Below are 57,671 nucleotides of genomic sequence, written 5' to 3' on the forward strand. Positions count from 1 at the left end.
GCCCGCCCCCGTCAGGCCCAGGATCAGGCCCACACCGCCACCCAGCCCCAGACTGATGAGCGTTACCGAATAGATCATGCCGCCCCGCTCAGTTGCCCAGCGGACGGGCCAGCCATTCGCGGCCCTTGAGCATGCCGTTCCAGTAGATCCAGGGCAGCATCGTGGCCTTGAGGAACCAGGCGCTTTTGCGCGGCACGGTCGGATCCAGCGGGAAGGTGGGCAGCAGCTTGCCGCCGTAGCCGAATTCGGCCAACACGATGCGGCCGCGTTCCACCGTGAGCGGGCACGAACCATAACCGTCGTAGGTGACCGGCAGCGCGTGTCCTTCGCGTACCGCCAGAAGATTTTCGGCCACCGTCACGATCTGCTTGCGCGCCGCGGCGGCGGTCTTGGCGTTGGTGGTGCTGATGCCGTCGCCCAGGCCGAAGATATTGGCGTAGCGCACATGGCGCAGCGTGCCGGGGTCGACCTCGCACCAGCCGGCCGCATCGGCCAGCGCGCTCTGGCGCAGGAAGTCGTGCGGCACCTGAGGCGGCACCGCGTGCAGCATGTCGAACGATTTCTCGACCCGGGTGACGGCGCCCTCGGCATCCTTGACGTCGAACCAGGCCTTGCGGGCCGGCCCGTCCACCGCCACCAGCGCCGAATTGAACGCCAGCGAAATACCGTAGCTGTCGACGTAGCGCATGAGCGGCGGCACGAAGGCAGGCACGCCGAACAGCACCGCGCCGGCCAGGTCGAATTCGACCTGGATGCGGTCCAGCACGCCGCTGCGGCGCCAGTGGTCGCACGCCAGGTACATGGCCTTTTGCGGCGCGCCGGCGCATTTGATGGGCATGGCCGGCTGCGTGAATAGCGCCTTGCCGCCCTTCAGGCCGCGCACCAGTTCCCAGGTATAGGGCGCCAGGTCAAAGCGATAGTTGGAGGTGACGGCGTTCTTGCCGAGGGTGTCGGCCAGGCCGTCGACCTTGTCCCAGGCCAGCCGCAGGCCCGGGCAGACGATCAATTGCTGGTAGCTGACGGCGCTGCCGTCGGTCAGCCGGACCTGGTTGGCTTCAGGCTCGAAGCCCGCGGCCGCGGCCTGCAGCCAGGTGGCGCGAGCCGGCATCACGGACCGGGTCGGACGCACCGTCTTGGCGATATCGAACGCGCCGCCGCCCACCAGCGTCCAGGCCGGCTGGTAGTAATGCTTGTCGCTCGGCTCGATCACCGCGATGCGCAGGTCCGGACGGCGGCGCAGCAGGCTGGCGGTAACGCCGATGCCCGCCGATCCGCCGCCCACCACCACCACATCGAAATCGCGCTGCGCCTGTGCGGCTGTCTGCATGCTTGTCTCCTGTTGGGCCAGCCTTCAAGACCGGCTTTTGAAATACTGAATGGCCGAGGACAACGCCATGCCAACGGCCATCGCGGCAACGAAGATCAGCGCGCCTCCCGCGGCGGCCGTCCAGGGCGTGAAGGCCGTCCAGTCGATCGTCATTTCAGTGACGCCATGGCGCGGCCGCAGTACAGGCTGGAGAGGGTTTTCATGACCTGGCTGACTTCGAAGCTGGCCATCTGGTAGTAGACATACTTGCCATCGCGGCGCGTGGCCACCAGGCCTTCGTCGCGCAGCACGCCCAGTTGCTGCGACAGCGTCGGCTGACGGATGCCGGTCAGGGATTCGAGTTCGCCGACGTTGCGCTCGCCTTGCACCAGCTGGCAAAGCAGCAGCAGCCGGTCTTCGTTGGCCAGCGCCTTGAGCAGCGCGCACGCCTGGGAGGCGGATTCACGCAGTACGGCGACTTCGCATTCGGTCAGGGGGGCATTCATTTGATGAGGATCAATCGGCCGGAGAGAGTTTGATCATTATATTGACGCATAAACTATCCAACAATATTATTGAAAAATATATATTGTTGTGAGCACACGGCCGCCGTCCGGCCAAGGCGCCCCCCATGAATCCGCAGATCCAAGCTTTTTTCGACCCCGTCACCGCCACCGTCACCTACGTCGTGCACGAGGCCGCGCCGGGCGGCGCCTGCGCCATCATTGATTCGGTGCTGGACTACGACCCCAAGTCCGGCCGCAGCAGCACCGCCAGCGCGGACCGGGTCGTGGCCTACGTGCGCGAGCACGGCCTGAAAGTCGAATGGCTGTTGGAAACCCACGCCCATGCCGACCACCTGTCGGCCGCGCCCTACCTGCAACGCGAGCTGGGCGGCGTCATCGCCATCGGCCAGAGCATCCGCACCGTGCAGGGTGTGTTCAAGCAGATCTTTAACCTCGAACCGCAGTTCCAGCTGGACGGCTCGCAGTTCGGCCATCTGTTCACCGACGGCGAAACGTTCCGCATCGGCGCCATGACGGCCACCGCCCTGCACGTGCCCGGCCACACGCCGGCCGACATGGCCTACCGCATCGGCGACGCGGTGTTCGTCGGCGACACCCTGTTCATGCCCGATGTCGGCACCGCGCGCTGCGACTTTCCCGGCGGCGACGCCCACCAGCTGTACCGGTCCATCCAGCGCCTGCTCGGCTTGCCGGCCGGCACGCGCCTGTACATGTGCCACGACTATCCGCCCGCCGGGCGCGAAGCCGCCTGGCAGACCACCGTGGCCGAACAGCGCCGCGCCAACATCCACGTGCACGAAGGCGTCGCCGAAGACGACTTCGTGGCCATGCGCACGCGGCGCGACGCCACCCTGTCCATGCCCACCCTGATCCTGCCCGCCATCCAGGTCAACATCCGCGCCGGCCACCTGCCGCCCCCGGAAGACAACGGCGTGCGCTATCTGAAGATCCCGCTCGACGCGCTGTAACCCGGCCGCGGCACGGCGCCCCGGCCGCGCACTTGCGCGCCGCCGGGATATCCCGCAAGATCGCCCGATCGCAAGATTGCCGACCTGACGGATCCCCCTATGTTCGCCGAAGCCGAAGCCGACCCCAGCCTGTCGAAAGAAGCCTTCAAGCCGCTGGAAGCGCGGTTGCGCGTGGCGCTGCTGAACGCGCAGTACCAGCGCCTGCAGAAAGCCGAGAAGTCCCTGCTGGTGGTGGTGGCCGGCATCGACGGCGCCGGCAAGGGCGCCACGGTCAACCTGCTCAACGAATGGATGGACCCGCGCCACATCAAGACGCTGGCCTATGGCCCGCCGGAAGGCGACGAGCTTGAGCGCCCGCCCATGTGGCGATACTGGAAAGACCTGCCGGCCAAAGGCAGCACCGGCATCGTGTTCGGCTCCTGGTATGCGCCGCTGATCCGCGAAGCCGCGCGCAAGAAACCCAACCAGGACGCCATCGAAGCGCAGTCGGTCGCCATCCGGCGCTTTGAAGCCATGCTGGCCGCCGAAGGCGTGCAGATCATCAAGCTGTGGTTCCACCTGTCTTCCGAAGCCCAGCAGGCCCGCGCGCAGCGCCTGTTGGCCAGCCCCGAAACCTCGTGGCAGGTCAGCCCGGTGGACCTGAAAGTCCACAAGAAATACGACCGCATCCGCAACAGCGGCCAGGTCGTCATCAACCACACCGACAGCGGCCACGCCCCTTGGGTCGTCATCCCCAGCGCCGACGAAAACATGCGCGCCGCGCGCACCGCCGAAGCGGTGCTGGCCGCCATGCGCCAGCAGGCGGTGCCGCGCATTCCGGCGTCGTTCGTGGCCCATACCCGCCCGGCCCGCATCCTGGACCGCCTGGGCCAGCTGGACTACGACGCCAAGGTCGACCGCGACGACTACGAATCCGAACTCGGCCTGCTGCAGGGCCGGCTGGCGCGCGCCGCCCGCTCGAAGAAATTCCAGGAACGCTCGCTGGTGCTGGTGTTCGAAGGCCAGGACGCCGCCGGCAAGGGCGGCGCCATCCGCCGCATCACGCATGCGCTGGATGCGCGCCAGTTCGACATCACGCCGGTAGCCGCGCCCAACAGCTACGAGCTCGCGCGCCCCTACCTGTGGCGCTTCTGGCGGCACGTGCCGCGCCGCGGCCGCATCGCCATCTTCGACCGCTCCTGGTACGGCCGGGTGCTGGTCGAACGGGTCGAGAAACTCACCCCGCCGTCGCACTGGCGCCGCGCCTACGCCGAGATCAACGACTTCGAGGCGCAGTTGGCCGGCAGCGGCGCGCTGGTGCTGAAGTTCTGGCTGGCGGTCACCGCCGACGTGCAGCTCGAACGCTTCAAGGACCGCGAGAAATCGCCCTTCAAGAACTTCAAGATCACCCCCGACGACTGGCGCAACCGCGACAAATGGAAGGACTACGCCGCGGCCACCAATGAAATGCTGGCCCGCACCGACGTCCAGCACGCCCCCTGGCATCTGGTGTCGGCCAACGACAAGCGGTACGCTCGCCTTCAAGTGCTGCGGCACATCGTCGAAGCCCTCGAAAGCCAACTCTGACCCGCAAGAGGACCCGCCCCATGAGTTCCGCCGACATCCGCCCCGTGGTCGCCGCCGATTTCGACGTCTGGCTGCCCCTTTGGAAGGGCTACCAGGACTTCTACCGCGTCGACATCGCCGACGCCGTCACGCGCAACACCTGGGCCCGCTTCCTGGACCCCGCCGAACCCATGCACGCGGCCCTGGCCTACGACAGTGGCAAGGCGGTGGGCATGGTGCATTGGATCTTCCACCGCTCCACCTGGACTGCCGGCGACTACTGCTACCTGCAAGACCTGTACGTGGACCCGGACACCCGCGGCACCGGTGCCGGCCGCAAGCTGATCGAACACGTCTATGCGCAAGCCGCCGCCGCCAACTGCGCCCGCGTGTACTGGCTGACCCACGAAACCAACGCCACCGCGATGCAGCTGTACGACCGCATCGCCGACCGATCCGGCTTCATCCAATACCGCAAGGTGCTGCCGTGAGCGCGCGCGACCCCAACTGTCCGCTGTGCCAGGAAGACGGCGGCACGCTGCTGTGGCGGGGGCCGCACCTGCGCCTGATCGAAGTCGACGACCCGGACTACCCCGGCTTCACCCGCGTGATCTGGAACGCCCATCTGGCCGAAATGACCAGCCTGTCCACCCATGGCCGCGACCTGCTGATGCGGGCCGTGTACGTCGTGGAAGAAGCGCAGCAGTCGATCCTGTCACCCGACAAGATCAACCTGGCCTCGCTGGGCAACATGGTGCCGCATCTGCACTGGCACGTGATTCCGCGCTGGCGCGGCGACCGCCATTTTCCCGACCCGATCTGGGCGCCCGCGCGCATCGCCAAGGGCGCGGAATCCGCCGAATGGGCCGAGCACCAGGCACGGGTGCAGGCGCTGCTGCCGCGCTATCGCGACCGGCTGGTCGAAGCCATGAACGCCTTGCTGTGGCACTGACCCCCTAACCGCACACCCGCCGGCCCCGCTCGGCCAGCCAATCCAGGTACAAGCTTTCGACCTGGGTGGCGGCCACGGCCGGCGTGAACCTGCCCGTTCCCAGCACGTGGGACCTGCCCGCCGCCCCCATCGCGCGGCGGCGTTCCGGGTCGGCCAGCAGGTCATCCAGCGCCACGGCTAGCGCCGCCGCATCACGCGGTGGCACCAGGATGCCGGAGACGCCCGGCAACAGGGTTTCCGGCACCCCGCCCACGTTGCCGCCGATGACGGGCAAGCCCAATGCGGCCGCTTCGATGAACACCGTGCCCAACGCCTCTCTGCGGGTGGGCAGCGCGAAGATATCAAACGCCGTCATGACATTGCCAATGTCTTCCCGACGGCCCAGGAAATGGATGCGAGCAGCCAGGCCCAGGCCCGCAGCCTGGGCGCGCAGCTGTGACAACATGGGTTCACCGTCACCCGCCAGCACCAGTTGCGCCCGCGGGTACTTGGCGCTGACGCGCTCGAAGGCATCGAGCAGATCGGTAAGCCCCTTGTCCTCGCGCATGACAGCCACGCAACCGATAACGAGCGCATTCGAGGACAGGCCAAGCTCGCGCCTGACGCAGATGCCCTCGTCCGCCGAAGGCGGCTCGACGGGGGAATAGACCATGCCGATCTTCTGTGGCGCCACGCCGCGTTCCAGCAACTGGCGGCGAACGAAATCGCTGACGGCGATGACCCGGTGCGCCAGCCAGGTGTAGGCATAAAGGGAATTGATGGGTTTGGCCAGATGGCGCGTGCGGACAATGAGCGACGTGCCCGCCATGCGGGCAGCGATGGCCGCCAGCACGGTATCGCGCCGGCTATGGGTATTGACGACGTCGAAAGGCGTGCACCGCAGGAGCCGGCGGATTCCTCCCACGGCGCGCCGGAAATCGCGCAGGCCGTCCATGGGCAGCGCATGGACGGTGAACCCCGCCGAACGCAGGCGGACGCCCAGCTCCGCCTGCGGCTGGCACACGGCCTCGAGATGATGGCCGCGCTGGCGCATCGCCACCATTTCCTTGTAGATGCTGTATTCCTGTCCGCCGTAGGAAGTGGCCGCTTCGGTATGCAGGATGCGCAGGCAAGACCCGCGGCCTTGCGGCCGCGCGGCATCGGCCAGGTCCCATCCCGGAATGCCCAGGTCGTCGTGGTTCCAGCGGCTGCCCAGCATGACCAGGTAAGCCTCCAGATATTCGCGGTCGTCCGGCGCAATGGGCGCCACGCCTGGCAGCGCATGCTCGCGGGGGCATTCCGCCGCGGCCAGCCTGCGCCCCAGCCAGACGCGGATCATGCCAAGCGGCGACAGGGCGAATCGGGCTCCGCCGGCGGTCCAGGCCCGCACCTGCTCGCTGGGCTGCAGGGTATCTACCTGGTAGCGCGGCCCCGGCCGCTTTATGGCTTGCAGCTTCACGTCCACCAGCCTGGCGGCCCCGTTCGCCCTTGGCAAATACTTCAATACATGCAATGTTGCCAAGGCTTGTCTCCCAAGCGGATTGATCAAACGCGGCGGTGACCCGCCGCCAGGACAAGCGCCACGTCGCGGTCCATACATGAACGAAAGCCTATAGAAATCAGCACGGCGCTCCCATCGGAACGGTCCGATATTCATTAAGATGCGATGTACCGACGCCTGGACGCCGCCAATCTGGCGGCAGGACGTGGGCCGACCTCACCTCGCCCACGACGAGTGCCGCCCGCCGTCAATGGTGCAAGTTTCTGACAATTGCCCAATATATCGACGAAAATAACGATAATTGGCGGCAATCTAGAGTCTTTAAGTTAAAATTCAGCTTCTTGAATTGAATCGCTTTAAAGGCAATAAAGGATGCTCCAGTGACCCCGCAGGCCCCGCAATCGTCAACCCGGTCCGTTTCTTTCCTGCAGGCGTTCCTTCGCTCCGAGGCATTGGGTGGCTACGTATTGATGCTGGCGGCCGCGGCCGCCCTGATCATCGCCAACAGCCCGCTGGCGCCTCATTACTTCGATGTGCTGGGCACCAAGTTCGGCTTCCACGTCGGCACGGTGATGCTCAAGGAATCCGTGCTGCACTGGATCAACGACGGCCTGATGGCCGTGTTCTTCCTGCTGGTCGGCCTGGAGATCAAGCGCGAAGTGCTGGACGGCCAACTGCGCGGCGTGTCGCGCATCGTGCTACCCGGCATCGCAGCCCTGGGCGGCATGGTGATGCCGGCCCTGATCTATGTGCTGATCAACCTGGGCACCCCGGACACGTTGCGCGGCTGGGCCATCCCCGCCGCCACCGACATCGCCTTCGCCCTGGGCATCCTGGCATTGCTGGGCAGCCGGGTGCCCACGTCGCTGAAGATCTTCCTGACCGCGCTGGCCATCCTGGATGACCTGGGCGCCATTGTCATCATCGCGCTGTTCTACACATCCGAGCTGAATCTGTTCGCCCTGGCCATGGCCGGCGCGCTGCTGGCTTGCCTGGTCTGCCTGAACCGCGCTGGCGTGCTGCGCCTGACGCCGTATCTGCTGATCGGCGTAGTGCTGTGGTATTTCGTGCTGAAGTCCGGCGTGCACGCCACGCTGGCCGGGGTAGCCCTGGCGCTGACCATCCCCCTGCGTCCGCAAACCCAGGGGCATGGCGGCGCATATTCGCCGCTGCATGCGCTGGAACATGCGCTGCACAAGCCGGTGGCCCTGCTGATCGTGCCGGTGTTCGGCTTTGCCAACGCCGGGGTGTCGTTTGCCGGCATGGGCCTGTCCAGCCTGGCGCAGCCGGTGCCGCTGGGCGTAGCGCTGGGCCTGTTCCTGGGCAAGCAGCTGGGCGTGTTCGGCTTTGCCTGGCTGGCCATCAAGACCGGCATGGCCAGCCTGCCGCGCCATGCCAGCTTCACGCAGCTGTACGGCGTGGCCCTGCTGTGCGGCATCGGCTTCACGATGAGCCTGTTCATCGGCGCGCTGGCCTTTACCGATCCGGCCGCCGTCGACGCCACCAAGATCGGCGTGCTGACCGGTTCGCTGCTCTCGGCCGTCGTGGGGTTCCTGCTGCTGCGTACCCGCAGCGGGGCGCCCGCGCCCGACGCGAAGGGCTAGCCGGCCGCGGCGGCGCCTGCGGGCGCCGCCGCGGTAGTAGACTGGCCGCTTCCCTTGCAGGAGCCGCCATGAAACCGTCCGCCATTGCCGTGCAACGCGTCTATGAAGGCACCGGCCCCGACACCCACTACCGGGTCCTGGTGGATCGCATGTGGCCGCGCGGCCTGCGCCGCGCCGACCTGGGCCTGGACGAATGGGCCAAGGACATCGCGCCCACCGCCGAACTCTGCAAGTGGTTCAGCCACGTCGATGAGCGCTGGGAAGCATTCCGTGAAAAATACCTGGCGGAACTGGCCGCGCCCGAGCAGCAGGCCCGCATGGCGGCCTTGTTGCAAGCCGCGGGCGAGCGGCCGTTGACCTTGCTCTACGGGGCCCGCAATACCGCCCACAACCAAGCGGTGGTGCTGCGGGATGCGCTGCAGGACTACGTCAAGCGTCAAGGGCCTGCCCGCGCCAGAGCCGCGGCAAAGCAAGTCGCCAAACGCGCCGCGTGAATGCGGCGCGCAGCGCGCGGGCCGGGCGCCAGCACGAACCGGGGCCGGACGCCGCCTACTTGCCAGCGGACGCCGGGTTCGACAGCGGAAACGTCTTGTCCGTCAGGCAGGCCTGCAGCCACGGGTAGTCGTCGCTGTCATCGATGTCCACGGCCAGCTTGGCCAACGGCGACGTCGGATAGTCGACCTTGTGCACCTCGGGGCCGGTGTTCCAGCGCGCATCGTCCGCGATGCTGCCCGGGCAATTGGCGTCGTTGCCGTTGAACGAGCACGAGGCCACCGGCACGGGCTTGTTGTCGACCAGCTTGGCCACATAGCGCTGCACGTACACCGAACCCGTGGCCCAGTAGTCTTCCACGCTGCAGACCCGGTCATTGTTCTGGTAGTGGCGGATCGCGAAGCAACCGTAGACCTCGTAAGGCGGCAGCACGTCGCAGGATTCGTCGTAGCCCGAGTACGGGCCGCCGGTAAATTGCTTGCGGAATTCACGTTGGCGCAGCGCCGCGCCGATCATGGCGGGCGTATTGCTGTTTTTCGGGTGCGCCTTCAGGTCCGCCGTGCGGGCCTCGATCAGCTTGGCCGCGATGCTGCCCGGCGTGGCGTCATCGTCCTGCAGCGCATCCGGATTGCCGGCCACCCTTTCCAGCGCACGGTCACGCGCGTTCACCCATTGCCGCTGGCCGTCCTTGATCGCCGCGCGGATTTCGTCATCGGGCGCCTGCTTCAACAGCGCGGCATAGGCCCGATTCAGTTCGGCATCCGCCGCCACCGCCCTGCGATCCGAGCAGATCAGCTTCTCGGCCTGCGTGCCGGCCTTCTGGCAGTTGATGGCCAACGCCTGCGCCGAGAGCACACCCAGACCCACCACGCACAACAGTTGCGCCGCGCGGACTTTCAAATTCATTGCAATGCTCCTTGGCGCCAGCCGCCACATCAGCGGCTGATGACTTCACTGTCTTCCATGACAATGCGATAGCGGTTGCGCAGGTCAAGGATGTAGGTGAAATTCGACGTCCCGGTCGCGGTCTTGCCGCGCTCTGGGCTGGAAACCTTGTAGTCGTACAGGCCCACCACCATGCACATCTGGTCCTTGCACTTGGCCTTGAGCGAGTTCTGGTCCACCACGAAGCGGCGGACCGGCCAGCGCGCGAAATAGGCCTGCTTGTCGGCCAGGATCTCGGACTTCGGGCGCTGCTTCTTGAAGTAATCCACCGTGTCGGCGTAGAACTCCCGCGTGAAATTCATGGCTTCTTCGTTGGTGCCGCTGCCCGCCTGGATCATCAGCGCGGCGGCATTGATCGCCTTTTGCTCGTCGGAAATCGCGGCGGGCGCGGTTTCCTTGGGCATGTAGGGGTTGGGGACCTGCGCGGGTACCGGCGAGGATTCGGCCGGCTTGCGCGGCGGCAGGCGCTGCTCGTCGGCGGGTGCCTGGGCCTGCGACGGCGCGGCGGCCGGCTGCGGCTGCGGCTGCGGCTGCGGCGCGGGCGCCGGTGCGCTGCGCGGGGCACCCTGCTGCGGCGCGTTGCTGGCGGTTTGCACGTTGCCCGTGCGGTTGATGCCGTACTTGATGATTTCCTGGGGCGTGAAGAAATACATCTCTTTGGACGGCGTGCTGAACATGATGCCCAGCACGTCGGCCGACACGCCGTACTTCGGCAGGGTCGCGACGATGTCCGACACGCCGAACTGCGCCTGCTCGCCCGTCATCTCGGGCGCGGAGATCTGGTGCACGCCCAGGCGGCCCTCGGCCAGGCGCTGACGCCCGGCAAAGAACACGAACGAGCACGCCGATGCACAGTAGCTGTCCTTGGGAATGTAGGTGTTCAGCCCGCGCTCGTAGACCTCTTCGGCCACCACCAGCCCGATGTGGACCAGGCCGCCGCCGTTGTTCTGCAAGATGAGGGTGGAAATGGTCGGATGCTCACGCAGCGCCTTCTTCAGGTTCAGCATGTCGTTGGCGCCCACCGCGCCTACGTAGATCAGCAGGTTCGGCTGGCTGGGCAGGAAGAAAAACGGGCCGTAGCGCTCGGGCTCCTCTTGCTGCGGCGCGGCCGCGGGCGTCTGCGCCGTGGCGGCCGACAGGCCAGCCAGGGACATCGCCATGCTCATACCCAAAGCCGTTAGTGTTCTTTTCAGCATCATCAGTCCTTTTCCACGGAACGCCCATTGCAGCGGGATTTTATCCATCCCGCCCGGCAATGCCACCCCCCCGCCCCCTGCCCGCTACCGCTTCTGGCAGGCGTGCGTACCGCTCGCGATCGCCTGCGCCAGGCGTGCAATGGTCTGCGGTTTGGCCAGGCGGGCCTCGTCATCGGGGTTCACGATAACCCCTGCCTCGACCAGTACCGCCGGCATCTTCGCCGTCTTCAACACCGCCAGCCCGTCATAGCGGTGCACGCCCAGGCGGCGGTCCAACAGCGGCCGGTTCTCGCCCGAGATCGGCTCGGCGTGGTACAGCGACGGCTTCTCGCCCGCCGCCACCAGCGCTTCGCCGATAGCGCGGGCGCAGCGCAGGCTGTCTTCGTATTTGGGATTGAGCTGCGAGACAAAGATGGCAAAGCCGGCGAAGTCGCGCTGGCGGCCCGCGTCGATGTACTTCTGCTGCATCGAATCGTGGTGGATCGAAATGAAGAAATCCGCGTCCGGCGCCGTCAGCGCCCGCCGCCCCAGCGCGATTTCCGCGCCGTCGGCCGACACTCGCGTCACGCGGTCGCCCAAGGTCTTCAGGTCGGTGGCCACCGCCGCGCTCAGGTCCAGGTTGTACAGGTATTCGACGCGGCCGCTGGCGCCCGTGGCGCCCGGCTGCTTGGGCGTGTGGCCCGTGTCCACCACGATATAGGCCGCCTGCGCCGACAGCGCCGACAGGCCCAGGCACGCCCCGAAGGCCACGCGCCGTACCCACCGCCCTGCCCGGGCCCCTGCCACCACCTTGATGCCCGCCAGACTGCTCATGACTGATGACACGCTTGTCTTCGCTTTGTAAGAAATGAAGGCCACTGGCCGATCGCCGGACCCGAATCCGGCGGATTCTCGCGCAGCCAGCGCCAACCGGCAATGGCCGAATTCAACGCACGGGCGCGCTTGGTAACAGAAGCCCCTGCAGCCGCCCCGCCGGCGCGCACGCGCCGCATCCGCCCCCAGGGCGTCCCACCGGAAGCAAATGACATAAAAAGTTACCCTGCCCGCGCGTTCAGGCCGCTCTCATCCTGAGGCGCTACCATCAAGCCATGCCCCACGCATCCGCGGGCGCTACCCGGCTCGCGGCATCCTTACCCGGAGGTTCCCAGCATGAGCAATCTGAACGGAAAAGTCGCGGTCGTCACCGGCGCCGCCAGCGGTATCGGCAAGGAAATCGCGCTGACCCTGTCACGAGCAGGCGCGGCCATCGCCATCGCGGACTTGAACCAGGCTGGCGCCGACGCCGTGGCCCGTGAAATCGAACAGGCCGGCGGCAAAGCCATGGGCGTGGCCATGGACGTCACCAACGAAGACGCCGTGAACCAGGGCATCGATCGCGTGGCGGCCGCCTATGGCAGCATCGACATCCTGATCTCGAATGCCGGCATCCAGATCGTGAATCCCATCGAGAATTTCGCCTTCTCGGACTGGAAGAAGATGCAGGCCATCCACGTGGACGGCGCCTTCCTCACCACCAAGGCCGCGCTCAAGCACATGTACAAGGACAACCGCGGCGGCGTCGTCATCTACATGGGCTCGGTGCATTCGCACGAGGCATCGCCGCTGAAGTCCGCCTACGTCGCCGCCAAGCACGCCCTGCTGGGCCTGGCGCGCGTGCTGGCCAAGGAAGGCGCGGCCCACAACGTACGCTCGCACGTCATCTGCCCCGGCTTCGTGCGCACGCCCCTGGTCGAAAAGCAGATTCCCGAGCAAGCCAAGGAACTGGGCATCAGCGAAGAAGACGTGGTCAAGAAAGTGATGCTGGGCGACACGGTGGACGGCGTGTTCACCACCGTCGAGGACGTGGCGCAGACCGCGCTGTTCCTGTCGACCTTCCCCAGTGCCGCGTTCACCGGCCAATCGTTCGTGGTCAGCCACGGCTGGTACATGCAATAAACCGCCCTGCCCGGACGAGTCGCAACCAGAAAGGCTGCCCCTTGCGGCGGCCTGCCTGCGCCCGATCCCTGGTCTTGGTACCCTTGAGCCCGCAACCGCGGCGCGCACCCTTGCGCCCCGTCTGTTTTCGCTTTGAGGAATGCCATGACTTTCAGCTCTGACGCCTGGGCGCGCAACGCCGCGCTGTACGACAAAACGCGCACCATGCCGTTCAACCAGGAACTGGCCAGCGGCCAGCTCAGCGAACAGGCGTTCCGTCATTACATGATCCAGGACGCGCATTACCTGCTCGCCTTCGGCCGCGCCCTGGCCGTGGCCGCTGCCAAGGCCGATCACGCCGACGGCGTCGTGCAATTCGCCGACGCCGCCAAGAACGCCGTGGTGGTCGAACGCAGCCTGCACGAAGGCTTCATGAAGCAATTCGGCATCGACGCCCAGACCTTTGCGTCCACCCCGCTGTCGCCCGCCAGCCACCACTACACCAGCTTTCTCATCGCCACCGCCTGGAGCGCGCCTTACCCCGTGGCCCTGGCGGCGCTCTTGCCGTGCTTCTGGATCTACGCGGAAATCGGCCGCGACATCCACGCCCGCGCAACGCGCCCCAACCCCTATAGCGCGTGGATCGATACCTACGCCGGAGAGGAATTCCACGCCCTGGTCCGCGACGTGATCGCATCGGTCGACCGGGCCGCGGACAAGGCGTCGGCGCAAACGCGCGAGGACATGCACCGCGCCTATACGCATGCGGCGCAGCTGGAGTGGATGTTCTGGGATTCGGCGTACCGGTTGGGGGAATGGCCGGTTTGAGACGACGCCTGTCAGATAGGCAAACCTTGATGCTTACCGACGGGCCGTACTACTGCTGATAGCCGCCAAAGCCTTGGGGCTCGCCCAACGCCACCGCATCCGTTGCCCCGATGGCCGCCGCGCAACGCTAAGTGCACCCTCGCGTTGCCCGGGCAACCCGCGCATGCCGTTTCTTGCCGTCACGCATCCCGGCGTTCATCGCTTTCAGTCCGCCTTTGGTCCAGGTCAGCCTGCCGCCGAATACGCGATGCGCGGCGCTCGATTTGCGTTCATGCCTTCGAGTGCGGTGCGAGCTGCGCAATATATTCTGCGTAATCTGGAAACGCCTGGGCCAACGCCGCCGCATCCGCAAGTTCGAATTCAGAAAACTCGAAACCCGGTGCAACCGTGCAGCCCACAAGCGCGAGGTGCTCAGGCGCCGCACAGCGTGCGCCAAACCAGCATCCCGCTGGCACGATTGCCTGGAATACGCTGCCCGGATGGGTAAGCGGGTTACCAAGCCGGTGGATCGTCAGCCCCCCACCCTCGCTGAGCACCCACACCTCGAGAGGATCGCCAGCGTAGAAATGCCAGATTTCGTCCGAGCCGATCCTATGCCACGATGAATACGCACCATCACAGAGCAAATAATAGATCGCCGTTGATGCGGAGCGCACCGCCCCATCTGCCTGCCTCAAAATAGAATCGGAAGCACGATAGGTTTCACGAAAGTAGCCACCTTCGGGGTGGGGCTGCAGGTCAAACTGCGCAATCAGATCGGCGGCAGAAATTGGCATGGCACGTAATCAATAAAATAATGAATTAACCAAGCAACATACCGATCCGCCCTGCATGCCTCAGATCAAACGTTGCAAAAAATGCGCCAACCACGGGATTTCTGATGACGGGCGCTTGATTCTACTCAGATCCCCCCCTGCGTGCATGGGTCGTGCGTTCCCAAATCGATGGGATCGACCGCTACGTCCTACCCCGCTACGGCCAGGCATTCGAGCCCGCGCTGTGGCACCTGCCGCCGATGCCTGCCTGACAATTATGCGGACCATTGGCGCGACGGGAAGCCTTGGTCAAAGATCTCTTGCGAGGGCTCAATCGCCAGAAGGAGACGCTATCGAGCTTTGCTCACCCGCATTGCACTATCGGGCCGCAATCAGGGGCCGAAAGCGTAGTCTGACGCCTTATTTGTGTGCTGCCAGCGTCATACCGGCTGAGAATATTGGGATTGATGGCGGAGCACCCGCCAAGGCGCCGCCCGGCAACAACGCAGGCGCCATGGAACGCAGCATGGCAATCATCTACCGATCGCTCAAAAGAAACGATTCGCCACGGACCACGCGGCGATCACTTGCCATAGGCATCGCGAGGCTCGGCCAGACGGAACAACCCCGTCTTGCCGCATTGATATGGATAGGCCTCGGTGCAGCGCTTGCGCATCGTGCGCGCCAGCTTCTGCGCCATATCCGCCGCGATCCGCAGGCCGTCTGCGGCCGGTCCCCGATTGGCATAGTCACGCAAGGAGATCGGATAGGCGTCTTCGGCGTAGCCCCGGTATTCACCCGATACGGCGTCATACAGCCGCACCTGGATGCTCACCGACGGGCCGTACTGCTGATAACCGCCAAAGCCATGGGGTTCGCCCAACGCCACCCCATACTTTGCCCCGCTAGCCGCCGCGTCTTCCTTCAAGGTCAACGGCCACTCGGAACCCGGAATTTCCTTGCGCAGCTTGAACGTCGCCTTGATGCCGGCAGCGTCCATCGCGGCGGGTAGTTCGTTGTTCAGGGCTCTACACACGGCCTCCGCCGCATACAACGCAGGAAGCGCCGTGCTCGCGCCGATCCAGCCCGTGTCATCGAGCTTCTTTTGAAAATCGCAGTCCGAGATGTAGATCAGCACCGGGCTGATCACTTCGTCGGGCTCGGGGTTCGTGGCCAGCGGCTTGGCCGGTGACCCCATGATGAAAGCGCAGCCGGACGTGAGTAGCAACGCGCAGGCCGTGGACGCGAATTTGAATGAGCGCATGGGGGTTGTATCCAATCGGACCGTGGCTGCCATGTGGGTCTACAAACTTGAAACCGCCCGCACGCACCGGGTACGTGCACGGCTGATCCGGTCGGTCAGTTCTATTAATGTTGGGGATTCGAGTACTAACGGCCGGACACGAGCGCTATTAAGTAACCCGCGAGAAGACCCGCAGCCGTTGGTGGGAATGTACGGGACAAGTGACCGCCGTTCCATCGGATGAGTCTGACTTTTGTGTTCCAACGCAAGATGCGACGCCGCGGGCTTAGGATGCGCGCGCTTTGGCAATCTATGCAGCGATCACAATGCAAGGGACTGTTAGCCTTCGAGTCGGTCTCGGTCTGCACAGCGTTCGATTTATATCGCGACTACCCAACAATCCGGATAGAGCCGACTTGTTATTGAAGCGCCACGTGGCGCGTCTGGCCACTTCTTTCATTAGTCGAGCTACCCCACTCACGTCGTCGCCCGACGTAAGCAAAAGATGCGCGTACTCGTCATCAGACAATAGACGTGCAACTGCACGCCTAGTTCGATTTTCTTCTCATTGATATCCACCAGGCACGCGTCGTAGTCATCCGCCTACACGAATACAACTTTACGGCTATGACCTCGCTGCACAACGTGATGCGGGCAGTGGAGAACGACTACTCTGGGCAGCCTAGGAGCCATGGCACAGTTATCCATGAACGTAACTGTGGCGAGCCTAGCACTCGCTTGAAGGGATGAAGAGTAAAGGTGGATAAATAGGCCCTATCTTCCAACGTCAGATTGGACTAACCTTCGGCCAAAAACGTAGTCTGACACCTTACTTTTGACGCCATGGGAGGATTGTGATGAATTCGTGGGGAAACCTCAGAATCTGACACCTTATTTCCACCAATCTCGCCACATATTTTCGGCACGATCGACTTTTTTCATCATTTCAATCCTTTGTAATAGGGTGTCAGACAACACCTTATTTCTACTCAAAGTCTAACATCTTGTTTTAATTTCGCATGATTTCCCTAGAAAGATCTCCGTGCATTACAAAGTCTATAAACAATTGAGAGACAAGAGAAAAATCAGACGTTATGGCTGATATTGGATAAGGCTCCCCAAGCACAGACACCAGACCCCTTTCCGTAGAAGTTGTAAGCGTCCGAACTAGGCACTCTCCATCCTCAGAATTTTCCTCAAGCATTAGAAGATATTTGAAACCATCCACATAGAGGCGGAGCCTGCAAGGCCCAACCTCAGAAGGTGGCTCTAGTCGCGCGACCAAAGCTCCAGACCGATCGTTGGAAAATTCTTCCAGACGCGATTTCAGCGCCTCTACGCTTGGGTTGATCAGAGCTGCGAATTGCACTCGCCCTTTCTTAGCATCAATTAAATACCCTCCAATCGTTACAATCATCGCAACTCCTTTATAGATGTCATTCCTGGACGCCAAAAATATGTCATTGGAACATCATCTTTTGTGGCATGGATAGTCACATATTTTAGACCAGCCTTGTCAGCCGCTGCTGCAATATCGCCTAGACAATATCCACATACATCCTTTCCTTTGACAACAATTGTCATTTCGGCGCCCTGCGTCTTCCCGGCCCTATAAGCCTGCTCGATAACGCCAATCTCCGCATGAGCATTAGCCATATTGCCATTTGGAAAATCCTTACCTTTTTTGTATCTTTTCCAAAACTCTCTCTGCAATAAGAGTTGGGTCGCCAGACAACATCTCGTACCCAGGCCTAGATGTCTGATTGGCACAAATAAGGTGTAAATAAGGTGTCAGACTACGTTTTCCGAGGTACTCATCGGACTGAAAACGTAGTCTGACGGTATCTTATTTTTCAAGCACCGTGGCGCCGATGCACGGATGATTACGCAGCAGCCAGCTCAAGGCCTAAAGATCTGGGCGAGCACGAAATGATCCGAGCGCGTCCCGTGCAAGCGCCGCTCGTGCTGTATCGCAAGCCGCCCCAGCAACGCCAAGCCTTGACACAATTCAAGTGGAGAAAGCGCAGCAGCCACAGCGAGGTCTGCGCCCGGCGAGAAAGCGAGCCTTGGTTGCGGTGCGCATCGCCGTCGCTGGCTGATACCAACGCGCATGAGATTGTTGAGATTTACCGCAAGCGCATGAGCATCAAATGCACCTTCCGCAGCTTGAAGTCCCATCAGTTCGGCTTCTCGTTCGAGGACAGCCAAAGCGCGGGCGCTGCACGTTTACAGATCCTGCTGTTGATCCACGCGCTAGCGACATCTCTGCCGTGGCTGGTGGGTCAGTTGGCCGAGCGCGAGAAACTGAGGCCGGCCTATGAATCCAATAATCGTAAAGACCGGCCGACCATTTCGTTGCTTAAGCTAGGGGCCATGATCTATGCCGAGCGCGCGCTGACTTTGACTGAGGAGTCGGTGCTTGGCCTTTTGCAAAGAACGCTAAAACCCTTAGAACCCATGGGAGGATTGTGATGAATTCGTGGGGAAACCTCAGTGTCTGACTACGTCTTCAAAGCGACCTCTTCAGGCCAAAAACGTAGTCTGACACCTTTTTCCATCAGGGGTCTTCACTCAGAATGATGTCCCGCTCTCGCTCAAAGATGGGATAAATAGTCGGATCGTGGTCGTAAAACGCTTCATAAAAGCCGGATGCCTGCCAAGCAGCCGGCGAAACCCCGCTGAAATCTCATTCTTCCACTCGCGCCAATTAGATGGAATCATGTCGCTAACAACTTCAAAACACTCGGCCTGATGGCTCCCCATCTGCGGCCATTCCCCTTCGGGGTGGCGGTTGATTATTCCGTAGTTGCGCCGCCCACTTTGATCAACAAATATCGACATAACATGATAGGTATGTCCAAGCGATAACCAAGATGAGAATTCAACCTCTCTTCCATCTGCGTCCAGCAACCGAATGCATCTTACTTTCATGGCTTTGACACCCCAGACAGAAATAAGGTGTCAGAAATAAGGTGTCAGACTACGTTTTCAAAGCGACATCTTCAGGCCAAAAACGTAGTCTGATACCTTATTTTCTTCAGGCCGAAAACGTAATCTGACACCTTGTTTTCCAGGCTACCCTTCGACCGAAAACGTAGTCTAGTACCTTGTTTTCAAAATTGGCCACACTTAGACCCAGGGTACGCCATAATAATTTGAAATGTTTTCAAACCGTTATATTCCGGGAGAATAAAATCATATTGTTCACGCCCTCTACAGTAGAGAATAGTATTAGCCTCCTTCACTCTCAGAGCCCCTGCATCCTCGAAGAATTTTTTATTCACCTCTTTTGTCGTGAACTTCCAACTTGAAGAGGAAAACTCCACGATTATCAAACCAGATCCGGGCTTCAAATTCTTATATTCATAGACAGGTTCACCATTTACTTCCTTTATTTTTTCATTCAATCCAAGCATTTTTTCATAAACCACTCCCACATCATTGGGCGACCTAATAATTACGAAAATCATTAGGAGAATCCAGACGGGAATAACCAATAAAGCCCATTTTCTAGCCGGAGCGCGCACAAGAATCTCCAGATTTACCACTATCGAAAGAATGGAATTTTATACCCTGTATCTGCTCCCCAACCAGTTCCAGCGCTTATGCCGGGAGTTCCGACTCCTACTTCTAGGGATGTCTCGCCACCCATTGCATGATTCACGCCTACGCATAGCCAACCACAATAGGAACCCTGCACGCCCCCCCCTGCAGGAATGCATCTATCCTGGCGGCACGCTGCTTGGCATCGCGAACATCATTCGCCAACAGTGATCCGAAATTTAGACTCGTGTTGGCGCCGACTGGAACAGTTCCCCCCATTCCGGAATAAACCCCCCCGTCATATAGGTTAATAGTCACCACCCCACTCGCCCCGAAGGCCGAGATTTGAAAAGTCACGTAGTCAGGACGATCATTAAATAAGGTGTCAGACTACGTTTTTCGAGGCCGCCCACGGGCCTTGGGCACGATTTGACGCCCTAGAGATAGCTCGAGCGCCGCACTATATTCAGCGTCCGCAGTAGGATGCCCTTCTCTACTCGCCCGACGCATCAGTGCCAACTCATCGGCAGACTCCACGCTCTGCACGTAATCACGGTAAGCCTTGCGTCGTTCTGACTCGCTATGGGCCAACCCCAAATAGACTGAATGCATGTCTAACTCGCGACTGCCGCATGATCCCATCCTTGCCCTATAACTGGACCACTGATAATCTTCGCAACGCGCGACCATGCCCGCCCTGACAGGGTTGAGTTCTATATATCGCATACATGCCAACAAATAGGTTTCTGTCTGCACCAGGCTCGATTTATATCGAGACTCCCACAGCGAGCCTGAGCGAGCCGACCTGCCATTGAAGCGCCGAGTCGCACGCCGGGCTACTTCTTTCATTAGCCGTGCTACCCCACTCGCGTCGTCGCCCGGCGTAAGCAGAAGATGCACGTGATTCGTCATCAGACAGTAGGCGTGCACTTGCACGCCTAGCTCCATTTTCTTCTCGTAGATATCAGACAGGTACGCGTCGTAGTCATCGTCCGACGCGAATACAGCCTGACGACTGTGACCTCGTTGCACCACATGATGTGGGCAGTGGGGAACTATCAATCTAGGAAGCCTAGGGGCCATGGCACGCGGTTGTCCAAGAACATAACCGTGGCAGCCTAGCACTTGTCTCAAAAGGTGAAGAATGAAGGTGGACCAATACGTCCTACCGCGCTGCGCTGGTCAACTCAGGCTACGCCTCGGCCAAAAACGTAGTCTGACACCTTATTTCTGATGCCGAGCGCGTGCTGACTTTGACTGAGGAGTCGGTGCTTGGCCTTTTGCAAAGAACGCAAAAGCCCTTTGAACCCAACGGAGGATTGTGATGAATTCGTGGGGAAACCTCAGAGTCTGACACCTTATTTCGCTTTATTTTTAATTTGGTATCTCTCGCACGTACGAATTAAACACCCCTCCCCCCTCATCAATATGCAGCCGTTTACATACTGGACATATATAAACAACAATTGAACCATCGTTTATCAGAGTATAAAACTCTTCCTCTGACAGCCATTTTCTTGCCAAAACATCTCCAACCTCGTATATTTTTTTCTCTGAAACCAGATTCCATTCGCACCCACCATCATCCTGGGACAAATTAATAACATAGCCACACACACATCCGAATTTTGGCATCATCAACCTCCATATTAGTTTCTATCAGATCTCACTATACTTCCATCGCTTTTCTGGAAGATTATCGTATCTATCCGCTGAGCGTTTGGTTTACCCCGAACTCTGGCTACAACAGTACGCATATCCTCGCTCGAAATATCCACTTGAACCATGACGCCATTAGCCTGGCTTGCCTTCTTTTCAATGCCTGTTGGTAGCTTTGCCAAATTTAAACCTACCGGCGAATAGACGTCGTTCATGCCTAGTCCTTCCACCTTTAGATCGGCCGTCCTAGTATCTTTTATGCCCAACGAAGATTTGGTGACTTGAAAGGTGACATCAAAACCAAGTTGAAAAATAAGGCGTCAGACTACGTTTTCAAAGCGACCTCTTCAGGCCGAAAACGTAGTCTGACACCTTATCTTCGTCTGGCCCGTCAGCGCCTTTTGGCCCGCCTCGTCCCGAATGACGAGGGTGCCGCCGCTGATAGCGCTTTTCGTGGTGGAACTGGCTTCGCCATTGGCCCCCATCGCAATGGGTACATTGGCGCTCACGCCGTCAAAGCTGGGCAACATGGAGCCCGGCGTGGCCTTGCTACCGCCAGCGACGTTGCCCTGGCTGTCGGTACCGATGGCGCTGTTGCCACTGCCGGTACCCTTGCCGTTGCCCCCGGCCCCGCCAACGTTCAAGCCACCACCCAGCTGGACAGACTGCCCGTCATAACTGGCCCGGTTCTCGATGTCCCGGCTGGTCAGGGTTCCGGGGACCAGCACGTTCTTGCCATCGGCCACAGCCTTGTCGCTGCTGGCGATGACGCCGCCAATCAACCCCGTGTTCTTGCCTACGTTCAACTGGAAGCCGCCATCGCCGGCCCACATACCCGTCTGCTCGGTCACGCTGGCGTATTGGCTGTTGATCTTGGTCTGGCCATAGTTTCCGCTGACGCTGCTTGCCCCGTAGCAAAGCGGTGGAATGCACAGGCTGACCCGCACGCCGCCGCTGCGGTCGCGCGCCGCATAGTTGCTGATGTCTTGCAGGCTTTCGATGATGAGGTTGCCGCCGACGGTGGCAACGATTTGCGCCGTGGGGAAACCTCAGTATCAGACTACATTTTCAAGGCGGGAAACGTCGTCTGAAATCTTATTTTATTTATTTAGTATTAAATAATTTTCTTGAAGATATTTGAAAAATCCTCATGGCCTGACATTTTATTTATCTAATTTATAAACTAAAGCACCTCCATCAAATCCATCCCAAAATATCGATATCCGGTCACAAACTGGACATTTCAACATTATTTTCATTTTCTTGTAAATTTCTTCTGCATCGACACACCCAGAAAAATGATCATAGGCCTCATCAGAAATAACCAGCCATTGATCGCGGCTTGGAATTTCCCCCAATCGAAAGCAATAGCCACATTCACACATTCTTTTCGGCATAACTATTTTCCAATAATTACTATGTCAGAAATATTCGTTGCCCCTGCACCCCTAACACGCTGCAAAATATTATTTAACTGCTCTGGCGTCGCAGACGAGCGGGTCAAATCCAGAACGATACCTATAGCTTGCGAATTCTTATTAGCAACAGCAGAGACAATACGATTCGGATTTCCGGTAGTTGGAGTGTACACATCATAAGGTACGCCATTCACGAGCAAATCCGAAGTGCCCCCACCTGCCCTCGTACCGGTTGGCGCGCGAAGCAAGACGTCGTTGCCGAGATCCGCCATATGTTGTGCCGCAGCACGCTCACTCGCTGAAAACTGCCCTGGGCCAATTGTGAGTCTTCCTCCATTTTTTGCAGTCTCATTTAATATCAGCCCAGGCCCTTGAGGGGCAGGCATCGGAGTCTCACTCCCCCCAGTATGCGTACCGTCATCCGGTTTCGACGGCGGCGTCCCGCCGGGCGGAATCAGATCGCCAGGAACAGTCGGAATGCTTAGATCGACGCCTCCCCCTGGCGTACCCGGCGTCGAAGGCACAGAGCCCCCATGCTCCTTGCCATCATCGACCGGCAACGGCGGCGGAGATGTCTCGCGCCCGAGAACACCATCAAGTTCGCTGAACAGAGAGTCGCCAAGCGCCGCCCCAATTCCGGTTAAGGCCGCGCTCAATACATAGACAGCCCCATCCTTCATCTTTACGCCGAGGACGGCAACTTCACCTGACACTTGCGCAACCACGCGCTGACAAGTTGGGGTCGTGGCACATTTAATTGAAGCTGCCTCCACGCCCAATATGACGACCGGGGCCCAGTTGTTCTCCGTTTCGAATATCGCTGCGTTGCTCGCCGCGGCGGGGTCCAGCCCTGCACTCGCCGCAATACCAGCCATAAGGCTCGACACGAGATTGCGGCGCGCCTCAACTTCACTAGGGGTTGCTCCGTTGGACGGCCCCATCAGTGCATTGACAATGCTGCCGGCCCCTGCTCCAAGCGCCCCTGCTCCACAACTGGCGCCTTGACCAGCAGCACCGGCGCATCCAACGATCGCGTGCAGCGCAGCACGGGCCGGCTCAGTACCAGGCCCATCTCCTAGCGACGCGATAATCTTCTTAACGCCCGCAGCCCCCAATCCCTGCAGATAGTTGACTGCAGCCGCCTGAACAAACTCGGCTCCCGAGCCTGTGACATTGCCGCCGGCCGCCGCAACCAGCGCCGTCATGATCTGCCGATAAGCGCCATTCGGTGCCCATAGTCGCGCATCTTCAAGCTGCGACATCAGTTCGAATGCTCGAGCGTTATCGGTAGCCCCACCCTTCTTAAGCTCGTTGGTCAGTTCTTGTTCAAGCGCCTGTCGCTCCGCCGCCCGATTCGCCAGAAACGTCCCCGTCTCCTGCGCCAAGGTCTTGGTCACCTCAAACCCCGCCCGGACCTCCTTCTCATCAAAGATCCGATCCAGCGCGTTCAACGTGTCCTTGGTATCCCGGTTCAACGCGGCAATCGCTTCCGCCGCGGTCTGGCCCGTCAGCGCCTTTTGGCCCGCCTCGTCCCGAATGACGATGGTGCCGCCGCTGATGGCGCTTTTCGTGGTGGAACTGGCTTCGCCATTGGCCCCCATCGCAATGGGTACATTGGCGCTCACGCCGTCAAAGCTGGGCAACGTGGAGCCCGGCGTGGCCTTGCTGCCGCCAGCGACGTTGCCCTGGCTGTCGGTACCGATGGCGCTGTTGCCACTGCCGGTACCCTTGCCGTTGCCCCCGGCCCCGCCAACGTTCAAGCCGCCACCGAGCTGAACAGACTGCCCGTCATAAGTGGCGCGGTTCTCGATGTCCCGGCTGGTGAGCGTTCCGGTGACCAGCACGTTCTTGCCATCGGCCACAGCCTTGTCGCTGCTGGCGATGACGCCGCCAATCAACCCCGTGTTCTTGCCTACGTTCAACTGGAAGCCGCCATCGCCGGCCCACATACCCGTCTGCTCGGTCACGCTGGCGTATTGGCTGTTGATCTTGGTCTGGCCATAGTTTCCGCTGACGCTGCTTGCCCCGTAGCAAAGCGGTGGAATGCACAGGCTGACCTGCACGCCGCCGCTGCGGTCGCGCGCCGCATAGTTGCTGATGTCTTGCAGGCTTTCGATGATGAGATTGCCGCCGACGGTGGCAACGATTTGCGCCGCGCTGGCCTGCGCGCCGCGCAGCACGGTATCGCCACCCGAACTGAGGGTGAGCTTGTCCCCCGCCACCACATGGGTGTTGTTCCAGGTGCTGTCCTGGCCGTTGCTCTTGCTGGTGCTGCCGCCAGCGCCGACGTTGATGGCAAAGCCATTCTGACTGCCGCCCACCGCAAAGCCCACGCCAATGCTGGCGTTGCTGCTCTTGCCGTCGCTCTTCTGGCTGGAGGTGTTTTGCTGCGCGGTGAGCAGGATGTCGCCCTCTGCATTCAGCAGCACATTGCGACCCGCAGTCAGGTTCGAGCCCGACACCGTGATGTTGGACTGAGCGCCCTTCCCCGTGGCGATGATGGCCAGGTCCCGGCCTGCCGAGATGGCCGAACCGCTGGCGGTGCTGCTATGTCCGCTGCGGGTCTGGCTGGAGCTGCTGGCGCCCACGTCGACGTTGACGCTGATGCCTCCCATCTGCGCGGGATTCTTCGCCACCGAGTCGTAGAGGTTCTTGGCAGCCAGGCCAGCGGCGACCGCCGCGACCGCCTGGATTCTGCCGTTGTTGGTGTCCTGTGCCGCATTGCGCATGCGGTCGATGGTCTCCACCGCCTTGATGACCGGGCTGTTGACGCTGGTCGTGACCGCGATCTGGCTGCTCTGCTGGAAGTCCCGGAAGGCCGAGGTGTCGAAGCTGCCGTCGATGGTGACCGCCTGACCGCCCAACAGCACATCGCGGCCGGCACGGATGTCGCTGCCGCGAATCAGCAGGTCTTCCTTGGCGATGATCGACACGTCGCCCTGGCGGCTGACGATGGTGCTGCCAGCGCCGCTGGTCGTCTTGCTGTTCTCCGTCAAACCGCCGCTGGTCTTGCGTATGCCGACCGCGTCGCCGCCGACTTCGCCGCTCAGGTCTCCGATGCTTTTGCTGCTGTGACTGCTGGTGTGATCGCGGGTAGCCGTGCCGGTGTCGATGGAAATCGATCCCTGGCTGGCGGACAGCCCCACGTTCTTGACAGCGTCGATGGCCGATCCCGTGATGCGGATATCGCCATCGCGGCTATTCATGTAGACCGTGTTGCCGGTGATCAGCGATGCCGTCTGCCAGGTGCCCGAGGCCAGGTCGCGCGAATTTGCGATCTGGCTGCCGTAGGGGAACGTCTTGACGCCGCTCGCGTTCGGACCGCCGTCGATGGCACGGCCCATATCGCCCAGGCTCATGCTGCCAAACGAGAAGCTGGTGCTCTTGCTGTCGTTCTTGCTGGATTGGCTGTACTGGTTCTGCGCCCCGACAACGGCGATGTCGCGCTTGGCATCCAGCACCACGCCGCCCTGGGCGCGCAGGTTGGAGCCGACTAGGGCAATGTCGCCATCCATCGCGCGGCCGCAGAAAATAAGGTGTCAGACTACGTTTTCAAAGCGACCTCTTCAGGCCGAAAAACGTAGTCTGACACCTTATCTTTTGACACCTTATCTTTATTTATTCATTCTCTCGGAAAGCTTATCAATTCAGAAAAATCCGCCTTCCACACATCCAATTCATATAAATTTCCATAATTGTCGATATTTAAAACGACTGAAACCGCAATACCATCCTCATCGAGAAAATATTTTCGCGCCACTTCGCGACCTATGGAACGGTCGCTATCCAATGAGCAGAAGAGCAGACTCCCCATACCCCCATCACTCATCTCCTCCACATTCGCCTGATTGAGCTGTGGCAGCAGAAATTTATACTCGGCGCAACATTCAATCATTTTCTTAATGAATTCCAATTCAATTAAAGTCAGCTTTCTCATTTCGGAGCCTTCGGTGGCGTTATTCTTCCTACATTTATCGTACCATCCGGAAGTTTAAACGCGCTGTAATCCAGCTTTACCCCATCGACAACAACCGATCCAGTATATTGCCCTTCTCGAATGCCAGCGCCAACCTTAGATAGATCTGCTTGAATAGCTCGGCTAACGGCATCTCGTTGAAAACCTGCAGCTTCAACATGACGAAATGTGTGGCTGACCTGATTCTCAACCCTGCCAAATTGAATGACTAGGTCATCAATCGCACCGCCAGCGCCGGGTAGTCTCCCAAGTATGCGTACATTCGCCCCCCCACCGACCAATGAAGAAGGAGAGATTGCCCCACTTTGTACAACTGCAGCGGTCTCTACGGATATAACTCCAACCGTTACCGCATCGGCAGGATTTACCAATGCCCATGCCAGCAATGTCGGCGGCAATCCACTTAAAGCGACAACTGCCGCCACCCCGCTCGCACTCAAGGTCACATTTGACATCAAGTTGAGCGCTTGAGCGTTCTTGGTAGCAGCGTCCACGACCTTGGCCTTGTCCGGGAGCTTCAACCCATTTTTAGCGTAGAACTCAACAATAGCCGGCGTAGATAGCGCGTACATATCCGGATCGTTTCTCTGAAACGGCGCCGCATAGAACATATATCCCGCGTCGGGAAGTAAGCCATGGGCCTGCCGCAAAAATGCGGCGGCACTCTCATCCCATTCACCCTCAACTCCCGTTTGGACCATCCGGTATCCTTGAACAGCAAGTTGACGGATAGCTTCCTCCTCCGATATTCCCTTCCTCCGCGCATACTCCTTTGCGTTCTTTTCAATCCACTCCTGTTCATCCGGATGTAATTGCCGATTGAACATATCCGCATAAGTCGCACCGCCAGCGCCACTCAACCCACCCGCAAGACCACCAGCGGCCGCGGCTACGGTATTAGTAATTACACTAGCGACCTTCTCTCTCAGTTCAGGCGGCAATCCCGCGACGGCTGCATTTATTTGGTCCCGCATCGCGCGAGAAGCGACATCTCCGGCGATTGTTCCGGCAATCGCACCCGCGACATCCCCACCACCGAGTGCTGCACTAATGCCAGCGATCGCAGCATGCAGCGCAATACGGCCAGGCTTACCCTCACCCCAGAGCTGTTGGTCCTGCTCTTTAAGTTTGTCCGCGACATCCCCCGCAATCTGCATCCCCAACTGGCCAAACGCCTGCTGGAACTCGATCTGCTCGCGGACTTTGTCCTTATCGAAGATCTTGCCGATGCTGCCGTTAGCGCCAGCCGTATCGCGGCTCAGCCCCGCTGTGCTGTCCCGCCCCGTGTCCTTGTCCGATCGCACTTCAATCGTGCCCGCCGACACTGCCGCGCGCGTCGTACCGGATTCACTGCCACTGGTGCTGGCAAAGCTCAGCCCCGACGGCCCGCCCCCTAACGCATCACCCTTGTTGGGTTTATCGAGCGCGCCAGACATACCCAGGCTCAGACCCACCATGGTCGACTTATAGTCAGCCTTGTTATGCAGGTTGCTGAAGCCCAGCGTCTCCGTGGATAGCCAGTTCTTGGTCGCCTCGGCGTCGCTGGCGATGACAGCGCCCGTCAGCTGCGTATGCTTGCCGACATAGATGTCATAGCCGCCCTTGCCTGCGTACAACCCCGTCTGCTCCACCACACTGTCGTAATTCGACTTGGTCTTGCCCAGGCTAGCGCCGATATAGGCGTTACCCGTCATCGAGCCGAAGCTGAAGCTGGCGCCCGCATTGGCTTGCTTCTGCTTGGCGTCGTAACGATCCGAATCTTGCTGGCTGGCCAATATCAGATTGCGGCCGATGTCGGCGCGGATGCTGTCCGCGCGCGCCTGGGCGCCCTCAAGAATGGTGTCGCGGCCAGAGATCAGGGTCAGGTTGTCACGCGCGCTGACCTGGGTTTCGCGGTAGGTCGTGCCGTTGCCCTTGGCGTTGCCGCTGCCGACGTAGCCGCTGGCAAAGATATTGATGCCCCCGCCGCTGCCGCTGTCGGAAACACCGATCCCCACGCCGAGCTTCCAGCCGCTGTTCTTGTTGGTGGAAACTTCCGTGGACGTCAGCGCCTGGCTTTGCAGCATCAGGTCGTTGGTGGCCGCCAGCAGCACGTTCTTGCCGGCCAGGTCGCTGCCGATGATGGACAGGTTGCCTGTGCCGGCCACACCCTTTTCGCCAAGCGCCACAATGGAGATATTGCCACCCGCCATGACGGACGAGCCAAATGCGGATTCTTGAGTGCGCTTGGTTTCGCTGACGGATTTGTTGGCACCGATGCTGATCTGGATCTGAGCGCTAGCGGCCTCCTTCTGAGCCTCTTTGGCGCCGTCCGCTTGAGCGGCATCCATCGTCCGCTTGGCTTGCACCGCCTGATAAGCTGCCTGTCCAACCTTGACCGCGGCCAGGCGACCGCTCTTGGCTTCGCCCGCCTGCTCCAGCGTGCCCTGAATTTGCTGCGCAGCCCCCAGCATGCCGCCCGCCACGCCAATGGTCAGGCCGGATTGCTTGAACTCGTGATACTCATGCTGACGCGCCTCACCCACACCAGCGATGATGGCGACGTTACGACCAGCGATGGAGATATTGCCGTCCTGGGCCAACAAGTTGCTGCCCATGACGCCCACATCGCGGCCCGCATCGATAATGAGGTCACCGCCAGCACTACCGATGGTGCTGGCGGAATAGCCGCCGCTGGCGCCGCGGTTCCAGTCCGTGCGTTCTTGCTTGTTGTAGCCCAGGCTGAAGCCACCGCCACCGCCCAGACCCGACTTCTTGACCTTCTCGTACTGGTAGTCCTTATAGGTTTCATCCTTGGCCAGGACTTGGAGATCGCGGCCGACGCCGATCTGCACGTCGCGGTCACCCACTACGTTCGAGCCAACGACCGTCATGTCGCGGCCGGCGAGCATCACGACCGAATCACCGCCGAACGTCGCACTGACCCCTTGCGTCCATTCCGTCTCGCGGATGCGATGCGTGGTCTTGCTCGACAGGAACCCTTTGGTCTTGTAGTAGATCTCGTTGTAGGTGTATCCGCTGGAATCGCCCGCGACTATGTTGATGTCGCGCCCGGCCCCCACGGCCAGTTGCTTGTCTGACGCCACTTGTGCAGCGATGGCGTTGACATCCTGTGTCGCGATCAGCGTGAGGTTGCCGCCCGCGGCAATCTGCGTGCCGATATCCGTGGTCGTACGCATCTCCGCCCGGTTCTTCTTGCCGAAGTCGTGCGATTCCCCGTACCGCGTACCAGCGGCCGTCAGATTGATATCGTTTCCGGCACGAATGGTCGCGTCGTCTTTCGCGGCGATAGCAGCGGCCTGCGCATTGAAGTCGCGCCCCGCCTGGGCGTTCAAGGTGCCTGCGTCCACGCGCGCCACGCCATCGACAATCGTGTTGCTGATCCCGCCACGCACGTTCGATTGCGTACTGGACGTCAGATTGATATCCCGGCCCGCAGCCAACGTGACCGACTCACCCTTCAGCAACCCAGCCAGGTTATCGATGTCGTTGCGCGCATTCAGATTGACGGTCTTGCCCTGCATGGCGCCGACGCTGTTGCGTACGTTCTGCGCATCAACGACCAGCGCATTGCGCGCACCGATGGTGCCGCTGTTGTTCACGTCGCCCGTCGTGCTGATCTGCGTGTCACGGCCCGCGATCAACGTTCCGTCGCCGCGCAGGTCGCCGGGTTTGACGGCCAGGTAGACCTGCGGGGTCAGCACTTTTTGTTGGGTGCCGTCAGGCAGTGTGACCGTCTGTTCGACTAGCCAGACGATGTCGCCCGTCAGGTGGCGCATCTGGTCTTCCGTCAACGCAGTGCCGATGGTCAGGCCGAACTTGCCGGCGAAGTCTGCGCCTGCGGTGAGCAGCGCCTTGTACTGGGTTTCGTTGTCGGTGTAGTCGCCCACGAAGCGCTGGCCGCTGGCGAGCATGACCTGTTCGGCCACCAGCTTCTGTTCATAGAATCCATCGCCCAGGCGCTTGAGAATCGTGCCGGGGTCCTGGTTGAGTTTCTGCAGCAGGAAGTCGCTGGACACCACCGTGCGCGAACCGATGAATTGGCTGTCGGTGGCGATCAGGTAGGGCGCATTGGGGGCCTGCATGACGCGGTATAGCGCGCTGGTCGGAATCACCGGCGGCAGAACCACGACGGCAATGGATTGATTGCCGGGCAGCGTGATGCGGGTCAGGCTGGCCGGCGGCAAGGCTTGTGTGACGGTGCTGGCTCCAGGGGTCTGGCCGGAAGTGGCTACCGTTGTGTTGCCTTGCGCGGCGCCCAAGCCGGTTTCGATACGTTCGGCCAAGACGGTGGCGTTGTAGTCGGACCGGTTGTATTTGCGCGAGTCGTTCTTCTCGTAGGTGTAGGCCATGGTGCCTACGCGGTCGACGGTGCGCAGGCCTTCGGCGCCGACGTTGCTGAGCGTGCCGCCTTCGGTCTTCAAAGTCCCGCCGGCCAGGATGCGGCTCTTGTCGTTGACGATGTTGCCGGCCACCCTTGCGTTGCCTCCCACGACGATCTTGCCCGGATCGCTTTGCGTGATGCGGGTTTCGCGCGTGATCTGGGTGACTTCGTAGAAGGTGAAGTCCTTGATCATGCGGTTGTTGCGGAAGTCCGCGTTGAAATCCTTGATCTTTTCGTTCAACGCGTCGTAGAGCTGAAGATCGCGCTCGTACGTGGCCTGTTGCTGGGCCAGGTCCGTAGGGCAGCGCAAGCCGCACTCGTCCGGTGATGGCGGTTTCTTGATGCCGACAGGCCGTTCGACCTCGAAGACCGACCAGATCTTGGCGTCGGGCTTGTAGAGGAACTGGGGGGGATTGGTGTAGCAGTTGCCCGCATCGCCACCGCTGCAACCGTAGTATTCCGCGATGTAGGCCAGGCCAATGGGCGCACTGACGCCCGCACGGCCTTGCTGGTCGTCCTGGATGTTGCTGTAGTCGAACGGCGGGCCATATTGGCTTTCCGGATAACGGGTCGACGGCAGCAGCAAGCGCCGCTCGTCGTACTGGCCCATCCAGCTGGGGCCACGGCCGCAGATGGATTTGACGGTGTTGCAGAACCACATGCCTTCCCCGTCAACAATCTCGGTGGTGCCGTCAAGGCGGTAGAACCACTTGGGTTCCCGGCTGACCTCGATAGTTTCGCTGGCAAAGTGCAGGTTGCGGTTCTGGATGCTGGCCGCCGCGATGTCCGCATTGCGTTCGGCTTCGATCGTGGCAGATTCGTTGACCAGCGATTGCGCCTGCCCCGTCGCCTTGCCGGACGCGTCCAATGCACCCCCGATACGCAGGTCGGCCCCGGCGTAGATCAAGGCGTGTTCGCGGTTGGTCAGCGTACCGACCCCCAGGTCCAGGTCCCCGCGCGACGCGATGACGGCATTGGCGTCGTTGACCAACACCGGCGTCTGGATACCGATGCGGTCGCCATAGATGCGGCCCGTGTTGACGAGCGTGCCCGCGCCGATGCGGACATAGCCGCCATCAATCAAGCCCGCATTGGCGAGCATGGCGCGGATGTTCAGTTCCGTATTGCGCCCCGCGATCAGTTCGCCGGTGGCGCGGTTGGTCAGGGTGTCGGCGGTGATTTTCAGGTCCTGGCCGGCGTGGATCTTGCCGTCGTTGTCCAGGTTGCCGGTGACCAGCTCCAGCGCGTTGCCTGCCGTCAGCGCGCCACTGCTATTGGCCAGGCTGCTGAAGGCGAGCTTGGCGTTGACATCGGAAGAGACGTTGCCGGCCGCGTTGTTCAGTGCGCCGGTGGTGACGCCCAGCTCCTGGCCCGCGCCGATGCGGCCGGCCTGGTTGTCCACGGACCCGGCGTTCAGCGTGACCTGCTGGCCCATCAGGCCCAGGGCGCCCGCGGTGGTGCCGCCCGCGCTGGCGATGCCGTTGGCGAGCGTGTTGCGGTTGTTCAGGCTGCCGGCCGTCAAGGCCAGCAGGTTGTCGGCCTGCAGCAGGCCGGCGCTATTGTCCAGCACGCCTTGCGTCTTGAGCGTCAAGCCGCTGGCCGCGATGATGCCGCGGCTGTTGGACAGGGTCTGCGCGTTCAGCGTGGCCTGGCCCTGCGCGGCGAGGGTGCCGCCGGTGTTGTCGATAGTGCCGGTAGCGTTCAGATCCAGCGCGCCGCCGCCGACGACCTTGCCGCCCGTGTTGGACAGGCTGGCGGTCTGGATGTCGGCCGCGCCGCCGTACAGGCCGCCGCCCTGGTTCTGCAACGCGCCGGTGGTCGTCACGGACAGTTTGCCGTCGGCTTGCGCCACGCCATTGCGGTTATCCAGGCTGGCCGCCTGGATGTCGGCCGTGCCGCCGAGCAGCTTGCCGCCCTGGTTGTCCAGGGCGCCGGCGGTTTCCACGCGCAGCGCGCCGTTGGCTTGTACCGAACCGCCCTGGTTGTTGATGCCGGTGACGCCGCGCAGCGCGACGCTGTCGCCCGAGACGACGCCGCCCGCCGTATTGACGACCGACTGGCCGCTGATATCCACCACGCCCGCGCCAGCCAGGGTGCCGCCGGTATTGTCGAGCGCGCCATGGGTGCGGGCCGTCAATGCGCCGCCGCTGGTGAGCTTGCCGCCCATGTTGTCCAGACTGGCCGCGCGCAGCATGACCGAGCCGCCGTACACCGCGCCCGCGCGGTTGGTGACGGCGCCAGAAGCATCCAGCGTCAAGGCGCCGCCTGCGACGAGCTTGCCGCCCGATAGGCCCACCGCGTCGGCCGTAACGGTGGCGTTGCCGCCGGCCATCAAGGTGCCGGCGTTCTGCAGGCTGCCGACCTGCACGCTCAGCGCGCCCAGGGGGCTGATCGAGCCATCGGCCTGCAACCCGGCCGTGAAGGCGCCGCGGTTGTCCAGCTGGCGAGCCACGATGCTGGCGTTGCCGGCCGAGGACATGGCGTTGTGGTTGGCGACCTTGCCGCCGGCCGTGAGCGCCAGCGCGCCGCCCGCGGCGACGGTGCCGCGGTTGACGATGTCGCCGCTGCTTTGCACCGACAGGCCGGTAGCGGCCTGCATGCGGCCCGACGGCAGGATCTTGACGTCGCCGTTGGCGGCGACATACAGGGTGCCGGTCAGGGCCGCCAGGTTGCCGCCGATGTTCACGCCGACGCCGGCTTCGGTGCCGATGAGCCGGATGCTGTTGGCGTACATGCCGCCCAGCGCGGCCACGTCAATGGACACGCCCGTCGTGCCAGAGCCGGTGCCCGCCAAGGCCGACACGTCGATACCGTCGTAGCCGACGCGCGCGCTGCCGGCCACCACATTCAGCCGATCCGCCCAGACCTGGGCGTTCAGTTCCAGCGTGCGCGCCAAGAGGTCCAGCTGACTCAGGTTGGCGCCGTACAGCCCCGCGCCTTCGATGGCCAGGCGGCCGCTGGCGATGTCAAAGCCCAGCGTGCCGTCCGGCCCGATGACCGGCTTGCCGGTGGTGAGCGTGGCGCGGTTGGCGTTCAGAAAGCCGCAGCCGTTGCAGGTGATGCCGGCCGGGTTGGCGACGATGACGTTCGCACGGTTGCCGGCCACTTCCAGCATGCCGCGCAGCTGCGACGGGTTGGGTGCGGTGACCTGGTTCAGGATGGTGGTGGCGCGCTGGTTGCCCAGCATCGGGTTGCCGGCCACTTGTCCTGCCAGTTGGGTCTGGCTGGCCGCGCCGCTGTTGTTCAGGACCACGCCGGACGGGCCGACGTTGAACTGGGTGTACCGGTTGTTGGACACGCCGCCCGCGGACGGTGGCGCGATGTTCACGACCGGCACGCCGCCTGCCACGCCCACCACGGGCTTTTGCCCAGCCACGTTCTGATCCACCGAAATCGGCAAGGTCTGCGCCAGGACGGGCGTCCAGATCTGCGTGTAGAGGACCAACCAGAGAACTGCGGAGCGAAGCGTGGACATAGCGTGGCGAATCTCGGTAAAGGGGATGCGACCCGTGGCGGCGCAACCCGTGAAGCAACTCGTGAAACGACTCTTCGTACGGCGGGCGGCGCGCAGGGCGCCGCCCGGACTTAAAACTCGAACATCAGCGTGGCGGCGAAGACCGTGCTTTGTGTCTTCAGGTTGTCGGGCTTTTTCAGGGGCCAGCCGGCGGACAGGTCGTAGCTGGCATTGATGTAAGGCATGGCGATGCGCCCGCGCAGGCCGGCGACGGCGCCGACCAGGGTGCGGCCGGTCAGGTACTGCGCGGACGGGCCGCCGACGCGGCCGGCGTCCAGGCCGGTGTAGAGTTGCTGGCCCAGCAGACCCGTCAACCCCTCCAAGTTCAACGACAGGTCGTTGCGCAGGGTCCAGCCGTCCTCGGCAGCCAGGGTCATTTGGCCGTCGAAACCGCGCACCGCGTAGCGGTTGCCGATGGTGAGGTAGTCAGCGGGCACGACAGGGGTCTTGGCGTGCTGGATCTGCCAGTTGGCCTGGTAGGCCATCTGCTGGCCCGCTACCTTGAACGGCAGGTACAGGCCGGCGTTGGCGTTCAGGATGGTGCTGCGCCCGTTCCAGTCGGGGTCGCCATAGACATAGCCGGACTGGTTCGAAAACTGCGGCAGGGTGCCGCGCACGCCGCCGCCGATGTCCAGCACCATCTGGTCGACGTAGTGACGATGGCCGTAGCTGAATTCATAGCCGACCACGTCGCGCCGCTGCACTTCGATGTCGACGTCGTTGAGCGTGCTGTTGGCGCGCTTGCGCAGGAACTTGAGCACGGCGGTGCCCTTGTAGCTGGCGCCGCGATACGGCACGACGGACACGCCGGCCTCAATCTGCTTGCTGGTGCCGCCGTAGACGATGGGCGCCTCGAAGCCGGCCACGGTCTGGCGGTAGCGCGATTTGCTGGCGCCGGCGAACAGGGTCCAGTAGCCGAAGGGGATGCTGTAGTTGATGGACGCGGCGCGCGAGCCGGCGTCGCTGTTGCGCAGGTCGGCGTTGCTGTTCCAGGACACGGACAGCTGGTCGTACAGGAACAGCGGCGAATCCAGCGTGAGCCCGGCGTTGACCTGGTTCTTGCCGGTGGCTTCCAGGCCGGCGTTGTCGCCGCCTACGTAGGCGTGCCAGCGCTTGCCGGTGCCGGGCTTGATGAGGATGTCGGACTCGCCCAGCTCGGGGCCGGGGGCCACGTCGATGCTGGCGTCGGCCTGGCCGGCCAGGCGGCGGATGTTTTCCAGGGCCTGGTCCAGGTCGCGCTGGTTGACGTTGCCGCCGGGGCCGGTGGGCAGGGCCATGCGCCACCAGCCGGGCGCACCGTCGCTTTTCACGCCGGCGATGCGGCCGGGCACGTAGCGCAGGGTCAGGGTGCCGCTAGCCAGCGATTGCTCGGGCACCAGCACGCGCGCGGTGATCAGGCCGCGGTCGATCAGCCGGGCCATCAGGTGCTCTTGCAGCAGGCGCAGGCCCTGGCCGCCGACGCAGTGGTCCCGCGCGGTTTCGCTGTCGCGGCGCAGCCAGCCGGGCGGCTCGGGGCCATCCCAGACGACCTGGCCGAGGGTGAAGCAGGGCGATTCGGCCGGGAAGGTCAGCGGCCCCTCGCCCGCCACGGGTGCGGCGGGTGTGGACAGCACGTCCGGCCGCTCGGCGGCGCGGGCGCGCTGGGCGTCCAGTTCCTGTTCCTGGCGGCGTTGGATGTCGCTGGCGCGCGCGGCCGCCTGCGCTGGCGCGGTTTGCGCGGCCACGGGGAATGCACCGATGAAATAGGCCACCAATGCAACAGACAGCGACAGCCCGGGAAGGCGCCCCTGCCGGAGGCGGCTTCGCAGTGTGAACTTATGCACTTGTTTCTTATTGAAATGACTAGTTTCTCCCTATAACGGAAGAGACTCGGACTAATTAAGCGCAAATCTCAATTTATGCCGTTTGTTGACGAATGATCCGGCATACATTGGCGACAACGCCCCCCATAGCGATACATGTTTCGTAACAGATAACCGTTCCCCGATAACTTAACGAGAAATTGGGGCTGCATCTATGGGAAGAGTCTGAGATTTCCCTGGCCGTCCAAGCCGGTCTGCCTGTATCGGCCTGCCGCGCTATGCCAAAATCGCGCCCATGCCGACCGACAACCGCCTGCTCCCCTCCGCCCTCGCCGCCCAGACGGCACAATTGCCCGCCGCCTGGCAGGCCGCGCTACGCGCCCCCCGCGTGGCCGACGCCCTGCGCGCCGTGACCGCCCACGTGGAAAAGCGGCTGGCCGAAGGCGCGGTGGTGTATCCGGCCACGCCGTTTCGGGCGCTGCACGGGCTGGCGCCGTCGGATGTACGGGTGGTGATCCTGGGGCAGGACCCCTATCACGGGCCCGGCCAGGCGCAGGGGCTGGCGTTTTCGGTGCCGGACGACTGCAAGCGCCCGCCCAGCTTGCGCAACATCTTCAATGAGATCGCCCAGGAATACCCCGGTACGGCGCTGCCCGCCGGCAACGACCTGAGCCCCTGGGCCGACCAGGGCGTGCTGCTGCTCAATACCGCATTGACAGTGGAAGACGGCCAGCCGGCATCCCATGCCAAGCGCGGCTGGGAAACCGTGACCGATGCGCTGATCGCGCGGGTGGCGCAGGACCCCTCGCCCAAGGCATTCCTGCTATGGGGCGCCCATGCCCAGGCCAAGCAGGCGTTGCTTCCCAGCAACAGCGGCCATCTGGTGCTGATGTCCAATCACCCCTCGCCGCTTTCCGCCCGGCGCCCCCCGGTTCCCTTCCTGGGTTGCGGGCACTTTCTGGCGACCAACCGCTGGCTGGTCGACCAAGGGAAAAACCCTATTGATTGGGCGCTGGACAAAAAAATAATTCCCATGCAGGGCGAATTCGGGTTATGATCGCCGCACTGCACAAAACGAGTTCGGCATTTACCGCCTTGATTTAGCGGAAGTTTTAGCAGTCTGCCGGGCAACCAAGCCCAGCCCCATGCCGAACATCATCGATTCCTGACCTCCTTTCCTTTCGCCCTGCGTTCCAAGCAGTATCAAGAGAACGCGCCACGCGCACGGTTGATTCGGTCGGCACGATGCTCCATCAACCGTCGCCTGGATCCGGCCGCCTAATCCCCTGGCCCGACCAAGCACTGCGTCGCATTTTTCGCGGCAAGGGAAAGTAATGTCTTTCGAAACCCTGGGTCTCGCACCCGCCCTGTTGTCGGCCGTTCAAGAAGCTGGCTTCAATACCCCCACCCCCGTTCAAGCTTCGGCCATTCCGCAAGCGCTGGCCGGTCACGACCTGATGGTGTCCTCGCAGACGGGCAGCGGCAAGACCGCCGCCTTCATGCTGCCGGCCCTGCACCGCATTGCCCAGATGCCCGCCAACAAGGGCGTCGGCGTGCAAGTGCTGGTGCTGACCCCGACCCGCGAACTGGCCCTGCAAGTCACCGAAGCCACCGCCACCTACGGCCGCAAGCTGGCTGACCTGCGCACCGCCACCGTCGTGGGCGGCATGCCTTACGGCGCCCAACTGAAGGCCCTGTCGCGTCGCGTTGACGTGCTGGTCGCCACCCCGGGCCGCCTGATCGACCACCTGCAGTCGGGCCGCGTCAAGCTCAACACCGTGCACACGCTGGTGCTGGACGAAGCCGACCGCATGCTGGACATGGGCTTCATCGAAGATATCGAGACCATCGTCAGCCGCCTGCCCGCGGAACGCCAGACGCTGCTGTTCTCGGCCACCCTGGACGGCACCATCGCCAAGCTGGCGGCGCGCATGATGCGCGACCCGCAGCGCATCGAGATGGCCGGCTCCAAGGAAAAGCACACCAACATCACGCAAAGCCTGCTGTACGCGGACGATGCCAGCCACAAGATGCAGCTGCTGGATCACGTGCTGCGCGATGCCTCGCTGGACCAAGCCATCGTTTTCACGTCGACCAAGCGCGGCGCTGACGACCTGGCCGACCGCCTGGCCGACCAAGGCTTTGCCGCCGCCGCCCTGCACGGCGACATGAACCAGCGCCAACGCACCCGCACGCTGTCGCAACTGCAACGCGGCCAGCTGCGTATCCTGGTTGCCACCGACGTGGCCGCCCGCGGCATCGACGTGCAAGGCATCAGCCACGCCGTCAACTTCGACCTGCCGATGCAAGCCGAAGACTACGTGCACCGTATCGGCCGTACCGGCCGCGCCGGCCGCAATGGCCTGGCGTTCACGCTGGCCACGCACTCCGAGCGCCACAAGGTTCGCCGCATCGAGCACTACATCGGTCAATCGATCACCCCTGAAGTGATCGCCGGCCTGGAACCGAAGCGCACCCCGCGTCCGTCGACCGGCGCTGCGCCGCGCGGCGGCAAGCCTTTCGGCAAGCGCCCCGGCGGCTTCGGCGGCGGCTACCAAGGCAACCGTGACGGCGGCTCGCGTGAAGGCCGTTCTTTCGGCGGCCCGCGTGGCGAGTTCAAGCCGCGTGAAGGCGGTTACCAAGGCGCCCGCGACGGCGCCCCGCGCGAAGGCGGCTACCAAGGCAACCGCCCGTTCGGCGACCGCCCGGCCCGCTCGTTCGGCGATCGCCCCAGCTTCGGTGACCGTCCCCAACGCGAAGGCGGCTACCAGGGCAATCGCCCCTTCGGTGACCGTCCCCCGCGTGAAGGCGGCTTCCGCGGCGGCGACCGCGATGCCCGCCCCAGCTTCAGCGACCGCCCTGCTTTTGGCGACCGCCCCCAGCGCGATCCGCGTCCGTTCAACGAACGCGCTCCCCGTGAAGGCGGTTTCCGCGGCGCCGACCGTGACGCCCGCCCCAGCTTCAGCGATCGTCCCAGCTTTGGCGACCGTCCGCAGCGCGAAGGCGGCTTCCGTGGCGGCGACCGTCCGGAAGGCGGTTTCCGCGGCAAGCCCACGTTCGACAAGCGCCCCGGCGGCCCCGCCAAGCGCTTCGCCAAGCCGGCCGGCGACCGCCGCGGCTAAGCCCCGAACGGCGCATTGACCGGGCCGGCCTCCGGCCCGTCAATTCCCCCAAGCAAACCCCGCGCCTGTCGCGGGGTTTGTTTTTTGGGAAAATGCTTGCTTACCGACGATCCGTTTCCCGACATGCAACGCCCCGCCCCAGCCAATCTGCCCCCGCTCTCTTCAGCCGCCCAGGCGCACAGCGATGCCGCCAGCGCCCATCTGCGCGCCGCGATCGCCGCCGCGTCGGGCTGGCTGCCGTTTGATCACTGGATGGCGGAAGCGCTGTACGCCCCCGGGCTGGGCTATTACGCGGCAGGCAACGTCAAGCTGGCCGAACCGGATGCCGATGGCCGCACGCCCGCCGGCGACTTCGTCACCGCGCCGCAATTGACGCCGCTGTTTGCCCGCACGCTGGCGCGCCAGGCCGCCCAGGTGCTGCGCCAGACCGGCACGCACACGGTGCTGGAGTTCGGCGCCGGCACCGGCGCGCTGGCCGAAGGCGTGCTGCGCGAGCTGGACGCGCTGGGGTTGGCGGATACGCAATACCTGATTCTGGAAGTCTCGGCCGACCTGCGGGCGCGCCAGGCCGAACGGTTGGCGCCGTTCGGCGCGCGCGTGCAATGGCTCGATGCGCTGCCGCAACGCTTTCGCGGCTGCGTGCTGGCCAACGAGGTGCTGGACGCCATGCCCGTGTCGCTGTTTACCTGGAGCGCCGACGGCAAGGTGCTGGAGCGCGGCGTGGCCGTGGATGCGGAGCAGGGCTTCGCCTGGGAAGACCGCCCCGCCTCGCCTCGCCTGGCCGCCGCGGTGGCAGCGCGCATGCCAGCGCTGCCCGGCTACGTGTCCGAAATCAATCTACAGGGCGAAGCCTGGATCGATGCGATGGGCGCCTGGCTGGAGCACGGCGCGGCGCTGCTGGTGGACTACGGTTTTCCGCGCAGCGAGTACTACCACCCGCAACGCGCCGGCGGCACGCTGATGTGCCACCTGCGCCACCACGCGCACGGCGACCCGTTCACCGCCCCCGGGCTGCAGGACATCACGGCGCACGTGGACTTCACCGCCATGGCCGATGCGGCGCTGGCGGCTGGGCTGCAGGTGCTGGGCTACACATCGCAGGCGCGCTTCCTGATGAACGCGGGCCTGATGGAACTGCTGGCGCAGCTGGACCCCAGCGATGCGCAAGCCTATGCGCAGGCGGTGGCGCCGGTGCAAAAGCTGTTGTCCGAAGCCGAGATGGGCGAGTTGTTCAAGGTGCTGGCCGTGGGCCGGGGCATGACGGAACCGCTGCTTGGCTTTGCCCGTGGCGACAGGCTGGGCAAGCTGTAGCGCCTGGCTGCGGCAACGGCAAGACGCCGCCAGTCACCCCGCGCGCAGGCACTGCAAGCGCGCATCGCGCACGCTTTGTTTAATGCGCGCCGGATCACCGGCGCAGGCGCGCGCAATGGCGCCGGCATCCACGCCGCGCACCGCATTCACCCGCAGCCGCCAGGCATCGCGGTCCACGGGCCGCAGCACCGACACGGTATCCAGCAGATCGAAAAAGCGCTCGGGCTTGCGCAGCGCATCCGCGCGTTCGATCAAGGCCAGTTGCGCATCGGCGGCATCGCCCTCGGGCACGTCTATGGCATCCAGGCCCGCCAGCATCTCGGGCAGCAAGCGCGCGTAGTCGTTGCATTCGGCAGGCACGCGCATGCGCCGGCCCAGCGCCTCGCGGTCGGGCGACAGCCGGCACAGCAAGGCGTAGCGGCCCGGCAGCGACAGGCCCAGCCCGGCGGCACGATCGATGTCTGCGCCCGTGGTGTCCGATGCAAGCAGTTCGGGCATCACGCGCGCCAGCGCGCCGGACTGGTGCAGCACGTCGAGCATGCGCGACGGTGCGGCGGCCATCAAGCCGCGTGACAGTTCCTTCCAGACGCGTTCGGCCACCAGGGCATCGGCCTCGCCGGCCTGGACCATGCGGCGGCACAGGTCCAGGGTTTCAGGGGCCACGCGAAAATCGGTAAAGCGCGCGGCGAAGCGGGCCAGGCGCAGGATGCGCACGGGGTCTTCTTCAAAGGCTTCGCCCACGTGTCGGAACACGCGCGCCTGCACGTCGGCCGCGCCGCCCAGGGGGTCGACCAGCCCGCCCTCCGGCAACTGCGCGATGGCGTTGACCGTCAGGTCGCGGCGGCGCAGGTCTTCTTCGAGCGTGACGTCGGCCCCGGTGTAGAAGGTAAAGCCCTTGTAGCCGCGGCCCGACTTGCGTTCGGTGCGCGCCAGCGCGTATTCCTCTTTGGTGACCGGGTGCAGGAACACCGGGAAGTCGCCGCCCACCGGGATGAAACCGCGCCGCGCCATGTCTTCGGGCGTGGCGCCGACCACCACCCAGTCATGGTCGCCCGGCGTCAGGCCGAGCAGCGCGTCGCGCACCGCCCCGCCCACGATATAGACCTGCAACCCTTGCGTTGCCCTGTCCTGCGTCATGGCAAGTTGGTGGTTTCCGCACCCAGCGGCACGATGTTGCCCAGGCGCTCTTTCAGGGACTGCGGCTGGCCGGTGAACATGGCGGCGTAGTAGACGGAGTTGGACATCACGTTCTTGACGTAGGTGCGGGTTTCGTTGAACGGGATGGTCTCGGCGAAGATCGCGCCTTCGACGGGATGCGTGAAGGTCGAACGCCAGTTGTGCGGACGGCGCGGCCCGGCGTTGTAGCCGGCGCTGGCCAGCATCTGCGAGCCATTCAGGTCGCGCAGCACCATGTTCAGGTAGTTGGTGCCCAGCTCGGTGTTGGTGTCGAAATCGTTGACGCTGTCGGGCGTGAAGTTGCTCATGCCGATCTTGCCGGCAACCCATTTGGCCGTGGCGGGCATCAGCTGCATCAGGCCCGAGGCGCCCACGTGCGACCGCGCATCCATGATGAAGCGGGATTCCTGGCGGATCAGGCCGTAGACCCAGGCCGGGTCCAGCGCGATGGCGTTGGCCTTGGCGGTAACGCGGCCTTCGAACGGCGCGATGAAGCGCTGGCTGAAGTCGAATTCCTTTTCGGTACGGTCAGACGTGTTGACCACGCGGTCGTAGATGTTTTCAGCGCGGGCCAATTCGGCGGCGGCGATCAGTTGGCGGTCGGTCATGCCGCGCAGCGCGAAGTTCCATTCGGGCACGGCTTCCTGGCGCCAGCCCAGGCGGAACAGTTGCACGGCGCGCCGCAGGCCGGGGTTGGCGCGGGCTTCGGCGATTTCGCGGTCGCTGATGGGCGCGGGACGCGGCGGCACGGTGATGCGCCGGCCGAGTTCCTCGGCGGATAGCTGGCCGTAGAAATCGAAGCGGTCGGCAATGCTGGCATAGGCGGCGTTGGCCTGCTCGCGGCGGCCGGTTGCGGCCAGGCCGCGCGCCTTCCAGTAGACCCAGGACGGATCCGCCTGCTGCGCGGCGGGCATCTGGTCGATGGACTCGATGACCCACTTCCAGTCGATCTTGGGTTGGCGCAGCGCGGCGCGCACCTTCCAGCCGGCGTTGTAGTCCGTCATACGGATGTGGCCGGCCTCGTGGTACCAGTCGTCGGCGCGGCTATCCAGGTTGAGCGCGGCGACCAGGGCGTACTGGCCGCGGATCCAGGCCAGGTTCGACTTGGCCATGGACTTGGCCCATTCGCGCCGCAGATAGGAATCGGCGACGTTGATGTCGGAACGCGCCAGGCGCGCCAGCGCGATGGTGACCAGTTCTTTTTCGTTGCGGCCCACGGGCAGGCGGTCTTGCCGCGTCAGCCAGCGCATCGGGTCCTTGATGAGGACGTCGTAGGTTTTCTGGTCGCGCGGCTCGAACATGTACTGCACGAACTTGCGGGCATCGGTGGTCTTGTTGGCCTCGATGGCGTCGCGCAGTTGGGGTTCGAGCTCATCCCAGCCCAGGATGCGATCGGCGACCAGCTGGTCATACAGGGCCCAGCAGGCGCCGCCCGGCGCGAACGCGGCGATGGCCTGCGCGGCCGTGGCGCGCTGGCCGGTCATGTGCTTGGCGTCCAGGATGGCGCATTCGACCTGGGCGTTGGTGTTCTTGACGGGCGCGAGCTTGCGCACGGTTTCGAAGTCGCCGCTGCGCGCCGCGGCCAGCAGCCAGTCGGCGCGCAGCCGGTCGGCCAGGTAGGCATCGGGATTGGCGCTGATGAACTTCTGCAGATCGGCGTTGGGCCGCCCGCCCGCGGGGGGGGTCCAGAGCTGATAGCGCAACAGCCAGTATTCGGGGTACATGCCCAGCGGATCGGGCTTGGCTTGCGGCACCAGGGCGCCGAGCACCGACCACTGCTTGCGGTTCATGGCTTCGCGCGCGGCCACCACGGCGGCCAGCGCCGGCGTGTCAGCGGTGGGCGGCAGGCCGGCCAGCACGGCCGGTGGCACGGCAATGGCCGGCTGCGGCGCTTGCACTGCGGGCTGGGGCTGTGGATTGACGGCGGCGCTGCGCTGCTGGGCGTCGACCGGCGCACAGGCGGCGGTGAACAGGGCCAACAGCGGCAACCAGCGGCGCAGGCCATGGCGGGCATCGCTGGACTGCGGGGATTTCCCGGCGGTTTTCTGATACCGTCCGGAGTGCGAGGCCGTGGCCATGTCGTTGCGCAAGTGCTTCATGCGCCGGCCTTGCTCGCGGCTTGAGGGTCTGCGCAATGGTGCGCGCTGCTGTTGGCGCGGTGGTTGGCGCGGTGGTTCCCACGGTTATTCGCGTTGTTGTTGATCCGCATTGTCGCCTTCATTTTTTCACCCCTGTTACAGCTACCGCATGACTACGCAAAATACTCCAGAGGATACCGCAGTCCAGCTACGCACGCGATTGCGGAAATTGCGTGCCGAACTGCCTGAAGACCAACGCAGCCGCGGCGGTTTGCTGATGCGCGCGCGCCTGTTCACCTGGCTCAATGTGGCCCGCGACGAAGCCGTGCGCGCCGGCCGCCCGGCGCCCGCCACCGTGGCCGCCTTCTGGCCCATGCAGGACGAGCCCGACCTGCGTCCGCTGCTCGAGCAATGGATCGACAACGGCGTCACCGTCGCGCTGCCGGTGGTGCGTGAACGCAACGCTCCCCTGGTCTTCCTGCCCTGGACCCCCGACGCCGAACTGCGCGCCGGCCCCTATGGCATCCAGGAACCCGTCCACGGCGCCGAAGTGCTGCCCGACGTGCTGCTGGTGCCCACGCTGGGCTACACCGAATCCGGCGACCGCCTGGGCTATGGCGGCGGCTATTACGACCGCACCCTGGCGGCGTTGCGCGATCGCGGCCATGCCTTCACCACCATCGGCGTGGCCTGGAGCTGCGGCGAGCTGGATCCCGGCTACCTGCCGGCCGCCCACGATTTCCGGCTGGACGCGGTGATCACGCCGGACGGCTGGGTGCCGCATGCCCCGCAACAAGCGCCCGGCCAGGGCGGCGCCACGCTGCATACCTACACGCTGCGCTGACGCACCGGTTTCGCCCCAAGGCTTGCACCAATGTGGTGCAAGCCTTATGATCAGTCCCTTATATTCACGGCTGCCGCCTGGCGCGGCGCTCCGGCGGGACGACGCCCGCAGTTTTCCCGCGCGGCCCCGTTATCGAGCCGTCCATCCTGGATCGCAGCTGCGGCACCAAGCCGTGCCGCGGCCGCCATTGCCCCGGCCTGAAGGCGTTTTCTCTTCCGGCCGCGCCCATCGCCCCATTCCCGCCCCGGCCGGCACCTAGCGTTCACCCGGGGCTAGCCATATGACGCCTGGCGGAGGATATTCTTCCCAAGGGCGGCCCCGTTTGTCCGCGCAAAGCTGGCATGCGGGTTGCTTATTCATCCAGGCCGGCCACGCATGGCCGGATAGCGGCCGCGCCCAAGCCGGCCGTCAGCATCTGCAACGGAGGAGCCATGAAGGACAGACCATCCCGTCCAGCCGCCTATGACGAGATGCGCGACAGCGCAGGCGGTATACGCTCCCATTACCAGGCCTTCGAGCGCTGGCACGACGAGCAATCCGCGGAAGCCATGGCGGCGCGCCGCCTGGAAGCGGACCTGAGTTTCCGGCGGGTCGGCATCACCTTTTCGGTGGCCGGCGACGCGGCCGGCACCGAACGCCTGATCCCCTTCGACATGATTCCGCGGGTCATTCCCGCCGATGAATGGCGCCGCCTGGAAGCCGGCCTGAAACAGCGCGTGCGGGCGCTGAACATGTTCATCCACGACATCTACCATGGCCACGACATCGTCCGCGCCGGTGTCGTGCCGGCCGAGCAGGTGTTCCTGAACGCCCAGTACCGCCCCGAAATGCAGGACGTGGACGTCGCCGAGGACATCTACTGCCATATCGCCGGGGTGGACATCGTGCGCGCCGGCGCCGGCGAATTCTATGTGCTGGAAGACAACCTGCGCGTGCCGTCCGGCGTGTCGTACATGCTGGAAAACCGCAAGATGTCGATGCGGCTGATGCCCGACGCGTTCAGCCGCATCAAGGTCGAGCCGGTGGCGCACTACCCCGACCTGCTGCTGGACAACCTGCGCGAAGTGGCGCCGCACGGCGGCGACGACCCCACCGTGGTGGTGCTGACGCCGGGCATGTACAACTCGGCCTACTTCGAGCACGCATTCCTGGCGCAGCAGATGGGCGTGGAACTGGTGGAAGGCCAGGACCTGTTCGTGGAACAGAACACGGTCTACATGCGCACCACGCAAGGGCCGCGCAAGGTCGACGTGATCTACCGCCGCCTGGACGACGACTTCCTGGACCCGCTGTCGTTCCGCGCCGATTCGGCGCTGGGCGTGCCGGGCCTGTTGTCGGTGTATCGCGCCGGCCGCGTGACGCTGGCCAATGCCATCGGCACCGGCATCGCCGATGACAAGTCCACCTACCTGTACGTGCCCGACATGATCCGCTTCTACCTGAGCGAAGAGCCGATCCTGTCGAACGTGCCGACGTGGCGCTGCGGCCGTCCGGACGAGCTGTCCCATGTGATGGCGAACATGCACGAGCTGGTGGTCAAGGAAGTCCATGGCGCCGGCGGCTACGGCATGCTGGTGGGCCCGTCGTCCACGCGCGCCGAGGTCGAATCGTTCAAGGATCGCGTGCGGGCCAACCCGGCCAACTACATCGCACAACCGACGCTGGCCCTGTCCACCGTGCCGACCTACGTCGAATCCGGCGTGGCGCCGCGCCACGTCGACCTGCGCCCCTACGTGCTGTGCGGCAAGGACATCCGCACCGTGCCCGGCGGCCTGTGCCGCGTGGCGCTGACCGAAGGCTCGCTGGTGGTCAACAGCAGCCAGGGCGGCGGCACCAAGGACACCTGGGTTCTGGAGGAATAACGATGCTGAGCCGAACCGCCGACAACCTGTTCTGGATGTGCCGCTATACCGAGCGCGCCGAGAACACCGCGCGCATGCTGGACGTGAACCTGCAGATGTCGCTGCTGCCGCAAGACGCGCAGACCCGCGAAGGCTCGTGGAACGCCGTGCTGCGCATCTCGGAGCTGCAAGGCCTGTACCACGCCAAGCACGCCGTCATCTCGCCGCAGGACGTGCTGCAGTACATGGTGCGCGACCCCGAAAACCCGTCGTCCATCTACACCTGCATGCGCGCGGCCCGCGAGAACGCGCGCGCCGTGCGCGGCAGCCTGACCACCGAGGTCTGGGAAACCTACAACACCACCTGGCTGGAATTGCTCAAGCACCTGCACACCGGCCTGTTGGAACGCAATCCCGGCGAATTCTTCGAATGGGTGAAATTCCGTTCGCACCTGGCCCGCGGCGTCACCATCGGCACCATGCTCGAAGACGAGGCGCTGTATTTCCTGCGCATCGGCATGCATCTGGAGCGCGCCGACAACACCGCGCGCATGCTGGACGTTAAGTTCCACGAGCGCGACGGCAATGGCGCGCCACCCAGCGGCTCGCAACAGCAACAGCAGCAGCAAGACGGCCGCGCCGACGGCAACGGCTCGGGCGGCCTGCAAAGCGAGTTCTACCGCTGGTCGGCCCTGCTCAGCTCGGTGTCCGGCCTGGAGATCTACCGCAAGGTGTACCGCGACGTCATCACGCCCGACCGCGTGGCCGAATTGCTGATCCTGCACCCGGACATGCCACGTTCGTTGCTGGCGTCGATGCGGGAAGTGTCGGAAGACCTGGCGCGCGTGTCGAACCAGCGCTCGACCGAAACGCAACGGCGCGCCGGCATGCTGTGCGCCGAACTGCAGTTCGGCCGGGTCGAAGACATTCTGCATAGCGGCCTGCACCAGTACCTGGAGCACTTCCTGGACCGTATCAACGACCTGGGCAACCGGATCAGCCAGGACTTCCTGGTGCCGCTGTCGGCATGACAAGGAGACAGGCATGAAACAGATCATCACGCACGTCACGCATTACCGCTATACCGCGCCCGTCACCTACAGCATCCAGACCCTGCGGCTGACGCCGCGCGACGACGAGCACCAGCGCGTGCTGCGCTGGCACATCGAAGCGCCCGGCGCGCTGGAACAACAGGTGGACGCCTACGGCAACATCACCCACACACTGACCCTGAACCGTCCGCACACCGAGATCGAATTGCGCGTGGTGGGCCAGGTGCTGGTAGGCGCGTTGACGCTGGGCGCGTTGGGCGGCGAGGACAGCCGTCTGCCGGTGCACGCCTATTGCGTGCAGACGCCGCTGACGCAGGCCGACGAGACCATCCACGCCTTCACCCGCGACGTGCTGCCCGGCGGCCTGAATGCGCCCGCCGACGTGCTGGCGCTGGCCAGCGCCATCTGCGACCGGGTGGCCTATGAGCCGGGCACCACCGACGTCACCACCGCGGCCAGCCAGGTGCTGGCCATGGGCCACGGCGTCTGCCAGGACCACGCGCACCTGTTCCTGGCATGCGTGCGGGGGTTGGGCGTGCCGGCCCGCTATGTCAGCGGCTACCTGTACACCACCACCCAGCATGCGGCCAGCCACGCCTGGGCGGATGTCTGGCTGCCCGAGACCGGTTGGACCAGCGTGGACATCACCAACCGCCAATTCGCGTCCGATTGCCATTGCCGGCTGGCCGTGGGACGGGACTACGACTCGGCCTCGCCGGTGCGCGGCGTGCGCACCGGCGGCGGCGAGGAATCCATGGAGGTCAGCGTGGAAGTGCAGACGACATTGCAGCAATAACCCGGCTCGGCCGCGCCGCAATACAATGCGGCGTGGTGTTCTCTTTTTTGCAATCATGACCTACTGCGTCGCAGCCCGCCTAGATTCCGGCCTGGTCTTCCTGTCCGACTCCCGCACCAACGCGGGCGTCGACCAGATCAGCGTGTTTCGCAAAATGACCGTCTTCGAGCGCCCGGGCGACCGCGTGATGGTCCTGATGACCTCCGGCAACCTGGCCGTCAGCCAGGCCGTGCTGAATGCGCTGGCCCGCCAGCACGACGAAGGCGGCGAAACCGTCTGGAACGCGCCCGACATGTTCGAGGCCACCCGCCGGGTCGGCGCTGCCGTGCGCGACGTCTATCACCGCGAGGCCGCGGCCCTGCACGACCAAGGCGTGGAATTCAACGTCAGCCTGATTTTCGGCGGCCAGATCGGCGCCGAGCGCTGCCGGCTGTTCCAGGTGTATTCGGCCGGCAACTTCATCGAGGCCGGCGCCGAATGTCCGTATTTCCAGATCGGCGAAGCCAAGTACGGCAAACCCATCCTCGATCGCGTGCTGCGCCCCGATACGTCCCTGGACGAGGCCGCCAAGTGCGCCCTGATCTCGATGGATTCGACACTGCGCTCGAACATCTCGGTGGGGCTGCCGCTGGACCTGCTGGTGTACGACACCCACGCGTTGCGCGTTACGCATTTCGCCAGCATCGACGAGCACAACGAATACTTCCGCATGATCCGCGGCACCTGGGGCGAACGCCTGCGCCAGGTCTTCGCCGAAATCCCCGACCCGCTCTGGGCCCACCCCGAAGACCCGGCATCGCTGGTGCCCGCCAGCCGCATCCACCAACCGCTGCGCGCCGACCCCGTGGACGTGCCCCTGGCCGTCTACGCGGCCCCGCAGGTGCTGGCGGAAGATCCGGGTAAGGATCAGGCGAACTGACGTTTACCGCCTTCGCGCCTTTGGCATTGGGGACGCATTGAAATTGGGAGAAGCGGTGTCTGACCGTATAAACCCTCCTTTCCGCTTCCCTAAGCCCGGCTTGTAAAACCACAAATTCTCATCTTCCGGCTGGCGCGCCACACTGATGCCAGCCCGTCATGCCTTGCCTTGCGGGTTCACGATAAAACCACAAGGAACGAGACATGACCCCTATTTCCTCGCGCGCCCTGCTGCGTGCGGCCGGGCCGCTGCTGGCCTTGGCTTGCCTGACCGGCGGTTCCGCCGTCGCCCAAAGCAACTATCCCAACCACGCCATTTCGCTGGTCGTGCCGTTCTCGGCCGGCGGCCCCACCGACGTGGTGGCCCGCAGCCTGGGCGCGGCGATGTCCAAGACGCTGGGCCAGAGCATCATCATCGAGAACCGCACCGGGGCCGGCGGCACGCTGGCGGCGATGCACGTGGCGCGCGCCGCGCCCGACGGGTATACCTTCCTGATCCACCACAACGGCATGGCCACCGCGCCGGCGCTGTACCGCAAGCCGCCGTTCAATCCGCTGACCGATTTCTCCTATGTCGGCCAGGTCGCCGACGTACCCATGACGCTGTTGGGCCGCAAGGACCTGCCGCCCAGCACCATGGCCGAATTCATCCAATACGCGCATGCCAACGGCAACAAGATCAACCTGGCCAACGCGGGCCTGGGCGCGGTGTCGCAACTGTGCGGCATGCTGCTGCAGGAATCGCTGGGCGTGCAGTTCACGACCGTGCCCTATGCCGGCACGGCGCCGGCCCTGACGGCGCTGCTGGGCGGCCAGGTCGATATGCTGTGCGACCAGACCACGCAGACCATTCCCCATATCAAGGGCCAGCGCGTGAAGCTGTACGGCGTCACCACACTGGACCGCATCAAGGCGCTGCCCGATGCGCCGACGCTGCAGGAAGGCGGACTGAAGGGCTTCGAGGTCAAGGTGTGGCACGGCGTGTATGCGCCCAAGGGCACGCCGCCCGAAGTCATCGCCAAGTTCAACGAGGCCCTGCGCGCAGCGCTGAAAGACCCGGCCTTCACGCAGAAGATGGCCGAGCTGGGCGCCGAGATCGTGCCCGAAGCCAAGCAGACACCAGAAGGCCTGCACACCTGGCTGCAATCCGAAGTGGACAAATGGGGGCCCATTATCCGCAAGGCGGGAGTGTACGCGGATTGATCGACCGGCCCGAAGCGATGACGGCTTCGGGCAAGCACGCGGGCCGCTTGGCTCGCGGCAAAAAAAGGCCGGCGTATGCCGGCCTTGCCTTGCTCGGGCAGCGCCCGCGGCGATGGCTTACAGGGCCAGTTCCTTCCACACCGCCAACGGCGCTTCCGCATGGTTCAGCGTGTAGAAATGCAGGCCCGGCGCGCCATTGTCCAGCAGGTTCTGGCACAGCTCGGTAACCACGTCCACGCCGAAGGCGCGGATCGAGGCCTTGTCGTCGCCAAACTCGGCCAGGCGCAGACGGATCCAGCGCGGCACTTCCGCGCCGCACATTTCCGAGAAGCGCAGCAGCTGGGTATGGTTCGTGATGGGCATGATGCCCGGCACGATCGGCACCCGCACACCCTTGGCCTGGGCCCGGTCGACGAAGTCGAAGTAGGCGTCGGCATTGAAGAAATACTGGGTGATGGCCGCATCGGCGCCGGCGTTCACCTTGGCCACGAAATGATCCAGGTCGGTCGACGGATGCGTCGCCTGCGGATGCATTTCGGGGTAGGCCGCGACTTCGATGTGGAACCAGTCGCCCGTTTCCTCGCGGATGAACGACACCAGTTCGTTGGCGTAGCGCAGCTCGCCCGCGTCGCCGCCCATGCCCGAGGGTAGGTCGCCGCGCAAGGCGACCACGCGCCGCACGCCTTCGTTCTTGTAGGTCTGGAGGATATCCCGCAGGTCCTGCCGGCTCGCGCCGACGCACGACAAGTGCGGCGCCGCATCGCAGCCCAGGTTGCGCAGCGTGCGCACGGCGTCCGCCGTGCCGGCGCGGGTGGAACCGCCCGCGCCGAAGGTCACGCTGACGTACTTGGGTTGGATCGCCAGCATCTGCTTGGCCGCGCGCACCAGCCGTTCCTGGCCGGCCAGATCGCGCGGGGGAAAGAATTCCAGACTGAAAGCGGGAGTGGTCGAATCAGACATTAGGGGATCAGTTTGGTGAGCAGGCCGGAGATGATGCTGTAGAGGATCGCACCGCCCACGGCCCACCAGAACCCGTTGACCTGGAAGCCCTTGAGCACGGAGCCGACAAACCAGAACAACAAGGCGTTGATGACGATAAGGAAGAGACCGAGCGTGACGATCGTGATGGGCAACGTCAGCAGCACCAGGACCGGCTTGACCAGCATGTTGACCAGGCCCAGCACCAAGGCGGCGATGAGCGCCGATCCGAAGCTGGCCACGGTAATGCCGGGCAGCAGGTAGGCAACGGCCAGCAGGGCCACCGCGTTCAGGATCCAGACGAGTATCAATGCCATGTTCGAACTCCTGTATTGACGCTCCGCGGCCCCGTCATCGCCAGGCGACACGGGGGAATCCCGCGGATCGGAAAGCCCGCGCCGACATGGCGCGGGTACTTCCCTATTTTGCTACAAGCATCAGTAGCGGTAGTGATTCGGCTTGTAAGGACCTTCAACCGGCACGCTGATGTAGTCGGCCTGGTCCTTGCGCAGCGTGGTCAGCTTCACGCCCAGCTTGGCCAGGTGCAGACGCGCGACCTTTTCGTCCAGGTGCTTGGGCAGCACGTAGACTTCGCCGGACTTGTAGGCTTCGTTGCGCGTGAACAGCTCGATCTGGGCGATGGTCTGGTTGGCGAACGAGGACGACATCACGAACGACGGGTGGCCCGTGGCGCAGCCCAGGTTCACCAGGCGGCCCTGGGCCAGCAGGATGATGCGCTTGCCATCCGGGAAGATGACGTGGTCGACTTGCGGCTTGATCTCTTCCCACTTGCAGTCGGCCAGGCCGGCAACGTCGATTTCGTTGTCGAAGTGGCCGATGTTGCACACGATCGCCTGGTCTTTCATGGCGTTCATGTGGTCACGGGTGATGACGTGGTAGTTGCCGGTGGCGGTGACGAAGATGTCGCCGTGGGCGGCGGCTTCTTCCATGGTCACGACCTTGAAGCCTTCCATGGCGGCCTGCAGGGCGCAGATCGGGTCGATTTCAGTGACCCAGACCTGGGCGCGCAGCGCGACCAGCGCCTGGGCGCAACCCTTGCCCACGTCGCCGTAGCCGGCGACCACGGCGATCTTGCCCGCGACCATCACGTCGGTGGCGCGCTTGATGCCGTCGACCAGCGATTCGCGGCAGCCGTACAGGTTGTCGAACTTGGACTTGGTGACCGAGTCGTTGACGTTGATGGCGGCGAAGGCCAACTCGCCCTTTTGCGACATCTGGTACAGGCGATGCACGCCGGTGGTGGTTTCTTCGGTCACGCCCTTGATCAGGGCCAGGCGGGTCGAGTACCACTTCGGATCACGCTTGAGCGTTTCCTTGATGGCGGCGAACAGCACGCGCTCTTCGTCGCTGCCCGGGTTGGCCAGCACCGAGATGTCTTTCTCGGCCTTGGTGCCCAGGTGCAGCATCAACGTGGCGTCGCCGCCATCGTCGAGGATCATGTTGGCGTTCTGGCCATTGGGCCATTCGAAGATCTTGTGGGTGTATTGCCAGTATTCTTCCAGCGTTTCGCCCTTGACGGCGAAGACCGGCGTGCCCGACGCGGCGATGGCGGCGGCGGCGTGGTCTTGCGTGGAAAAGATGTTGCACGAGGCCCAGCGCACTTCGGCGCCCAGGGCCACCAGCGTTTCGATCAGCACGCCGGTCTGGATGGTCATGTGCAGGCTGCCGGCGATGCGGGCGCCCTTGAGCGGCTGCTTGGCGGCGAACTCTTCGCGGATGGCCATCAGGCCGGGCATTTCGGTTTCGGCGATGGCCAGCTCGCGACGGCCCCAGCCTGCCAGCGACATATCGGCGACCAGGTAATCGGAGAAGGACTTATCGGTTACAGCGTTCATGGTGTGTAGGCTCCACGTGAATAACGAACGGCGCACGATACGGCCGGACAACGCGAAACCACCACGACAATCGAGTGCTCGCCTTTTCCGCCGTACGCGACAAAGGTGAGCGCCGTTGCTGTAGCGCCGCGCGATGCGCAGCGCTTGAACAGGAATTCCTGAGCCTGGCGACCGAATGATCAATGGTCGTCGCAACGCTCCTCAGGATTGGCAAGCATTGTACCGGTTTGGCTCGCCAGGGGGAACGTCCCGCACGGCTCTCGCCGCGGACGGCGCGTCCCGCCCGGCGCCGTTCACCCCGCCCGGGCCAGGCGCCTGTCGATCTCGGCGCCGGAGGTCAGGGGCACCAGCGACGCCAGCAGGTCGGAGGCCACCGAATCCCAGCTTCGCGTCAGGGCATGTTCGCGCACGGCGTGGCGGTCCAGCGGCAGCGCGGCGCGGCAGGCATGGGCCAGGTCGTCATCCAGGATACCGGTGACGCCTTGCGCCACCACCGCCAGCGGCGCTTCGCTGCGGAAGGCCGCCACCGGCGTGCCGCAAGCCATGGCTTCCAGCATGACCAGCCCGAAGGTGTCGGTCAGGCTGGGAAAGACGAATACGTCGGCCGCGCCGTAGAACGCCGGCAGGGCATCGTCGTTCTGCATGCCCATGAACACGGCCTGGGGGAAGCGCTTTTTCAGGCGCGCCTCGTCGGGTCCCGCCCCCACCACCACCTTGCTGCCCGGCAGGTCCAGCGCCAGGAAGGCATCCAGGTTCTTTTCGCGCGCGACACGGCCGACGGACAGGAAAACGGGACGAGGCAGATCCTGGAACGCCAGGCCGGGGGTGGGCTGGAACTTGCGCGGGTCCACGCCGCGCGACCAGACCCGCAGATTGGCCAGCCCGCGGCGCACCAGGATGTCGCGCACCGTGGGCGTAGGTACCAGCACGCATTGCGACGGCCGGTGAAACCAGCGCAGGTAGCGCCACGGCAACGCCGCCGGAATGCCCATGCGCGCCTGCAGGTAGTCGGGAAACATGGTGTGGAACGAGGTCGTGAAGCGCCAGCCGCGCGACAGCGCCATGCTGCGCGCCGCCAGCCCCAGCGGACCTTCGGTGGCGATGTGCAGCGCATCGGGCACGATGTCGCCCAGGATGCGGCGCAATTGCTTGCCGGGCCGCAGGCACAGCCGCAGGTCGGGCTCGGACGGGGCCGGCACGGTCCGGCTGCCCTGGGGGTTCACCACGATCAGTTCGTGGCCCCATTCATTCAGGATCTGCTGCATGGTCGTCCAGGTGCGGACGACGCCATTGACTTGCGGATGCCAGGCATCCGTGACCAGAACGATGCGCATGATGAGGCCGGAAGTGGGCGACACCGCGATTTAGCCCGCGGCATGTGACACGCCCAAGACGGCGGGTCCCAGGGCCCATCAGCACAGCCTAGTTGTTGCGGCGGGGATACCCCTGGGCCTTGATGCGGATCCAGACCTCGCGCTTTTCCTCTTCCGTCATGAAGACCCAATTGGCCACTTCCATGGCCGTGCGCCCGCAGCCCCGGCAGATGTCGTCAAACAGCGTGGAACATACGGCAACGCACGGGGAATCCGTGGCCCGGAACGCGCGTTGGGCGTCCTCGGGGTCGGGCAATTCGGTCAGATCGGCAAAGGAACGATTCATGGGCCGAAGGTTAACACCAGGGTTACGTCCCTTTTTTGATAGCCCTATTGTCCGGCGTGGCTTGATTGACAGCGCGGCAAAGCGCCGTGGCGGGCCGGAATGCCAGGCGCCCGCCCTTCGCAAGCTGGGCCTGCACCACGCCCAGCCGTCGGCGTCGAGGCCTGCCTAGTGCGGCCAGCCGAAAAATCCGGCAACCTCGCGCAACAGCGCGTCGGGGGTCTCTTCGGCCAGGTAATGGGCGCCCGGCAAGGCGCCGCCCGAGACCTCGTCCGCCACCGCGCGCCACAGCCCCAGCACGTCGAAATTGCGGCCCACCGCGCCGCGTTCGCCCCACAACACCCGCAGCGGCATGCGCAGGCGTTCGCCCGCCTCGCGCCCCTGGCGGTCGTGCTCCAGGTCCAGCGTGGCGGACGCGCGGTAGTCTTCGCAGATGCCGGTGGCCCAGCCCGGCAGCCGGGCCGTGCGCTCGTACTCGGCCATGGCCTCGGCCGAAAAGTGCGCCAACCCGCCAGGGCGTCCGCCCATGACCGACCGCAGATAGAAGACCGGGTCGCGTTCGATCATGGTCTCGGGCATGGGCGCCGGCTGGATCAGCCAGAACCAGTGGTAGTAGGCCTGCGCGAACGCCCGGGTGGTGTTCTCGTACATGTCGAGCGTGGGCGCGATATCCAGCAGCATCATGCGCCCGACCGCCGCGGCATGGTCCAGCCCCAGGCGGTGGGCGACGCGGGCGCCGCGGTCGTGCGCCAGCACGTCAAAGCGCTCATGCCCGAGCGTGCGCATCAGCGCCGCCATGTCGGCGGCCATCTCGCGCTTGGAGTGGGCGGCGTGATCCGTCGAGGCGGGCGGCTTGTCGCTGTCGCCATAGCCGCGCAGGTCGGCCGCCACGCAGGTGTGATGGCGGGTCAGCTCGGGCCAGACCTTGTGCCAGATGGCGTGGGTCTGCGGATGGCCATGAAGCAGCAGCAGCGGCGGCCCGGCGCCGTCCAAGCGGGCGGCGATCCGGATGCCGTTGACCTCGTGGCGTTGCACGGGAAGATCGAAGAATGCGGTCATTGCGGTCTGCGCCTCTCAGTTGTCCAGCCGGTCGCGCACACGGCGCGCCACGTCTTTCATCCACGGATGCCGAGCCCAGTGGCCGGCCTCGAAGTGTTCCACATCCGCCAGTTGCTGCAACGACGCGCCGACCATGTCCTGCCCTTGCGAGAACATGCGGCGGTGGCGCGCCGGCAGGTCGAACGTGGCCGTCCAGCCGTCGGCCGCGCGCACCGTGCCGGCCAGCGCGTCGATCTCGACGTGGTTGCTGGCCATATTGGACACCGGCGCGGACACCCGCGCCAGCAGCGCGTCGACCTCGGCGGGCGGCAGGCTCACCAGCAGCAAGCCGTTGTTCAGGGCGTTGAAGTAGAAGATTTCGCCGAAGCTGGCGGCGACCACGGCGCGAATGCCGAACTGCATCAGGCCCCACACCGCGTGTTCGCGGCTGGAACCGCAGCCGAAGTTCGGTCCGGCCACCAGGATCGAGGCGCCCGCATAGGCAGGCTGGTTCAGCACGAAATCCGGCCGTGGCGCGCCGTCGGCGTCAAAGCGCAGGTCGTACAGCAGGCCGCGATCCAGGCCCGCCTTGTCGATGATGCGCAGGAACTGCTTGGGCATGATCTGGTCGGTGTCCAGATTGGAATACGGCAAGGGCGCGGCAACGCCCTGGATGGTCTGGTTCATCGTGTTTGCTCCAGGTCGCGCACGTCGACGATGCGGCCGGCCAGCGCGGCGGCAGCGGCCATGGCCGGGCTCATCAAGTGGGTGCGCCCCGCCCTGCCCTGGCGGCCTTCAAAGTTGCGGTTGGTGGTGGAGGCGCAGCGTTCGCCAGGACGCAGCACGTCGTCGTTCATGGCCAGGCACATCGAACAGCCCGGCTGGCGCCATTCAAAGCCGGCGGCGATCAACGCGGCGGCCACGCCCTCGGCTTCAGCCTGGGCGCGCACGGCCCCCGAGCCCGGCACCACCATGGCCCGCACGCCAGCCGCGACCTGGCGGCCGCGCACCACGTCGGCCACCACGCGCAGGTCTTCGATGCGGCCGTTGGTGCAGGACCCGATGAACACCCGGTCGATCGGCACGCCGGCGATCGGCGCGCCGGGTTGCAGGCCGATGTACTCCACGGCCTTTTCCAGCGCCAGGCGCGCCAGCGCGTCGGGCTCGGTCCGCGGGTCTGGCACGGTGCCGGTGACCGGCATCGCCTGGTCGGGGCTGGTGCCCCAGGTGACGAACGGCGCGATCTGGGTGGCGTCGAACCCGTGCTCGACGTCGAAGACAGCGTCCGCGTCGCTATGCAGCGTGGCCCAGTAGGCCCGCGCCTGCGCCCGTTCCGCGCCATGCAGCTGGGGCGCATGCGCGGCCACGTAGGCATCGGTGGTGGCGTCCGGTGCGATCAACGCGGCGCGGGCGCCGGCTTCCACGGTCATGTTGCACAGGGTCATGCGCGCTTCGGCCGACAGGCCGGCGATGGCGCTGCCGCAGAATTCCACCGCATGGCCGCGCGCGCCCTGGGCGCCAATGCGATGCACCACATAAATCACCAGGTCCTTGGCGGACACGCCGGCGGGCAACTGGCCGTCGACACGGATGCGCATGTTGCGCGCCACCCGGTACACCAGCGTCTGGGTCGCCAGGATATGCTCGACTTCCGACGTGCCGATGCCAAAGCCCAGCGCGCCCAGCGCGCCGTAGGTCGTGGTGTGGCTGTCGCCGCACAGCACCACCATGCCGGGCAGGATCATGCCGTG

48 protein-coding genes and 1 riboswitch (1 of these 49 running past the window's edge) are annotated in these 57,671 nt (G+C 64.0%); of the genes, 18 read left to right on the forward strand and 30 right to left on the reverse strand.

Translation table 11 applies throughout. The features are described from left to right. Positions 1–88 precede the first annotated feature (88 nt). Genes A9974_RS19605 through A9974_RS19610 form a run of 3 tightly spaced genes read right to left on the reverse strand, consistent with a single transcriptional unit; the run spans position 89 to position 1,812 of the window. The gene (locus tag A9974_RS19605; RefSeq protein ID WP_183005849.1) at positions 89–1,327 is read right to left on the reverse strand and encodes an FAD/NAD(P)-binding oxidoreductase; all 1,239 of its coding nucleotides are present in this window, start codon (positions 1,325–1,327) and stop codon (positions 89–91) included. A gap of 24 nt (positions 1,328–1,351) precedes the next feature. Next, a complete protein-coding gene (locus tag A9974_RS29520; protein WP_255468246.1) occupies positions 1,352–1,480 on the reverse strand; it encodes a hypothetical protein in 129 nt (42 codons plus the stop codon). After that, positions 1,477–1,812 carry a helix-turn-helix transcriptional regulator gene (locus tag A9974_RS19610; protein ID WP_025136594.1) on the reverse strand — a complete coding sequence of 112 codons (336 nt, stop codon included), beginning with the start codon at positions 1,810–1,812 and terminating at the stop codon, positions 1,477–1,479. Before A9974_RS19610 ends, A9974_RS29520 begins: the two co-directional genes overlap by 4 nt. Positions 1,813–1,937: 125 nt before the next feature. Between A9974_RS19610 and A9974_RS19615 the strand changes: the two genes are divergently transcribed. The 4 genes from A9974_RS19615 to A9974_RS19630 all read left to right on the forward strand — a co-directional run bounded on the left by A9974_RS19615 (position 1,938) and on the right by A9974_RS19630 (position 5,298). Continuing rightward, positions 1,938–2,801 (forward strand): MBL fold metallo-hydrolase, encoded by an 864-nt coding sequence (locus A9974_RS19615; RefSeq protein WP_183005850.1) that lies wholly within the window; start codon positions 1,938–1,940, stop codon positions 2,799–2,801. Positions 2,802–2,900: 99 nt separating this feature from the next. Further along, positions 2,901–4,367 carry a polyphosphate:AMP phosphotransferase gene (gene pap, locus A9974_RS19620; RefSeq protein WP_183005851.1) on the forward strand — a complete coding sequence of 489 codons (1,467 nt, stop codon included), beginning with the start codon at positions 2,901–2,903 and terminating at the stop codon, positions 4,365–4,367. Positions 4,368–4,387: 20 nt separating this feature from the next. Further along, positions 4,388–4,837: an N-acetyltransferase gene (locus tag A9974_RS19625; RefSeq protein WP_025136597.1), complete on the forward strand. Its 450-nt coding sequence runs from the start codon at positions 4,388–4,390 to the stop codon at positions 4,835–4,837. After that, positions 4,834–5,298, forward strand: a complete 465-nt coding sequence (locus A9974_RS19630; protein WP_183005852.1) for an HIT family protein — start codon at positions 4,834–4,836, stop codon at positions 5,296–5,298. Before A9974_RS19625 ends, A9974_RS19630 begins: the two co-directional genes overlap by 4 nt. A gap of 4 nt (positions 5,299–5,302) precedes the next feature. On the opposite strand, the gene A9974_RS19635 is transcribed toward A9974_RS19630, so the two are convergent. Then, complete coding sequence (locus A9974_RS19635) at positions 5,303–6,460, reverse strand: glycosyltransferase family 4 protein (protein ID WP_370539660.1); 1,158 nt, start codon at positions 6,458–6,460, stop codon at positions 5,303–5,305. Positions 6,461–7,158: 698 nt separating this feature from the next. Between A9974_RS19635 and nhaA the strand changes: the two genes are divergently transcribed. Together nhaA and A9974_RS19645 are read left to right on the forward strand one after the other, a co-directional pair. Beyond that, the gene (gene nhaA / locus A9974_RS19640) at positions 7,159–8,382 is read left to right on the forward strand and encodes a Na+/H+ antiporter NhaA (protein WP_183005853.1); all 1,224 of its coding nucleotides are present in this window, start codon (positions 7,159–7,161) and stop codon (positions 8,380–8,382) included. Positions 8,383–8,450: 68 nt separating this feature from the next. Further along, positions 8,451–8,876, forward strand: a complete 426-nt coding sequence (locus A9974_RS19645) for a DUF488 domain-containing protein (RefSeq protein ID WP_183005854.1) — start codon at positions 8,451–8,453, stop codon at positions 8,874–8,876. Between the two features lie 55 nt (positions 8,877–8,931). Here the strand turns inward: A9974_RS19645 and A9974_RS19650 are convergent, their stop codons facing one another. The 3 genes from A9974_RS19650 to A9974_RS19660 all read right to left on the reverse strand — a co-directional run bounded on the left by A9974_RS19650 (position 8,932) and on the right by A9974_RS19660 (position 11,828). Continuing rightward, positions 8,932–9,780 carry a lysozyme inhibitor LprI family protein gene (locus A9974_RS19650; protein ID WP_183005855.1) on the reverse strand — a complete coding sequence of 283 codons (849 nt, stop codon included), beginning with the start codon at positions 9,778–9,780 and terminating at the stop codon, positions 8,932–8,934. A gap of 29 nt (positions 9,781–9,809) precedes the next feature. Continuing rightward, positions 9,810–10,985: a hypothetical protein gene (locus A9974_RS19655; protein ID WP_183005856.1), complete on the reverse strand. Its 1,176-nt coding sequence runs from the start codon at positions 10,983–10,985 to the stop codon at positions 9,810–9,812. A gap of 114 nt (positions 10,986–11,099) precedes the next feature. Then, positions 11,100–11,828 carry an N-acetylmuramoyl-L-alanine amidase gene (locus tag A9974_RS19660; protein ID WP_255468247.1) on the reverse strand — a complete coding sequence of 243 codons (729 nt, stop codon included), beginning with the start codon at positions 11,826–11,828 and terminating at the stop codon, positions 11,100–11,102. 336 nt (positions 11,829–12,164) lie between these two features. On the opposite strand from A9974_RS19660, the gene A9974_RS19665 reads away from it, so the two are divergent. Together A9974_RS19665 and tenA are read left to right on the forward strand one after the other, a co-directional pair. Beyond that, a complete protein-coding gene (locus tag A9974_RS19665) occupies positions 12,165–12,950 on the forward strand; it encodes a 3-hydroxybutyrate dehydrogenase (protein WP_025136604.1) in 786 nt (261 codons plus the stop codon). A 144-nt stretch (positions 12,951–13,094) separates the two neighbouring features. Then, complete coding sequence (gene tenA / locus A9974_RS19670) at positions 13,095–13,757, forward strand: thiaminase II (RefSeq protein ID WP_183005857.1); 663 nt, start codon at positions 13,095–13,097, stop codon at positions 13,755–13,757. Positions 13,758–14,026: 269 nt separating this feature from the next. On the opposite strand, the gene A9974_RS19675 is transcribed toward tenA, so the two are convergent. The 3 genes from A9974_RS19675 to A9974_RS19685 all read right to left on the reverse strand — a co-directional run bounded on the left by A9974_RS19675 (position 14,027) and on the right by A9974_RS19685 (position 17,411). Continuing rightward, positions 14,027–14,533, reverse strand: a complete 507-nt coding sequence (locus A9974_RS19675) for a cupin domain-containing protein (protein WP_183005858.1) — start codon at positions 14,531–14,533, stop codon at positions 14,027–14,029. Positions 14,534–15,095: 562 nt separating this feature from the next. Beyond that, positions 15,096–15,776, reverse strand: a complete 681-nt coding sequence (locus tag A9974_RS19680) for a hypothetical protein (protein ID WP_183005859.1) — start codon at positions 15,774–15,776, stop codon at positions 15,096–15,098. Between the two features lie 1,392 nt (positions 15,777–17,168). Next, on the reverse strand, positions 17,169–17,411 hold the full coding sequence (locus tag A9974_RS19685; protein ID WP_183005860.1) for a hypothetical protein: 243 nt from the start codon (positions 17,409–17,411) through the stop codon (positions 17,169–17,171). Between the two features lie 291 nt (positions 17,412–17,702). On the opposite strand from A9974_RS19685, the gene A9974_RS19690 reads away from it, so the two are divergent. Then, positions 17,703–18,227 carry a transposase gene (locus A9974_RS19690; protein WP_183005861.1) on the forward strand — a complete coding sequence of 175 codons (525 nt, stop codon included), beginning with the start codon at positions 17,703–17,705 and terminating at the stop codon, positions 18,225–18,227. Positions 18,228–18,326: 99 nt separating this feature from the next. Here the strand turns inward: A9974_RS19690 and A9974_RS19695 are convergent, their stop codons facing one another. The 10 genes from A9974_RS19695 to A9974_RS19740 form a co-directional block, all read right to left on the reverse strand. Then, positions 18,327–18,665 carry a hypothetical protein gene (locus tag A9974_RS19695; protein WP_183005862.1) on the reverse strand — a complete coding sequence of 113 codons (339 nt, stop codon included), beginning with the start codon at positions 18,663–18,665 and terminating at the stop codon, positions 18,327–18,329. A gap of 203 nt (positions 18,666–18,868) precedes the next feature. After that, positions 18,869–19,225 (reverse strand): hypothetical protein, encoded by a 357-nt coding sequence (locus tag A9974_RS19700; protein ID WP_183005863.1) that lies wholly within the window; start codon positions 19,223–19,225, stop codon positions 18,869–18,871. A 463-nt stretch (positions 19,226–19,688) separates the two neighbouring features. Continuing rightward, positions 19,689–20,381 (reverse strand): transposase, encoded by a 693-nt coding sequence (locus A9974_RS29680; RefSeq protein WP_183005864.1) that lies wholly within the window; start codon positions 20,379–20,381, stop codon positions 19,689–19,691. Between the two features lie 566 nt (positions 20,382–20,947). After that, positions 20,948–21,223, reverse strand: a complete 276-nt coding sequence (locus A9974_RS19710; protein ID WP_255468249.1) for a hypothetical protein — start codon at positions 21,221–21,223, stop codon at positions 20,948–20,950. 81 nt (positions 21,224–21,304) lie between these two features. Next, positions 21,305–21,904: a hypothetical protein gene (locus A9974_RS19715; RefSeq protein WP_183005866.1), complete on the reverse strand. Its 600-nt coding sequence runs from the start codon at positions 21,902–21,904 to the stop codon at positions 21,305–21,307. Positions 21,905–22,120: 216 nt separating this feature from the next. Beyond that, on the reverse strand, positions 22,121–22,354 hold the full coding sequence (locus A9974_RS19720) for a hypothetical protein (RefSeq protein ID WP_183005867.1): 234 nt from the start codon (positions 22,352–22,354) through the stop codon (positions 22,121–22,123). Positions 22,355–22,356: 2 nt separating this feature from the next. Then, the gene (locus tag A9974_RS19725; RefSeq protein ID WP_183005868.1) at positions 22,357–25,890 is read right to left on the reverse strand and encodes a hemagglutinin repeat-containing protein; all 3,534 of its coding nucleotides are present in this window, start codon (positions 25,888–25,890) and stop codon (positions 22,357–22,359) included. Between the two features lie 107 nt (positions 25,891–25,997). Then, the gene (locus A9974_RS19730) at positions 25,998–26,312 is read right to left on the reverse strand and encodes a hypothetical protein (RefSeq protein ID WP_183005869.1); all 315 of its coding nucleotides are present in this window, start codon (positions 26,310–26,312) and stop codon (positions 25,998–26,000) included. Continuing rightward, positions 26,309–34,210, reverse strand: coding sequence for a hemagglutinin repeat-containing protein (locus A9974_RS19735; RefSeq protein WP_183005870.1), 7,902 nt, complete (start codon positions 34,208–34,210; stop codon positions 26,309–26,311). Before A9974_RS19735 ends, A9974_RS19730 begins: the two co-directional genes overlap by 4 nt. Positions 34,211–34,320: 110 nt before the next feature. Then, a complete protein-coding gene (locus A9974_RS19740) occupies positions 34,321–35,973 on the reverse strand; it encodes a ShlB/FhaC/HecB family hemolysin secretion/activation protein (protein WP_370539657.1) in 1,653 nt (550 codons plus the stop codon). 373 nt (positions 35,974–36,346) lie between these two features. Between A9974_RS19740 and A9974_RS19745 the strand changes: the two genes are divergently transcribed. The 3 genes from A9974_RS19745 to A9974_RS19755 all read left to right on the forward strand — a co-directional run bounded on the left by A9974_RS19745 (position 36,347) and on the right by A9974_RS19755 (position 40,484). After that, entirely contained in the window at positions 36,347–37,108 is a 762-nt protein-coding gene (locus tag A9974_RS19745; RefSeq protein ID WP_183005872.1) for a uracil-DNA glycosylase, read from the forward strand. A 277-nt stretch (positions 37,109–37,385) separates the two neighbouring features. After that, positions 37,386–39,173, forward strand: a complete 1,788-nt coding sequence (locus A9974_RS19750; protein WP_183005873.1) for a DEAD/DEAH box helicase — start codon at positions 37,386–37,388, stop codon at positions 39,171–39,173. Positions 39,174–39,296: 123 nt separating this feature from the next. Further along, entirely contained in the window at positions 39,297–40,484 is a 1,188-nt protein-coding gene (locus A9974_RS19755; protein ID WP_183005918.1) for a class I SAM-dependent methyltransferase, read from the forward strand. 33 nt (positions 40,485–40,517) lie between these two features. Here A9974_RS19755 and A9974_RS19760 read toward each other — a convergent pair whose 3' ends face one another. Both A9974_RS19760 and A9974_RS19765 read right to left on the reverse strand, forming a co-directional pair. Further along, the gene (locus tag A9974_RS19760) at positions 40,518–41,621 is read right to left on the reverse strand and encodes a CCA tRNA nucleotidyltransferase (protein ID WP_183005874.1); all 1,104 of its coding nucleotides are present in this window, start codon (positions 41,619–41,621) and stop codon (positions 40,518–40,520) included. Next, positions 41,618–43,759 carry a transglycosylase SLT domain-containing protein gene (locus A9974_RS19765; RefSeq protein WP_370539658.1) on the reverse strand — a complete coding sequence of 714 codons (2,142 nt, stop codon included), beginning with the start codon at positions 43,757–43,759 and terminating at the stop codon, positions 41,618–41,620. The genes A9974_RS19760 and A9974_RS19765 overlap by 4 nt, the downstream gene beginning before the upstream one ends. A gap of 148 nt (positions 43,760–43,907) precedes the next feature. Between A9974_RS19765 and A9974_RS19770 the strand changes: the two genes are divergently transcribed. The 6 genes from A9974_RS19770 to A9974_RS19795 all read left to right on the forward strand — a co-directional run bounded on the left by A9974_RS19770 (position 43,908) and on the right by A9974_RS19795 (position 50,392). Beyond that, a complete protein-coding gene (locus A9974_RS19770; protein WP_183005875.1) occupies positions 43,908–44,582 on the forward strand; it encodes a 5-formyltetrahydrofolate cyclo-ligase in 675 nt (224 codons plus the stop codon). A gap of 431 nt (positions 44,583–45,013) precedes the next feature. Beyond that, on the forward strand, positions 45,014–46,444 hold the full coding sequence (locus tag A9974_RS19775) for a circularly permuted type 2 ATP-grasp protein (RefSeq protein ID WP_183005876.1): 1,431 nt from the start codon (positions 45,014–45,016) through the stop codon (positions 46,442–46,444). A 2-nt stretch (positions 46,445–46,446) separates the two neighbouring features. Continuing rightward, positions 46,447–47,454, forward strand: coding sequence for an alpha-E domain-containing protein (locus A9974_RS19780; protein WP_183005877.1), 1,008 nt, complete (start codon positions 46,447–46,449; stop codon positions 47,452–47,454). Positions 47,455–47,467: 13 nt separating this feature from the next. Next, positions 47,468–48,271 (forward strand): transglutaminase family protein, encoded by an 804-nt coding sequence (locus A9974_RS19785; RefSeq protein WP_183005878.1) that lies wholly within the window; start codon positions 47,468–47,470, stop codon positions 48,269–48,271. Between the two features lie 55 nt (positions 48,272–48,326). Next, the gene (locus tag A9974_RS19790) at positions 48,327–49,190 is read left to right on the forward strand and encodes a proteasome-type protease (protein ID WP_183005879.1); all 864 of its coding nucleotides are present in this window, start codon (positions 48,327–48,329) and stop codon (positions 49,188–49,190) included. Between the two features lie 203 nt (positions 49,191–49,393). Beyond that, the gene (locus tag A9974_RS19795) at positions 49,394–50,392 is read left to right on the forward strand and encodes a tripartite tricarboxylate transporter substrate-binding protein (RefSeq protein ID WP_183005880.1); all 999 of its coding nucleotides are present in this window, start codon (positions 49,394–49,396) and stop codon (positions 50,390–50,392) included. Positions 50,393–50,509: 117 nt separating this feature from the next. On the opposite strand, the gene metF is transcribed toward A9974_RS19795, so the two are convergent. The 8 genes from metF to leuC form a co-directional block, all read right to left on the reverse strand. Then, complete coding sequence (gene metF, locus A9974_RS19800) at positions 50,510–51,352, reverse strand: methylenetetrahydrofolate reductase [NAD(P)H] (RefSeq protein ID WP_183005881.1); 843 nt, start codon at positions 51,350–51,352, stop codon at positions 50,510–50,512. Then, positions 51,352–51,687, reverse strand: coding sequence for a phage holin family protein (locus tag A9974_RS19805; protein ID WP_006389784.1), 336 nt, complete (start codon positions 51,685–51,687; stop codon positions 51,352–51,354). Before A9974_RS19805 ends, metF begins: the two co-directional genes overlap by 1 nt. Before the next feature lie 120 nt (positions 51,688–51,807). Continuing rightward, positions 51,808–53,226 carry an adenosylhomocysteinase gene (gene ahcY, locus A9974_RS19810; protein ID WP_183005882.1) on the reverse strand — a complete coding sequence of 473 codons (1,419 nt, stop codon included), beginning with the start codon at positions 53,224–53,226 and terminating at the stop codon, positions 51,808–51,810. A 100-nt stretch (positions 53,227–53,326) separates the two neighbouring features. Further along, a riboswitch (S-adenosyl-L-homocysteine riboswitch) is annotated at positions 53,327–53,435 on the reverse strand. An 84-nt stretch (positions 53,436–53,519) separates the two neighbouring features. Then, positions 53,520–54,560: a glycosyltransferase family 1 protein gene (locus tag A9974_RS19815; RefSeq protein ID WP_183005883.1), complete on the reverse strand. Its 1,041-nt coding sequence runs from the start codon at positions 54,558–54,560 to the stop codon at positions 53,520–53,522. Positions 54,561–54,648: 88 nt separating this feature from the next. Beyond that, positions 54,649–54,885 (reverse strand): DUF1289 domain-containing protein, encoded by a 237-nt coding sequence (locus A9974_RS19820; protein WP_183005884.1) that lies wholly within the window; start codon positions 54,883–54,885, stop codon positions 54,649–54,651. Between the two features lie 165 nt (positions 54,886–55,050). Then, a complete protein-coding gene (locus A9974_RS19825) occupies positions 55,051–55,941 on the reverse strand; it encodes an alpha/beta fold hydrolase (protein ID WP_183005885.1) in 891 nt (296 codons plus the stop codon). 15 nt (positions 55,942–55,956) lie between these two features. Further along, on the reverse strand, positions 55,957–56,607 hold the full coding sequence (leuD, locus tag A9974_RS19830) for a 3-isopropylmalate dehydratase small subunit (RefSeq protein WP_183005886.1): 651 nt from the start codon (positions 56,605–56,607) through the stop codon (positions 55,957–55,959). After that, on the reverse strand, positions 56,604–57,671 hold the 3' portion of the coding sequence (gene leuC, locus A9974_RS19835) for a 3-isopropylmalate dehydratase large subunit (RefSeq protein ID WP_183005887.1). Its footprint extends 354 nt past the window's final position; 1,068 of the gene's 1,422 nt are visible here — the last part of the coding sequence; the start codon falls outside the window, past its right edge; the stop codon is at positions 56,604–56,606. The genes leuD and leuC overlap by 4 nt, the downstream gene beginning before the upstream one ends.

This window comes from Achromobacter sp. UMC71, from assembly GCF_014170305.1.
Classification (GTDB): domain Bacteria; phylum Pseudomonadota; class Gammaproteobacteria; order Burkholderiales; family Burkholderiaceae_B; genus Achromobacter.

What these genes read in the sequence shown, in the direction of transcription:
- A9974_RS19605 (WP_183005849.1), bottom strand. Translation starts at nt 1,327, where the DNA reads ATGCAGACAGCCGCACAGGCGCAGCGCGATTTCGATGTGGTGGTGGTG.
- A9974_RS29520 (WP_255468246.1), bottom strand. Translation starts at nt 1,480, where the DNA reads ATGACGATCGACTGGACGGCCTTCACGCCCTGGACGGCCGCCGCGGGA.
- A9974_RS19610 (WP_025136594.1), bottom strand. Translation starts at nt 1,812, where the DNA reads ATGAATGCCCCCCTGACCGAATGCGAAGTCGCCGTACTGCGTGAATCC.
- A9974_RS19615 (WP_183005850.1), top strand. Translation starts at nt 1,938, where the DNA reads ATGAATCCGCAGATCCAAGCTTTTTTCGACCCCGTCACCGCCACCGTC.
- pap (WP_183005851.1), top strand. Translation starts at nt 2,901, where the DNA reads ATGTTCGCCGAAGCCGAAGCCGACCCCAGCCTGTCGAAAGAAGCCTTC.
- A9974_RS19625 (WP_025136597.1), top strand. Translation starts at nt 4,388, where the DNA reads ATGAGTTCCGCCGACATCCGCCCCGTGGTCGCCGCCGATTTCGACGTC.
- A9974_RS19645 (WP_183005854.1), top strand. Translation starts at nt 8,451, where the DNA reads ATGAAACCGTCCGCCATTGCCGTGCAACGCGTCTATGAAGGCACCGGC.
- A9974_RS19650 (WP_183005855.1), bottom strand. Translation starts at nt 9,780, where the DNA reads ATGAATTTGAAAGTCCGCGCGGCGCAACTGTTGTGCGTGGTGGGTCTG.
- A9974_RS19655 (WP_183005856.1), bottom strand. Translation starts at nt 10,985, where the DNA reads ATGAGCATGGCGATGTCCCTGGCTGGCCTGTCGGCCGCCACGGCGCAG.
- A9974_RS19660 (WP_255468247.1), bottom strand. Translation starts at nt 11,828, where the DNA reads ATGAGCAGTCTGGCGGGCATCAAGGTGGTGGCAGGGGCCCGGGCAGGG.
- A9974_RS19665 (WP_025136604.1), top strand. Translation starts at nt 12,165, where the DNA reads ATGAGCAATCTGAACGGAAAAGTCGCGGTCGTCACCGGCGCCGCCAGC.
- tenA (WP_183005857.1), top strand. Translation starts at nt 13,095, where the DNA reads ATGACTTTCAGCTCTGACGCCTGGGCGCGCAACGCCGCGCTGTACGAC.
- A9974_RS19675 (WP_183005858.1), bottom strand. Translation starts at nt 14,533, where the DNA reads ATGCCAATTTCTGCCGCCGATCTGATTGCGCAGTTTGACCTGCAGCCC.
- A9974_RS19680 (WP_183005859.1), bottom strand. Translation starts at nt 15,776, where the DNA reads ATGCGCTCATTCAAATTCGCGTCCACGGCCTGCGCGTTGCTACTCACG.
- A9974_RS19685 (WP_183005860.1), bottom strand. Translation starts at nt 17,411, where the DNA reads ATGGCTAATGCTCATGCGGAGATTGGCGTTATCGAGCAGGCTTATAGG.
- A9974_RS19700 (WP_183005863.1), bottom strand. Translation starts at nt 19,225, where the DNA reads ATGATTTTCGTAATTATTAGGTCGCCCAATGATGTGGGAGTGGTTTAT.
- A9974_RS29680 (WP_183005864.1), bottom strand. Translation starts at nt 20,381, where the DNA reads ATGGCCCCTAGGCTTCCTAGATTGATAGTTCCCCACTGCCCACATCAT.
- A9974_RS19720 (WP_183005867.1), bottom strand. Translation starts at nt 22,354, where the DNA reads ATGCCGAAAAGAATGTGTGAATGTGGCTATTGCTTTCGATTGGGGGAA.
- A9974_RS19725 (WP_183005868.1), bottom strand. Translation starts at nt 25,890, where the DNA reads ATGGATGGCGACATTGCCCTAGTCGGCTCCAACCTGCGCGCCCAGGGC.
- A9974_RS19730 (WP_183005869.1), bottom strand. Translation starts at nt 26,312, where the DNA reads ATGAGAAAGCTGACTTTAATTGAATTGGAATTCATTAAGAAAATGATT.
- A9974_RS19735 (WP_183005870.1), bottom strand. Translation starts at nt 34,210, where the DNA reads ATGTCCACGCTTCGCTCCGCAGTTCTCTGGTTGGTCCTCTACACGCAG.
- A9974_RS19745 (WP_183005872.1), top strand. Translation starts at nt 36,347, where the DNA reads ATGCCGACCGACAACCGCCTGCTCCCCTCCGCCCTCGCCGCCCAGACG.
- A9974_RS19750 (WP_183005873.1), top strand. Translation starts at nt 37,386, where the DNA reads ATGTCTTTCGAAACCCTGGGTCTCGCACCCGCCCTGTTGTCGGCCGTT.
- A9974_RS19755 (WP_183005918.1), top strand. Translation starts at nt 39,297, where the DNA reads ATGCAACGCCCCGCCCCAGCCAATCTGCCCCCGCTCTCTTCAGCCGCC.
- A9974_RS19760 (WP_183005874.1), bottom strand. Translation starts at nt 41,621, where the DNA reads ATGACGCAGGACAGGGCAACGCAAGGGTTGCAGGTCTATATCGTGGGC.
- A9974_RS19765 (WP_370539658.1), bottom strand. Translation starts at nt 43,759, where the DNA reads ATGAAGCACTTGCGCAACGACATGGCCACGGCCTCGCACTCCGGACGG.
- A9974_RS19770 (WP_183005875.1), top strand. Translation starts at nt 43,908, where the DNA reads ATGACTACGCAAAATACTCCAGAGGATACCGCAGTCCAGCTACGCACG.
- A9974_RS19775 (WP_183005876.1), top strand. Translation starts at nt 45,014, where the DNA reads ATGAAGGACAGACCATCCCGTCCAGCCGCCTATGACGAGATGCGCGAC.
- A9974_RS19780 (WP_183005877.1), top strand. Translation starts at nt 46,447, where the DNA reads ATGCTGAGCCGAACCGCCGACAACCTGTTCTGGATGTGCCGCTATACC.
- A9974_RS19785 (WP_183005878.1), top strand. Translation starts at nt 47,468, where the DNA reads ATGAAACAGATCATCACGCACGTCACGCATTACCGCTATACCGCGCCC.
- A9974_RS19790 (WP_183005879.1), top strand. Translation starts at nt 48,327, where the DNA reads ATGACCTACTGCGTCGCAGCCCGCCTAGATTCCGGCCTGGTCTTCCTG.
- A9974_RS19795 (WP_183005880.1), top strand. Translation starts at nt 49,394, where the DNA reads ATGACCCCTATTTCCTCGCGCGCCCTGCTGCGTGCGGCCGGGCCGCTG.
- metF (WP_183005881.1), bottom strand. Translation starts at nt 51,352, where the DNA reads ATGTCTGATTCGACCACTCCCGCTTTCAGTCTGGAATTCTTTCCCCCG.
- A9974_RS19805 (WP_006389784.1), bottom strand. Translation starts at nt 51,687, where the DNA reads ATGGCATTGATACTCGTCTGGATCCTGAACGCGGTGGCCCTGCTGGCC.
- ahcY (WP_183005882.1), bottom strand. Translation starts at nt 53,226, where the DNA reads ATGAACGCTGTAACCGATAAGTCCTTCTCCGATTACCTGGTCGCCGAT.
- A9974_RS19815 (WP_183005883.1), bottom strand. Translation starts at nt 54,560, where the DNA reads ATGCGCATCGTTCTGGTCACGGATGCCTGGCATCCGCAAGTCAATGGC.
- A9974_RS19820 (WP_183005884.1), bottom strand. Translation starts at nt 54,885, where the DNA reads ATGAATCGTTCCTTTGCCGATCTGACCGAATTGCCCGACCCCGAGGAC.
- A9974_RS19825 (WP_183005885.1), bottom strand. Translation starts at nt 55,941, where the DNA reads ATGACCGCATTCTTCGATCTTCCCGTGCAACGCCACGAGGTCAACGGC.
- leuD (WP_183005886.1), bottom strand. Translation starts at nt 56,607, where the DNA reads ATGAACCAGACCATCCAGGGCGTTGCCGCGCCCTTGCCGTATTCCAAT.